This window comes from Agromyces arachidis, from assembly GCF_052805135.1.
This window is the reverse complement of sequence record NZ_JBRBDK010000001.1, coordinates 55,163-112,833: the sequence shown is the minus strand read 5'-3', so window position 1 is coordinate 112,833 and position 57,671 is coordinate 55,163. Positions and strand designations below refer to the sequence as shown.

At 72.6% G+C, this 57,671-nt stretch carries 47 protein-coding genes and 1 pseudogene (2 of these 48 running past the window's edge); 19 read left to right on the top strand and 29 right to left on the bottom strand.

Translation table 11 applies throughout. The features are described 5' to 3' along the window. Nucleotides 1-2,023, bottom strand: partial view of a UPF0182 family membrane protein gene (locus tag ACUY4T_RS00525; protein WP_446016945.1) — the 5' portion only. It extends 866 nt beyond the left edge of the window; only the first 2,023 of its 2,889 coding nucleotides appear in the window; its start codon is at nt 2,021-2,023; its stop codon lies off the left edge, out of view. Nucleotides 2,024-2,171: 148 nt separating this feature from the next. Further along, nucleotides 2,172-3,308, bottom strand: coding sequence for a YlbL family protein (locus ACUY4T_RS00520; protein ID WP_446016944.1), 1,137 nt, complete (start codon nt 3,306-3,308; stop codon nt 2,172-2,174). Nucleotides 3,309-3,523: 215 nt separating this feature from the next. Here ACUY4T_RS00520 and ACUY4T_RS00515 point away from each other — a divergent pair, with 215 nt between their 5' ends. Beyond that, the gene (locus ACUY4T_RS00515; protein WP_446017399.1) at nt 3,524-4,888 is read left to right on the top strand and encodes a zinc-dependent metalloprotease; all 1,365 of its coding nucleotides are present in this window, start codon (nt 3,524-3,526) and stop codon (nt 4,886-4,888) included. A gap of 803 nt (nt 4,889-5,691) precedes the next feature. Here the strand turns inward: ACUY4T_RS00515 and ACUY4T_RS00510 are convergent. Further along, on the bottom strand, nt 5,692-7,494 hold the full coding sequence (locus ACUY4T_RS00510) for an ATP-dependent helicase (RefSeq protein ID WP_446016943.1): 1,803 nt from the start codon (nt 7,492-7,494) through the stop codon (nt 5,692-5,694). After that, a complete protein-coding gene (gene nudC / locus ACUY4T_RS00505; RefSeq protein ID WP_446016942.1) occupies nt 7,491-8,489 on the bottom strand; it encodes an NAD(+) diphosphatase in 999 nt (332 codons plus the stop codon). Before nudC ends, ACUY4T_RS00510 begins: the two co-directional genes overlap by 4 nt. Before the next feature lie 84 nt (nt 8,490-8,573). Between nudC and ACUY4T_RS00500 the strand changes: the two are divergent. Beyond that, nucleotides 8,574-9,335, top strand: a pseudogene (locus ACUY4T_RS00500) (phosphotransferase); the annotation flags it as partial. Between the two features lie 464 nt (nt 9,336-9,799). Here ACUY4T_RS00500 and ACUY4T_RS00495 read toward each other — a convergent pair. Together ACUY4T_RS00495 and ACUY4T_RS00490 are read right to left on the bottom strand one after the other, a co-directional pair. Next, nucleotides 9,800-13,114 carry an ATP-dependent helicase gene (locus ACUY4T_RS00495; RefSeq protein ID WP_446016941.1) on the bottom strand — a complete coding sequence of 1,105 codons (3,315 nt, stop codon included), beginning with the start codon at nt 13,112-13,114 and terminating at the stop codon, nt 9,800-9,802. Beyond that, a complete protein-coding gene (locus ACUY4T_RS00490; RefSeq protein WP_446016940.1) occupies nt 13,111-16,209 on the bottom strand; it encodes a PD-(D/E)XK nuclease family protein in 3,099 nt (1,032 codons plus the stop codon). Before ACUY4T_RS00490 ends, ACUY4T_RS00495 begins: the two co-directional genes overlap by 4 nt. A gap of 93 nt (nt 16,210-16,302) precedes the next feature. Between ACUY4T_RS00490 and ACUY4T_RS00485 the strand changes: the two genes are divergently transcribed. Both ACUY4T_RS00485 and ACUY4T_RS00480 read left to right on the top strand, forming a co-directional pair. After that, entirely contained in the window at nt 16,303-16,527 is a 225-nt protein-coding gene (locus ACUY4T_RS00485; RefSeq protein ID WP_446016939.1) for a DUF3107 domain-containing protein, read from the top strand. Further along, on the top strand, nt 16,527-16,832 hold the full coding sequence (locus ACUY4T_RS00480) for a hypothetical protein (protein ID WP_446016938.1): 306 nt from the start codon (nt 16,527-16,529) through the stop codon (nt 16,830-16,832). Before ACUY4T_RS00485 ends, ACUY4T_RS00480 begins: the two co-directional genes overlap by 1 nt. A gap of 17 nt (nt 16,833-16,849) precedes the next feature. On the opposite strand, the gene ACUY4T_RS00475 is transcribed toward ACUY4T_RS00480, so the two are convergent. Then, complete coding sequence (locus tag ACUY4T_RS00475; protein WP_446016937.1) at nt 16,850-17,566, bottom strand: ferritin-like fold-containing protein; 717 nt, start codon at nt 17,564-17,566, stop codon at nt 16,850-16,852. Between the two features lie 134 nt (nt 17,567-17,700). Here ACUY4T_RS00475 and ACUY4T_RS00470 point away from each other — a divergent pair, with 134 nt between their 5' ends. Further along, on the top strand, nt 17,701-19,191 hold the full coding sequence (locus tag ACUY4T_RS00470; protein WP_446016936.1) for a DEAD/DEAH box helicase: 1,491 nt from the start codon (nt 17,701-17,703) through the stop codon (nt 19,189-19,191). Between the two features lie 40 nt (nt 19,192-19,231). Here ACUY4T_RS00470 and ACUY4T_RS00465 read toward each other — a convergent pair whose 3' ends face one another. Further along, nucleotides 19,232-20,122, bottom strand: coding sequence for a PHP domain-containing protein (locus ACUY4T_RS00465; RefSeq protein WP_446016935.1), 891 nt, complete (start codon nt 20,120-20,122; stop codon nt 19,232-19,234). Between the two features lie 95 nt (nt 20,123-20,217). Here ACUY4T_RS00465 and ACUY4T_RS00460 point away from each other — a divergent pair, with 95 nt between their 5' ends. Beyond that, nucleotides 20,218-21,240: an endonuclease/exonuclease/phosphatase family protein gene (locus ACUY4T_RS00460; RefSeq protein ID WP_446016934.1), complete on the top strand. Its 1,023-nt coding sequence runs from the start codon at nt 20,218-20,220 to the stop codon at nt 21,238-21,240. Between the two features lie 29 nt (nt 21,241-21,269). After that, nucleotides 21,270-22,847: an aminopeptidase P family protein gene (locus ACUY4T_RS00455; protein WP_446016933.1), complete on the top strand. Its 1,578-nt coding sequence runs from the start codon at nt 21,270-21,272 to the stop codon at nt 22,845-22,847. Nucleotides 22,848-22,905: 58 nt separating this feature from the next. On the opposite strand, the gene ACUY4T_RS00450 is transcribed toward ACUY4T_RS00455, so the two are convergent. Next, nucleotides 22,906-23,640, bottom strand: a complete 735-nt coding sequence (locus ACUY4T_RS00450) for a YflT domain-containing protein (protein WP_446016932.1) — start codon at nt 23,638-23,640, stop codon at nt 22,906-22,908. Nucleotides 23,641-23,706: 66 nt separating this feature from the next. Here ACUY4T_RS00450 and ACUY4T_RS00445 point away from each other — a divergent pair, with 66 nt between their 5' ends. Genes ACUY4T_RS00445 through ACUY4T_RS00425 form a run of 5 tightly spaced genes read left to right on the top strand, consistent with a single transcriptional unit; the run spans nt 23,707 to nt 29,199 of the window. Next, nucleotides 23,707-25,041 carry a magnesium transporter MgtE N-terminal domain-containing protein gene (locus ACUY4T_RS00445; protein WP_446016931.1) on the top strand — a complete coding sequence of 445 codons (1,335 nt, stop codon included), beginning with the start codon at nt 23,707-23,709 and terminating at the stop codon, nt 25,039-25,041. Beyond that, entirely contained in the window at nt 25,028-25,552 is a 525-nt protein-coding gene (locus tag ACUY4T_RS00440) for a DUF1003 domain-containing protein (protein ID WP_446016930.1), read from the top strand. Before ACUY4T_RS00445 ends, ACUY4T_RS00440 begins: the two co-directional genes overlap by 14 nt. Then, a complete protein-coding gene (locus ACUY4T_RS00435; RefSeq protein WP_446016929.1) occupies nt 25,539-26,738 on the top strand; it encodes an Mrp/NBP35 family ATP-binding protein in 1,200 nt (399 codons plus the stop codon). Before ACUY4T_RS00440 ends, ACUY4T_RS00435 begins: the two co-directional genes overlap by 14 nt. Beyond that, nucleotides 26,735-27,592 carry a hypothetical protein gene (locus ACUY4T_RS00430; RefSeq protein ID WP_446016928.1) on the top strand — a complete coding sequence of 286 codons (858 nt, stop codon included), beginning with the start codon at nt 26,735-26,737 and terminating at the stop codon, nt 27,590-27,592. The genes ACUY4T_RS00435 and ACUY4T_RS00430 overlap by 4 nt, the downstream gene beginning before the upstream one ends. Nucleotides 27,593-27,639: 47 nt before the next feature. Next, on the top strand, nt 27,640-29,199 hold the full coding sequence (locus tag ACUY4T_RS00425; protein WP_446016927.1) for a succinic semialdehyde dehydrogenase: 1,560 nt from the start codon (nt 27,640-27,642) through the stop codon (nt 29,197-29,199). A gap of 45 nt (nt 29,200-29,244) precedes the next feature. Here the strand turns inward: ACUY4T_RS00425 and ACUY4T_RS00420 are convergent, their stop codons facing one another. After that, nucleotides 29,245-29,634, bottom strand: coding sequence for a twin-arginine translocase TatA/TatE family subunit (locus ACUY4T_RS00420; RefSeq protein WP_446016926.1), 390 nt, complete (start codon nt 29,632-29,634; stop codon nt 29,245-29,247). A gap of 90 nt (nt 29,635-29,724) precedes the next feature. On the opposite strand from ACUY4T_RS00420, the gene ACUY4T_RS00415 reads away from it, so the two are divergent. Further along, nucleotides 29,725-30,357, top strand: a complete 633-nt coding sequence (locus tag ACUY4T_RS00415) for an O-methyltransferase (protein ID WP_446016925.1) — start codon at nt 29,725-29,727, stop codon at nt 30,355-30,357. Between the two features lie 2 nt (nt 30,358-30,359). On the opposite strand, the gene ACUY4T_RS00410 is transcribed toward ACUY4T_RS00415, so the two are convergent. The 3 genes from ACUY4T_RS00410 to dapE form a co-directional block, all read right to left on the bottom strand. Beyond that, entirely contained in the window at nt 30,360-30,533 is a 174-nt protein-coding gene (locus ACUY4T_RS00410; RefSeq protein WP_019179788.1) for a DUF3117 domain-containing protein, read from the bottom strand. 79 nt (nt 30,534-30,612) lie between these two features. Then, nucleotides 30,613-31,845 (bottom strand): hypothetical protein, encoded by a 1,233-nt coding sequence (locus tag ACUY4T_RS00405; protein ID WP_446016924.1) that lies wholly within the window; start codon nt 31,843-31,845, stop codon nt 30,613-30,615. Next, nucleotides 31,842-32,954, bottom strand: coding sequence for a succinyl-diaminopimelate desuccinylase (gene dapE, locus ACUY4T_RS00400; RefSeq protein WP_446016923.1), 1,113 nt, complete (start codon nt 32,952-32,954; stop codon nt 31,842-31,844). The genes ACUY4T_RS00405 and dapE overlap by 4 nt, the downstream gene beginning before the upstream one ends. A gap of 101 nt (nt 32,955-33,055) precedes the next feature. Here dapE and dapD point away from each other — a divergent pair, with 101 nt between their 5' ends. Both dapD and ACUY4T_RS00390 read left to right on the top strand, forming a co-directional pair. Then, a complete protein-coding gene (gene dapD, locus ACUY4T_RS00395) occupies nt 33,056-34,015 on the top strand; it encodes a 2,3,4,5-tetrahydropyridine-2,6-dicarboxylate N-succinyltransferase (protein WP_446016922.1) in 960 nt (319 codons plus the stop codon). Between the two features lie 121 nt (nt 34,016-34,136). After that, complete coding sequence (locus ACUY4T_RS00390) at nt 34,137-36,752, top strand: penicillin acylase family protein (RefSeq protein ID WP_446016921.1); 2,616 nt, start codon at nt 34,137-34,139, stop codon at nt 36,750-36,752. A gap of 6 nt (nt 36,753-36,758) precedes the next feature. Here ACUY4T_RS00390 and ACUY4T_RS00385 read toward each other — a convergent pair whose 3' ends face one another. After that, the gene (locus tag ACUY4T_RS00385; RefSeq protein WP_446016920.1) at nt 36,759-37,190 is read right to left on the bottom strand and encodes an Lrp/AsnC family transcriptional regulator; all 432 of its coding nucleotides are present in this window, start codon (nt 37,188-37,190) and stop codon (nt 36,759-36,761) included. A gap of 124 nt (nt 37,191-37,314) precedes the next feature. Here ACUY4T_RS00385 and ocd point away from each other — a divergent pair, with 124 nt between their 5' ends. Beyond that, on the top strand, nt 37,315-38,343 hold the full coding sequence (gene ocd / locus ACUY4T_RS00380; protein ID WP_446016919.1) for an ornithine cyclodeaminase: 1,029 nt from the start codon (nt 37,315-37,317) through the stop codon (nt 38,341-38,343). 4 nt (nt 38,344-38,347) lie between these two features. After that, entirely contained in the window at nt 38,348-39,334 is a 987-nt protein-coding gene (ctlX, locus tag ACUY4T_RS00375) for a citrulline utilization hydrolase CtlX (protein WP_446016918.1), read from the top strand. Between the two features lie 56 nt (nt 39,335-39,390). On the opposite strand, the gene ACUY4T_RS00370 is transcribed toward ctlX, so the two are convergent. The 5 genes from ACUY4T_RS00370 to ACUY4T_RS00350 form a co-directional block, all read right to left on the bottom strand. Then, nucleotides 39,391-40,704 (bottom strand): citrate synthase, encoded by a 1,314-nt coding sequence (locus ACUY4T_RS00370; RefSeq protein ID WP_446016917.1) that lies wholly within the window; start codon nt 40,702-40,704, stop codon nt 39,391-39,393. 153 nt (nt 40,705-40,857) lie between these two features. Beyond that, complete coding sequence (gene dapC / locus ACUY4T_RS00365) at nt 40,858-41,973, bottom strand: succinyldiaminopimelate transaminase (protein ID WP_446016916.1); 1,116 nt, start codon at nt 41,971-41,973, stop codon at nt 40,858-40,860. Nucleotides 41,974-41,975: 2 nt separating this feature from the next. After that, nucleotides 41,976-42,296 (bottom strand): ferredoxin, encoded by a 321-nt coding sequence (fdxA, locus tag ACUY4T_RS00360; RefSeq protein ID WP_446016915.1) that lies wholly within the window; start codon nt 42,294-42,296, stop codon nt 41,976-41,978. Between the two features lie 39 nt (nt 42,297-42,335). Further along, on the bottom strand, nt 42,336-42,782 hold the full coding sequence (locus ACUY4T_RS00355) for a hypothetical protein (protein ID WP_446016914.1): 447 nt from the start codon (nt 42,780-42,782) through the stop codon (nt 42,336-42,338). Beyond that, complete coding sequence (locus ACUY4T_RS00350; RefSeq protein ID WP_446016913.1) at nt 42,779-43,228, bottom strand: hypothetical protein; 450 nt, start codon at nt 43,226-43,228, stop codon at nt 42,779-42,781. Before ACUY4T_RS00350 ends, ACUY4T_RS00355 begins: the two co-directional genes overlap by 4 nt. An 86-nt stretch (nt 43,229-43,314) precedes the next feature. Here ACUY4T_RS00350 and ACUY4T_RS00345 point away from each other — a divergent pair, with 86 nt between their 5' ends. Continuing rightward, a complete protein-coding gene (locus ACUY4T_RS00345) occupies nt 43,315-44,121 on the top strand; it encodes an enoyl-CoA hydratase/isomerase family protein (protein WP_446016912.1) in 807 nt (268 codons plus the stop codon). A gap of 39 nt (nt 44,122-44,160) precedes the next feature. Here ACUY4T_RS00345 and ACUY4T_RS00340 read toward each other — a convergent pair whose 3' ends face one another. The 6 genes from ACUY4T_RS00340 to ACUY4T_RS00315 form a co-directional block, all read right to left on the bottom strand. Next, complete coding sequence (locus tag ACUY4T_RS00340; protein WP_446016911.1) at nt 44,161-44,835, bottom strand: M23 family metallopeptidase; 675 nt, start codon at nt 44,833-44,835, stop codon at nt 44,161-44,163. Between the two features lie 285 nt (nt 44,836-45,120). Beyond that, nucleotides 45,121-47,025 (bottom strand): translational GTPase TypA, encoded by a 1,905-nt coding sequence (typA, locus tag ACUY4T_RS00335; RefSeq protein WP_446016910.1) that lies wholly within the window; start codon nt 47,023-47,025, stop codon nt 45,121-45,123. A gap of 202 nt (nt 47,026-47,227) precedes the next feature. Then, entirely contained in the window at nt 47,228-48,997 is a 1,770-nt protein-coding gene (locus tag ACUY4T_RS00330; protein WP_446016909.1) for a dipeptide ABC transporter ATP-binding protein, read from the bottom strand. Then, nucleotides 48,994-49,947, bottom strand: coding sequence for an ABC transporter permease (locus ACUY4T_RS00325; protein WP_446016908.1), 954 nt, complete (start codon nt 49,945-49,947; stop codon nt 48,994-48,996). Before ACUY4T_RS00325 ends, ACUY4T_RS00330 begins: the two co-directional genes overlap by 4 nt. Continuing rightward, complete coding sequence (locus ACUY4T_RS00320) at nt 49,937-50,866, bottom strand: ABC transporter permease (RefSeq protein WP_446016907.1); 930 nt, start codon at nt 50,864-50,866, stop codon at nt 49,937-49,939. The genes ACUY4T_RS00325 and ACUY4T_RS00320 overlap by 11 nt, the downstream gene beginning before the upstream one ends. Nucleotides 50,867-51,053: 187 nt before the next feature. After that, on the bottom strand, nt 51,054-52,676 hold the full coding sequence (locus ACUY4T_RS00315) for a peptide ABC transporter substrate-binding protein (RefSeq protein ID WP_446016906.1): 1,623 nt from the start codon (nt 52,674-52,676) through the stop codon (nt 51,054-51,056). A 230-nt stretch (nt 52,677-52,906) separates the two neighbouring features. On the opposite strand from ACUY4T_RS00315, the gene ACUY4T_RS00310 reads away from it, so the two are divergent. Continuing rightward, nucleotides 52,907-53,671 carry a CPBP family intramembrane glutamic endopeptidase gene (locus tag ACUY4T_RS00310; protein WP_446016905.1) on the top strand — a complete coding sequence of 255 codons (765 nt, stop codon included), beginning with the start codon at nt 52,907-52,909 and terminating at the stop codon, nt 53,669-53,671. Here the strand turns inward: ACUY4T_RS00310 and ACUY4T_RS00305 are convergent. From ACUY4T_RS00305 to gcvT, 4 genes are all read right to left on the bottom strand, one after another. Further along, a complete protein-coding gene (locus tag ACUY4T_RS00305; RefSeq protein WP_446016904.1) occupies nt 53,617-54,087 on the bottom strand; it encodes a hypothetical protein in 471 nt (156 codons plus the stop codon). The two genes, ACUY4T_RS00310 and ACUY4T_RS00305, sit on opposite strands and share 55 nt — an antisense overlap. A 108-nt stretch (nt 54,088-54,195) precedes the next feature. Beyond that, nucleotides 54,196-57,090, bottom strand: a complete 2,895-nt coding sequence (gene gcvP, locus ACUY4T_RS00300) for an aminomethyl-transferring glycine dehydrogenase (protein WP_446016903.1) — start codon at nt 57,088-57,090, stop codon at nt 54,196-54,198. A 25-nt stretch (nt 57,091-57,115) separates the two neighbouring features. Beyond that, the gene (gene gcvH / locus ACUY4T_RS00295) at nt 57,116-57,487 is read right to left on the bottom strand and encodes a glycine cleavage system protein GcvH (RefSeq protein WP_446016902.1); all 372 of its coding nucleotides are present in this window, start codon (nt 57,485-57,487) and stop codon (nt 57,116-57,118) included. 69 nt (nt 57,488-57,556) lie between these two features. Further along, nucleotides 57,557-57,671, bottom strand: the 3' portion of a protein-coding gene (gcvT, locus tag ACUY4T_RS00290; RefSeq protein ID WP_446016901.1) for a glycine cleavage system aminomethyltransferase GcvT. The gene runs 1,067 nt beyond the window's last position; 115 of the gene's 1,182 nt are visible here — the last part of the coding sequence; its start codon lies off the right edge, out of view — the gene reads right to left on this strand; it ends in the stop codon at nt 57,557-57,559.

Here is a 57,671-nt window from a genome sequence, read left to right as displayed (position 1 = left end):
GCACCGCGCGCTGCATCTTGAACAGGTCGGCCGGGTAGCGCACGTGGCTCATCAGCTCGCCCGACATCTCGCTCATCGGCCGCACCTTCGACGGGAAGACCTTCTCCCACGTCTTGAGGATCGGGTCGTCGGCGTCCCACGCGTAGAGCGTCACGCTGCCGTCGTAGGCGTCGACCGTGGCCTTCACCGAGTTGCGGATGTAGTTGACCTCGTCGAACGCGAGCGGCGACGAGACCGTGTCGCTGTCCGAGATCGCCTCGCTGTAGCTCACCTTGTTCGAGTACGGGTACTGGTCGGAGAGCGTGTACCCGTCGACGATCCACACGATGCGCCCGTCGACCACCGTGGGGTACGTGTCGGTGTCGAGCGTCAGGTACGGCGCGACCTTCTGCACGCGCTCGATCGGGTTGCGGTCGTAGAGGATCTGCGATTCCTCGTTGACCTGGTCGGAGAGGAAGATCTGCTCCGACTGGAACTTCAGCGCGTAGACGAGCTTGGTGAAGACGTTGTCGAGCGTCGGCCCGCCGTCGCCCTCGAAGGTGGTCTGCTGGGGCTCGCCGTCGCCGCCGGCGGGGAAGTCGAGCTCGATCTCGCGCGACCCCTCGGGTGCACCGACGATGGAGTAGTCCGGCGAGTTCTCGCCGAAGTACACCCGCGGCTCGAACTCGGGCAGGGTGCCGGTCGACGGGATGCCGGACTGCAGGAACACGGGCTGCCCGTCGCTCGAGCGCTGGTTGCCCGCCGCCGCGACCAGGCCGTACCCGTGCGTGTAGACGAGGTGGCTGTTGAACCACGTCTGGGCGTCGCCGAGGCCCTCGAGGTTGAGGTCGCGGATGGCGACGACCGTGTCCTGCATCTCGCCGTCGAGCTCGTACCGGTCGACGTCGAGCTGCTCGGGGAACTGGTAGTACTGCCGGAACTGCTCGAGCTGCCGGAACGCCGGGCTGATGATCGCCGGGTCCATCAGGCGGATGCTCGCCGTGGTCTCGGCGTCGGCACGGAGCGCTCCGGGCTCGGCGTCGGTCTTCGCCTCGTACGGGATCTCCTCGATGTCGGAGACGCCGAACGCGTCGCGGGTGAGGTCGATGTTGCGCTGGATGTACGGCGCCTCGAGCGATCGCGCGCTCGGGTCGACCTGGAAGCGCTGCACGACCCACGGGTAGAGCGACCCGATCAGCAGGCTCGACACGACCAGCAGCACGGCGCCGATGAGCGGGAGGCGCCAGCGCCCGAGGAACGCCGTGATGAGGAAGAGGATCGCGACCGCCGCGGCGATGAGCGCGAGGATCTGGCGGCCCGGGATCGTGGCGTTCACGTCGGTGTACGACGCACCGGTGATGAGCGAGCCCACCTCGGTGACCGTGGCGTACTGGTCGAGCCAGATGCTGACGGCCTGGAGCAGCAGGTACAGCCCCGCGGTGATCGCGATCTGGATGCGCGCGGCCTTCGAGATCACGACCTCGCGTCCGCTGATCCGGATGGCGCCGTAGAGGTAGTTCGTCGCGATGACGAGCAGGCCCGACAGCAGCACGACGGCGGAGGCGAAGCCGACGATGGAACGGTAGAACGGCAGCTCGAACACGTAGAAGCCGACGTCGAGCCCGAACTGGGGGTCGGTGGTGCCGAAGGGCGTGCGGTTCAGCCACGTGAGCACGGAGTCCCAGCGGCTCGCGGTCGAGACGCCCGCGAAGATGCCGAGCACGATCGGCACGCCGAACATGGCCAGTCGGCGCAGCGGCTCGAAGACCTCCTGGTAGCGGTCCAGCTGCGAGTTCAGCTTCGCGTAGACCGGCCGGGTCCGGTAGGCGATCTGGATCGAGACCCACACCGGCAGCGCCATCGCGACGAAGCCGATGACGAACAGCACGACGCGGGCGATCCACTCGGTGTACAGCACCTCGACGAAGCCGAGCTGCTGGTACCACATCACGTCGGCGTAGATCCCCGCGAACACGAAGAACGCGACGACGAGGGCACCCACGATCCCGAGCGTGATCGCGATGGGCGCGCGACGGCGCGGCATCCTCGGTTCCTGCGGCTGTGCTGTGGACACTTCTCGGCCTCATTCGGGTCGGGACGGGTTCGGATTCCCATCCTATGGTCGGCAGTCTTTGAAACTGCTGGTGGCAGCGCCCCTCCGCAGGCCCCCCGGATAACGAACCGGTACCGGTTCAGCCGGATGCCTCGCATCGCGCGAACGACGACGTGTCGCCGCCCTCGCCGATCGCCTCGACGATCTCCCGGGCGTCCTCGAGGGTGCCCACGGCGAACACCTCGAGCCCGTCGGGGATGTTGCCGACCACCTCGTCGCAGTTGGACTCCGGAGCGAGGAACCAGTCGGCGTCGTTCTCGACCGCGCCCCAGAGCTTCTGGCGGATGGCGCCGATCGGCCCCACGGCGCCGTCGGAGTCGATCGTGCCGGTGCCGGCCACGATCTCGCCGCCGGTCATCGCCCCCGGCGTCAGCTTGTCGACGATGCCGAGCGCGAACATCATCCCCGCGCTCGGGCCGCCGACGTCGTCCAGCCGGATCTCGACGTCGATCGGGAACTCGTAGCGCATGCGGACGCCGATGCCGACGATCACCTGCCCGTCGCGCTCCACCGGCGTGACCTCGACCCGGACGGCTTCGTCGTCGCGCAGGACGTCGAGGGCGGCGGGCGTCTGCGTGCCGTGGTCGGCGAGCGCGGTGCGGAGCTCGTCGACCGAGTGGACCTCGGCGCCGTCCACGGCGACGATGACGTCGCCGATCTCGAGCGCGCCCTCGGCCGGCAGCCCCTCCGCGACGCCCTGGACGACGACCTCGCGCGGGAACTCGTAGCCGAGCTCGATCAGCGCGGCCGCGATCGCGTCCTGCTGCGAGTCCACCATCTGCGCCTCGTTCCGGGCGTCGCGGTCCTCCTCGCTGAGCTGCGGCGGGAAGATCACCTCGACGGGGACGACCGCGCGGCGCGGGTCGAACCAGGCGGCCGCCACGTCGAGCCAGCCCGGGGTCCGCCCGGGCCGGCCCACGGCCGAGGAGGTCAGCAGGTCGAGCGAGCCCTCGGTCGGGAACGTCTCCTCGTCGGGGATCGAGATGAGCGGGATCTCCTCGCCGTCGGCCTCGGCGGTGCCGAGCGTGTCGAAGACCGGACCCGGCTGCTGGATCACGTACGGCGAGGGCACGAGGGCGAGCACGAGCCCGAGGACCGAGGCGACGGCGATCGCACCCCAGCCGATCCGCTCGCGGCGGCTCCGGCGCGTCGAATCGCCGGACGCGTCGCGATCGTGCGACCGCTCGGCGTCCGCCTCGGGTCCGAAGAGCACCATGCCCCGACATCCTTCCCAGGGCCCGCAGGACCGACCCGCTGCGGCGCGGTCGCCGCTGTTCGCGATGGGCGGACACCCGGAAGGGAAGCCTAGGCCAATTCGCGGGAAGGAAGCCGAGGGGCGGTTGTAGCGTGGAAGGCCGAGCGAGGGAGGTGGCCCCGGTGGCCGAACGCGACGACCAGCCCGACCGGAACCCGGAGGACGAGTTCCGCGACATGCTGCGCGAGCTGCTGTCTGGATCCGGTGGCATCGACCCGTCCAAGCTCGCCGATGCCGCAGGGCTGCCGAACGACCCGGCGAGCCTCGCCGCCATCTTCAGCCAGCTCCAGCAGGCGATGCAGCGATCCGACGACGAGGGCATCGACTGGTCGCTCGCCCTCCGGCAGGCCGAGCAGCGCGCGTCCGACGGCCAGCGCCAGGTCGAGACCGCCGACGCCGAACGCCTCGGCCGGGCGGCGCAGGTCGCCGCGCTCTGGCTCGACGAGGTCGTCGACGTGGCGGCGCTGCCGGCCGCGCCGGAGCTCCTCACCCGCCGCGCATGGGCCGCGGCGAGCATGCCGATCTGGTCGCAGCTGGCCGAGCCGGTCGCGCTCAGCATCGCCGATTCGCTCACGCGCGTGATGTCGGAGCAGGCGCCCGAGGAGATGCGCTCCATGGTGCAGGGCGCGAGCCGCATGATGCGCGGCATCGGCGGGGCGATGTTCGCCATGCAGCTCGGCCAGGTCGTCGGGCAGCTGTCCACCGAGGTCGTCTCGGGCGGCGACGTCGGCATCCCGCTGCTGGACGACGGCCGCGCCGCCCTGCTGCCGCAGAACGTCGCCGAGTTCGGTGCCGGCCTCGACATCCCCGACGACCAGGTCGAGCTCTACCTCGCGGTTCGCGAACTCGCGCACGCCCGGCTCTTCCGCCACGCGCGATGGCTGCGCCTGCACCTCATCACGGCGATCACGGCATTCGCGCGCGGCATCGACGTCGACGTCGAGCGCCTGGAATCGCTCGCGGAGGGCTTCGACCCGTCGAACACCGACGAGCTGCGCGACGCCGTGGCCAACGGCGCGCTGCTGCGGCCGAAGAGCGCCGAGCAGGAGGCGGCGCTCGACCGGCTCGAGACGATGCTCGCCCTCGTCGAGGGCTGGGTCGACGTCGTCACCGCGGATGCCACGGCGCGGCTGCCGAAGTCCGACGCCGTGGCCGAGACCATCCGACGGCGGCGCGCCACCGGCGGGCCGGCCGAGTCCGCACTCGCGACCCTCGTCGGCCTGGAACTGCGCCCCCGCCGCCTTCGCGACGCCGCGGCGATGTGGCGGGCCGTCGGCGACGCGGTGGGCGTCGCGAAGCGCGACGCGCTGTGGGCGCACCCCGACCTGCTGCCGACCTCGGCCGACCTCGACGACCCGGGCCCCCTCGCCGCGCGACTCGCGGCCGGAGGCCAGGCGGCCGGCGAGGCCGACGCGGAGTTCGACGAGGCGCTGGCGGCACTGCTCCGCGGCGAGACCGGCGCGGCACCCGGCGCCGACGACGACGATCCGGGCACCGACGACTCCGCCGGGCCCGACGCGGGAGGGCGCTCCGCCGACTGACCGTCGCCGCGGCATCCGACGCCGCCGCAGGCTCGCCTGTGGACGGCCGGCCGTGCGCCGTGCGCGGGTCGGGCATGCTTCCCGCATGACGCCGCGACTGGACCCCGCACTCCCCCTCGTCTGGCGCTCGCCCGCCGAACTGCAGGTCGGCGGCGTGCGGGCGGTGGCCGTGCTGGCCGACCCCGGGGCCTTCGAGAACGGCATGCTGAGCGCGCTGGCCGCCGGGGCGAGCCGGGAGACGCTCGCGGTCATCGGGCGGGCGCTCGACGGGGGCGACGACGACCTCGCCGAACTGCTGGAGCGACTCGACGGGGCGCTGCTGCCCGAGCCCGATCCCGCCTCCGACCGGCGCGCCGCGGTGGTGGCCGTCGACGGCGACCCCGGCCGGGCCGGCACGCTCGCCGGCCTGCTCGACGCCCTGGGTCATCGTGCGGTGCACGCCCGAAGCGCCCGCCCGGACGCCGTCGACGGGGTCGTGCTCCTCGCCTCCCGGGTGGTGCCGCCGGCCGCCCACCTGCCCTGGCTGTCGGCCGACGTCCCCCACCTCCCGGTGGTGTTCGACGAGCGCGGCGCCGAGGTCGGCCCGCTCGTGCGCCCCGGCTCGGGCGCGTGCCTGCGCTGCGTCCACCTCGCGCGACGCGACGCGGATGCCGCGTGGCCGGCGATCGCCGCGCAACTGGCCGTCGCCGCACCGGCCCCGCCGTCGCCCCGCGTCGAGCACGAGGCGCTCGCGCTCGCGGCATCCGTCGTCGACGACCTCGTGCACGGACGCCCGACCGAGCTCGACGGGTCGGCGGTCCTCGTCAGCGGCGCGTCGCCGGGGACCTCGCGACTCGCGCAGCCGGTCGCGCCGCATCCGGAGTGCGGATGTCGAGCTCCCGCAGGAACCGCGACGGCTCCCGCTCGCCTCGATGCCCGCCGGACCGGGCGGCCCAGCTCAGCGTCAGCCGACGCCGTGCCCGCGTGAGCCCGACGTAGAGCAGGCGGCGCTCCTCGTCGATCCCCTCGAGCCCGGTCGCGTACGCGATCGGGAGCATGCCCTCGGTGAGGCCGACGAGGTGCACCTCGTCCCACTCGAGGCCCTTCGCGGAGTGCAGCGTCGCGAGGGTCACCGCGGCGATGGCCGGCTCGTGCTGCGCCTCCGCACGCGCCGAGAGACCGTCCGCGAAGGCCCGCAGGGTCGTGCCGGGCGGCACGTCGTCCACCAGGCGGGCGAGTGCGTTCAGGGATTCCCAGCGGGAGCGCACCGCGCCCGGCCCGTCGGGCGGCTCGACCGACCAGCCCAGCGAGCGGAGCACGTCGCTCACCGTCTTGAACAAGGGCTCGCCGGTCGCCGCCAGCGCCTGCGCCCGGATCGCATGCACGGCCTGCTTGACCTCGGGCTGGTCGAAGAAGCGCTGCGCGCCCCGCACCCTCGTCGACACCCCGACCTCGGCGAGCGCCTGCTCCATGAGCGCCGACTGCGAGTTGACGCGCATCAGCACCGCGACCTGCTCCGGGGCGACGCCCGCGTCGATGCGCGCCCGGATCCGGGTGGCCGTGCCGCGCGCCTCGGCCAGCTCGTCGGGGTACGCCACGACCTCCGGGGCCACGCCGTGCGCCACCGCGCGCGACGGCGCCGGGGCGGGAGCATCCGTCGCCGCCACCGCCGGGTCCCCCGCATCGGGCGCGGCCGCGACGAGGCGCAGCGCCCCCGGGCGGCCGCGCACCAGGCGGTTCGCGACCTCGACGATCTCGGGCGTCGAGCGGTAGTTGCGCTCGAGGCGCACGACCGTGGCATCCGGGTACCGCCGTTCGAAGCCGAGCAGGTACTCGGCCGAGGCCCCCGCGAACGAGTAGATGGTCTGGCTCGCGTCGCCGACGACGCACACGTCGCGGCGGTCGCCGAGCCACAGGTCGAGCAGGTGCTGCTGGGCCGGGGACACGTCCTGGTACTCGTCGACCACGAAGTGCCGGTACCCCTCGCGGACCTGCATGGCCACGGCCGGTTCCGTCTCGATCATGCCCGCGGTCGCGAGCAGCACGTCCTCGAAGTCCATCGCGCGCCGCTCGTCCTTCAACTGCTCGTACGCCGCCACGAGGTCGAGGAACTGGTCGGCGTCGAGCGCGCCGGGAGCGCCGCGCGCGGCGAGCCGGGTCCGGTACTCCTCCATGCCGATGACGCTCACCTTCCGCCACTCGATCTCGGCCGCGACGTCCCGCAGCGTGGCCGTGTCGACCCGCAGGCGGCATCGCTCGGCGGCGAGGCCGAGCAGTCGGCCCTTGAACTCGAGCACCCGCGGCGCGGGGCCGCCGGCGACGATCGGCCAGAAGTGGTTCAGCTGCGCGAGCGCCGCCGCGTGGAAGGTGCGCGCGGGAACCCCGCCGGCCCCGAGCGCACGCAGCCGCGTGCGGAGCTCGGCCGCGGCGCGATTGGTGAAGGTGAGCGCCATCACGCGGGCCGGGTCGTAGGCACCCGAGGACACGCCGTACGCGATCCGGTGCGTGATCGCACGGGTCTTGCCGGTGCCGGCGCCCGCGAGCACGCACACCGGTCCCACGAGCGCCTCGGCGGCGACGCGCTGTTCGTCGTCGAGCGCGGCGAGGAGCGGGTCGGCCCCGGTCACGACGTCGACCAGGGCAGCGACGATTCGAGCGGTTCGCCGTACCAGCGCTCGAGCATCCACCGCGCGATCGACGTCTCGCCGGGCAGGGCGACGCGTCCCAGCGCGGCACGCAGCTCCGCCCGGTCGAACCACCGCAACTCGACGATCTCCTCGCCGTCGGGCACGGGCGCGGCGGACGCCCCGTCCGCCACCCGGGCGCGGAACGCCAGCATCAGGCTCGCCGGGAACGGCCACGGCTGCGAGCCGAGGTACTCGACCCGGTCGACGGCCAGGCCCGACTCCTCGGCGATCTCGCGCACCACGGCCGCCTCGAGCGACTCCCCCGGCTCCACGAACCCGGCGAGCACCGAGAAGCGGTCCTGCTCCCACATCGCGTTCGAGCCGAGCAGCACGCGGTCGGCGTCGTCGGTGACGATCACGATCACGGCCGGATCGGTGCGCGGGAAGCGCATCCGGTCCTCGACGAGGCAGCGGCGCGCCCAGCCGGCGCTCACGACCTCGGTCGCGCCGCCGCAGGCGGGGCAGAACGCGTGCGTCGCATGCCAGTTCGCGAGCGCGACGGCCTCGATCGCGAGTCCGGCGTCGCGGTCGTCGAGGACGGTTGCCACCGCCCGCAGCGTGCGCCACCGGTCGTCGCCGCCGAGCGCGACGGCATCGTCGTCGGCGAGGACCCACGCCTCGACCGGGCTCCCGGCCGGCACGGCCTCCCCCTCGGCATCCGTCGACGCGTCGAGCGTGCGCCCGAGGTACAGGCGCAGCGACGGCGCGGGCAGGGTCGACGGATGCCGCAGCTCGAGCGCCGTACCCCGGCCCGCCGCGATGAGCACGCGGTCGTCGCGCACGACCATCACCCGCGCGGCGGCGGCGTCGTCGAACGCGGCGCGCCGGCCCGGATCGTTGCGGTGCTCGGCGTCCCGGTCGAGGTGCTCGCGGGCGAGCGGCGGGGCGACGCCGCCGGCCGCATCCCCCTGCGAGGGCGACTCGGGTTGGGGCACGGTCCACCTCTCGCTCATGGCCGGTGTCGTCGGGAAGGCGTGGCGGTCGCCGGGCAGGCGCGAACCCTGCTTAGGCTGAATGCCATGGCCAGACCCCCACTCACTCTAGCCGCGTTGGCGACGGCCGCGGTGGCCGGACTCGACGTGCGAGCGGCCCGCGCGCACACCCGCGGGGCGTCGGGGTCGTTCGATGCCGTCGAACTGCTCGCGACCGACGGGCGGCGGCTGCTGATCCGCGTGCCGCGGTCGCAGTCGGCCGAGGCCGAGCAGTCCGCCGACCTGGTCGGCATGCGGGCGCTCTCGGCCGGCATCCGCTCGCGCCTGCCGTTCGCCGTGCCGGAGTACGTCGGCCAGGCCCCGATCGGGCCGACCCGGGCGATCGTGACCGAGTTCATCCCCGGCGCCGCCCGCTCGGCCGACGAGCTCACCGCCCACGCCGGGCTCGCTGCGGAGGTGGGCCGCGCGATCGCCGCGATCCACGCGCTCCCCGCCGCGTTCCTCGGCGAGGCCGGGCTGCCCCGCCGCACCGCGGAGCAGGCCCGCGAGGCCGCGGTCGAGGTCATCGACCGCGCATCCGACACCGGTCGCCTGCCCGCCGCGCTGGTGCGACGGTGGGAGGAGGCGACCGACGACGACACCCTGTGGCGGTTCGCCCCGACCGTGGTCAACGGCCAGCTCTCCGCCGACTCCTTCCTCGTCGACGAGGAACGGGTCACCGGGGTGATCGGATGGTCCGGGCTCGCGCAGGACGATCCGGCTCGCGACCTGCACTGGATCCTGACGGCCACCGGGGACGCCGCGGAGGAGACCCTCGACGCGTACCTCGCCGCCCGCGCCGGCGATGCCGACGCCGAACTCGCCCGCCGCGCGCTGCTGTACGGCGAGCTGGAGCTCGCGCGGTGGTTGCTGCACGGCGTCGACACGCACGACGACGAGGTGATCGACGACGCGGTGGGCCTGCTCGACGGGCTGGTGGAGCGCGTGCACGACCACGCCTCGGAGCCGCTCACGACCGACACCGGTCCGGTGATGGCCGTGACCGACGTCGAACGCCTCCTCGCGACCACCCCGCGCGATGCGGTGCGGCGCGACGCGGCGACGAGCATGCTCACCGACAGCTTCGACGTCGAGGAGCTCCGACGCCATTTCGACGCCCCCGACGACGTGGCCACCGATCGGCAGGCTCCGACCGACGAGGACGGAAGCCCGCCGCTCGACGAGACCGCGCCGATCCCGCTCGACCTCAGCGACTGGGGCGACGCTGCACCGGCGTCGGGCGGGACCGGCGGCGCGCGACCGGCCTCGCGCGATCAGGCCTCCGCGACGACCGACCGAACCTCCTCCGGCAGCGCGACCGACGGGCCGGCGCGGAGCGGTCCGGCCTCGCGCGACGCCGACACCGACGCCCAGGCGCGCCGCAACGCCTCCTCGTCGTAGAGCCGCTCGGGGCGCAGCACGAGGTCGTCCTCCACGTAGTAGAAGACCGCGTCGATCTCCTCGACCGGGATGCCGGACCAGCGGGCGTACGCGAGTCGGTACAGCGCGAGCTGGGTCTGCCGCAGTTCGAGTTCGCGTGCGTCCCGCGGTGCCGCGCCCGTTTTCCAGTCGACGACCTGGTAGCGGATGCCGCGCCGGGCGTCCTCCGACCCCGGCTCGGTCGCGTACACCGCGTCGAGCTTGCACACGAACACGTGGCCGTCGAGCGGGAGGTGCAGTTCGAGTTCGACGGCCTCGGGCCGACGGTCGCCCCACTCCGATGCGGCGAACGTGGCTCGCAGCGCCGCGAGTCGCGGGGCGGTCGGATCGGCGAGCTCCTCGGACGCGTCGAGGTCGAAGTCGAAGTCGAGCGCGTCGAGGTCGCCGGCCTCCGCGCCGACGGAGCCGTCGCCCTCGCCGAGCGCCCGTTGCTCGACCCACGAGTGGAAGAGCGTGCCGATCCGGGTGGCCCGGTACGGGCGCTGCGGCATCGGCCGGGCCAGTTCGGCGGCGACGGCGGCGGGGTCGTCCACGTAGTCCTTGAAGCGCGACGCGGGCACGCGCACCGGCACCGCCGCGCCGTGACGCGGGTCGGCCCGGCGACGGCGTTCCTCGAGCAGCATCCGGAGCTCGTCGGCGAGCTGAGGGCTCAGGCCCGCTCCGGACGGCGCGGCGGCGGCCTCGCGCACCAGTTCGGCAGCGCGTTCGACCGATGCCCGGCGGGCGCCGAGCGGATCGAGCGGCCAGCTCACCGTGGAGGCGCCGGCCGTTCGGGGGTTCTCGTCGTGCTCGGGAGCGGAGGGAAGGGCGGCGGGCTCGACGACGCCCACCTGCACCAGCTCGCGCAGGAACACGCTGGGTGACCGCGGCGCCTTCTGCGAGGCCCACCACGAGCCCGAGAGCAGGAGCTCGGACCGGGCCCGTGTCACGCCCACGTAGGCGAGGCGGCGCTCCTCGTCGGCATGGCGCTCGCGGTTCTCCGCGCCGTACGCCCGCACGGCCTCGTCGAACTCGGCCTGGCTCTGCACGCCGCGCCACATGAGCTCCGGGATCTCGTCGCGGTCGCCCCGGAACTCGTCGGGCAGGGCGCCGAAGGCGAGCCATCCGCGGGTGCTGCGCGGCTTGGAGGGGATCTCGTCGTCGACCATGCGCGGGATCGCCACGACGTCCCATTCGAGCCCCTTGGAGCCGTGGATCGACAGCACCTGCACGGCGCCGGGCTCCGGTTCGTCCTGTCGCGGGCTCAGGCGGTCGCGCTGCTCGGCCTCGGTGAGCCAGCCGAGGAAGGCGCCGAGCGTGGCGTGCTCGGCGGTCTCGACGAAGCCGGAGACCAGGTCGTCGAACGCCTCGAGGCTCGCGGAGCCGAGCGGCTGGGCGGGGTTCGCGGCGACCTCGACGTCGAGCAGCAGCTCCTGCTGCACGAGCGTCGCGAAATCGACGAGCCCCAGCCCCGTGCGCCGCCGGAGCGACTGCAGTTGCGCCCCGGCGCGGCGCATCCGCGCGAGGCCCTCCGGGGAGATCGCCGCCAGCGCGCGGTGATCGTCGGGCGCCGTGAGCACGAAGTCGAGGGCGTCGACGAGCGAGGGCGACTCGTCGGGCGCGATCGAGCCTCGGATGCCGCGGCGGACCTCGTCGGCCAGCCGGCGCGTGGCGAGGTCGCGATCGGCCAGCCAGCGCGCGAGGGCGCCGAGCGCGGCGAGGTCGGCGGTGCCGATCCGCCACCGGGCGCCGCCGAGCAGCCGCAGGAGCTCCGATCCGGCGGTGGGGTCGTGCAGGGCGCGCAGCGCGCAGACGAGGTCGGCGATCACGGGCTGGTCGAGCAGGCCGGCGACGCCGAGCACGTGCACCGGGACGCCGCGCGCGCGGAGCGCGGCGGCGAACAGGTCGACGTGCGCGAACGTGCGGCAGAGCAGCGCGGCGGTGCGGCCGCCCGGCCGCATGCGCTCCGCGAGCCACTCCGCGACGTTCTCGGCCTCGTCGTCGATCGTCTCGGACCACGACACGTCGAGTCGCCCCGGCCCCGCGAAGGGCGACGGCCGGAGGGGCGCCTTCGCGATGCCGCCGTCGAGCGGCGCGATCAGGGCGTTCGCCGCGTCGAGCACGACGACCGGGTTGCGCCAGCTGGTCGACAGGTCGTAGGCCCGGGCCTCGCCGTCCGACGCGAAGTCCCCGGCGAAGCGGGCGAGGTTCGCGGCGCTCGCACCGCGCCAGCCGTAGATCGACTGGTCGGGGTCGCCGACGGCCATCACGGGATGGTCGCGGAACAGGGTGGCGAGCAGGCGCGTCTGCACCACGCTGGTGTCCTGGTACTCGTCGAGCAGCACCGTGGCGTGGCGCTCGCGGTGCTCGATCGCCACCTCGGGATGGGCGGTGCAGATCTCGAGCGCGAGCGCGACCTGGTCGGAGAACTCGAGGTACCCGCGCTCGCGCTTCGCCGCCGCGTAGGCGTCGGCGAGGTCGAGCAGAGGGGGAAGCGCGTCGACCACGCCGAGCGCCGAGGTGAAGCTCTCGAACGGCGTGCGCTTGCGCGGCGCCTCGATCGGCAGGTCGGACATCGCGAGGAAGTCGCGGACGAACGCGCGCACGTCGCGGCTGTCGGTCACGTTCTCGGCGAGCGCGCGGCTCAGCGAGAGGACCGCGCCGGTGACGCGGTCGAGCGACGCGTCGATCTCGACGAGCCTCGGGTCGGCGGATGCCGCGACGATGCTGCGCGCGAGCTGCCACGCCGCGGCCTCGCCGAGCACCGCGGCGTCGGGCTCCCGCCCGATGCGCAGCGCGTGCTCGCGGTAGATCGCCCCGGCGAAGGCGTTGTAGGTGCCCACCGCCGCCGACTCGAGCGGATCGATGCGCACGTCGGCGAGCCCCTCGTCGACGAGTTGGCCGATCCGCTCGCGGATCCGTTCGGCCAGCTCGCCCGCCGCCTTCCGGGTGAAGGTCAGGCCGAGCACCTCGGGCACCTGGGCGTACCCGTTCGCAAGCAGCCAGACGACCCGGTTCGCCATCGTCTCGGTCTTGCCGCTCCCAGCGCCGGCGACCACGATGCTCCCGCCCCGCGGCGACGCCTCGATGACGGCCCGCTGCTCCGGGGTCGGCTGGTGCAGGCCCAGTCGGAGCGCGATCTCGTCGGCGCCGAGCCGAGCGGCGCTCACGCGCACACCGCCGGGACGAGGTGCACACGGTACTGCCAGTCGCCGAACCGGGACCCGTGGGCGAACTCCAGCGGCGACTCGAACGACGCCCCGGACATCACCTCCGCCACCTCGTCGAGCCTCGCGCGGAATGCCGCCTCGGCGTCGTCGTCGAACGGCTGCTGCGCCCGCTCGGTGTACAGTCGGCCGCCGACGGGGCGGGCGACGTACACCAGCTTCGCGCCGCCCAGCCGGCCGGCGTTCGGCAGCGCCCCCGCGCGCGCGGCGAGCTGGTAGGCCGCGAGCTGCGGATGCTCCGCGGTCTTCGCCGCGGTCGGCGGGGTGCGACCGGTCTTGAGGTCGACGATCACGGTGGTCCCGTCGGGCGATGCTTCGACCCGGTCGATGGTGCCGGTGATGCGGACGCGCCCGCTCACGAGCGTGAACCGGCCCTCCGCGCCGAGCACCACCACCCCGTCGTCGTCGGCGTTGCGGAGGTAGTCGGCCGCTCCCTCGGTCATGCGCCGGGCGCCGCGACGTTCGCGCTCCGCCACCCAGCCGGCTTCGAAGCGGAGGTCGCGCCAGCGTCGCTCGACCGAGGCCCAGAGGGTCTCGACGTCGACGTCGCCGCTGGCCGCCGCCTCTTCGACCACCGCGTGCACGATGGTGCCGATCGAGGCGGCCAGGCCGGACGGCGGAGCGGCGACGTGGTCCACGAACCATCCGAGCGGCGACTCCTCGACGCGGTCGATCTGCGAGGGCGAGACCGGCACGAGCGCCTCGGGGTCGGCGTCGAGGTCGACGAGCGGCGCGAGCGTCGACGGGGCGGCGAGCCCGTACCAGTCGTCGGGGTGCGCCCCCGGCACGCCCTGCTCGGCCAGGAGGGCGATACCCGCGGCCGCCTCGCGATCGCCCGCGGCGGCGTCGCGCCGCAGGGCGCCGACCATGCCCCTCAGGTGGAGCGGTCGTCGCCGCTTCGGCACGCGGCGCTCGGGCGCGAATCCCATCAGCACCGACGGCTGCTCGTCGTCGTTGGCGGTGCAGGCGAGCACGACCTGGCGGCGGGCGCGCGACACGGCGAGCGCGAACAGGCGCAGCTCGTCGGCACGGACCGCCTGTCGCACCGCGGCCGCGGAATCGGGCTCCGGCAGCGGGGCTCCGGCGCGCGCGGCGAGGACCGCGGCTCCGAGCGCGCCGGCGTGGAGCAGCGTGCCGCGCGGGCGGAGGTTCGGCCAGACGCCGTCCTGCAGGCCGGCGACCACGACGACGTCGAACTCGCGGCCGATCAGCGCCGGAGGGGTGGCCAGCACGACCGCGTCGTCGCCGCGCTCGGGTGCGAGCGAATCCTCGGGGAGGACGTTCTGGCGGACTTCGTCGACGAAGCGGCGCGCCGGCGCGCCGGGCTCGCGCTCGACGAAGCGGCGCGCCGCCGCGAAGAGCGCGACGACGCCGTCGATCGAGCGGTCGGCCTCGTCGGCGAGGACGCCGGAGCCCGCGGCCTGCGCGGCCCACTCGGCTTCGAGGCCGCTGTCGTGCCAGAGCAGCCACACCAGCTCCTCGACGGTCGCTCCGCGCGACGCGGCCCGGCGCGCGGCGTCCAGCAGGCGCGCCAGACGCGCGGCGCGCCGCCCGGACGGCGCGTCGACGGTGGCGAAGCCGCCCGGAACACCGAGCGCCTCGACGAGGAGTTCGTCGGCGCTGCGCGTTCCGCCGCCGCCGAGCTCCTCATGCCGCAGAGCGAGCCGCAGCCGGCGCAGCCCGACGCGGTCGAGGCGGCCGAGCGGGCCCGTGAGCAGCGCCGTCGCGGACTCCGGCGTCGGCTCGTCGATGCCGAGCACGGAGGCCGCCGCGTCGATGAGCGGGGCCGCTCCGGGCGCATCCCGGAGGGCGGACCGCGCGTGGCGGCCGGACACGGGCACGTCGGATGCCGCGAGCGCACGCGCGAAGCCGGGGAGCTCGGCGCCCGATCGGAGCACCACCGCCATCGCGGACCACGGGACGCCGTCGAGCAGGTGCCGCTCGCGCAGCAGGGTCGCCACCTGAGCGGCCTCGGCGGCGGCGGACGTCGCCGCGACGCCGACGATCGGCTCCAGCGGGTCGGGGTCGGTGCCCGCCTCGGCGGCGACGAGCTCCGCGCTCCGGTGACGGCCGCCCAGTGCGGCGCCGATGTGGGCGGTCACGCCGGCGAGGAGTTCGCGGTGCTCGGGCCGGCCGCGGTGCACCGCAGGCAGCACCACTCGGCGCACCTCCTCGGCACCGAGCACGGGACCGAGCGCCCCCAGCAGGTCGGCGCGCCCGCCGCGGAAGCCGTTGCTGGCCACGTCGGGGTCGCCGATCGCCACGATGCGCACGCCGCGCGCCGCGAAGGCCGCCAGGAGCGCGGCCGTGGCCTCGGTCGCCTCCTGCGCGTCGTCGACCACGATCAGCCGGAGCGCGGCGAGGTCGCCGAGCGCCGCGGCGTCGGCCGGGTCGTCGAGGCTTCGCCGGACGACGGCGGCAGCGAAGGCCCCGAGCTCCGCCGAATCGAACTGGGTCGGGCGCAGCTGCTCCTTCACCTCGGCGTACTCGGCCATGAATCGAGCCGCCGCCGACCACTCGGGGCGTCGGGCCCGTTCGCCCAGGCCCGCGAGCTCCGTCGGGTCGAGGCCCTGCTCGGTCGCGCGCATCAGCAGGTCGCGCAGTTCGGAGCGGAAGCCGCGCAGCGCCCGGACCTCGTCGCCCAGCCCGTCGGGCCACTCCGGACCGCCGCCGTCGATCGCCTGCGCGTCGAGGAGCTCGCCGATCACCTGGTCGTGCTCGGCGCCCGTGAGCAGGGTCACCCCCCGGCCGGTGCGGGCCCGCACGAGGTCGTACGCGAGCGCGCTCGCCGTCCGCGCGAGGGCCCCGCGGGTGGGGACCCCGAGCCGGACGGCGAGCGCGTCGCGCAGCGTGGCCGCGGTGCGCCGGGTCGCCGCGAGCACGAGGACCTCCGAGGGATCGACACCGGCCGCGACCTGCTCGGCGACGAGTTCGACGGCGAGGGACGTCTTGCCGCTGCCCGGTGCGCCGAACACCGCCGCGTGCCCCGAGCCGACGAGGTCGATCGCAGAGGGCGCGGGGAGGGCGAGCGGCTGCATGCGCCCCACGGTATCCGTGTCCGCCGACAGTGAAACGGTCCGGGCCCGCACCGCGCGTGTCGTAGGGTCTTGTCAACGACAGAAAGGCGCACCGTGGACCTTCGCATCGGCATCCAGAACTCCCCCCGCGAGCTCGGCTTCGAGACCTCGCAGACGGCGGCGGAGGTCGAGCAGGCCGTCTCCGCCGCACTGACCGGCCAGTCGCCGGTGCTGCGGCTGACGGACTCGAAGGGGGCCGTGTACGTGGTGCCCGCGGCGGCGCTCGCGTACGTCGAGATCGGCACCGAAGAGGCGCGCCGCATCGGGTTCGTCGGCTGATGGAGCTGCTCTTCGTCACGATCGGCGGCGCGCTGCTCGGTCTCGCCGCCCGCTACGCCGTGCCCCGTCGCACGATGCACGGCGTGGTCGTGGTCCCGGCGATCGGCGCGGCCGTCGCGGCCGTCGTCTGGGTCGCCTCCACGTGGATCGGCCTGGCCTGGGACGGCGGCTGGATCTGGGTGATCTCGCTCGTGGCGGCGGGGCTCGCCTCGTTCGCCGCGGCGATGGTCCTGGGCCCGCGCCGCGAGCGCCACGACGCCGAGCTGTTCGCGCACCTCGCGAAGGTCGGCGTCACCCGCGGCTGACCGCGGGGACACCCGACTCAGGCCGTGAGCCCGAGGGCGTCCATCCGGCGGGTGTGCGCGGCGATGAGCTCGGTGAAGACCGGCTCGACGTCGGCGCCGATGGTCCGCCCCGCCTCGGCGGCACGGAGCGCCGAGTGCGCGATGAGCAGCGTGTCGCCGACGAGGCTGCGACCCCAGAGGGCGAGTCGATCGTCGAGCGTGGGGTGCGTGGAGATGGCCGCGGCGAGCTCGCGCTCGACCACCTCGCTCGCACCGCGCTCGCCCAGGATGCCGCGGACGCGCGCGCCGAGCTCGGCGGGCAGCCCCTCGGAGAGCTGGGCGAAGTAGTCGTCGAGCATGCCCGAGGTGATGTGGATGCCGAGGAGCAGCTCGTACCAGTCGGCGCCCGACGTGGCCTGGCGGAACCGGTCGGTCGCCGGCGCGAACGGCGCCATCACCTCGGCCGGCTCGGCGCCGAGGCGTCGCAGCTCGGCGATGAGGTCGTGGTGCTTGCGCAGCGCGACGCCCGCGGCGGCGCTCAGCCCCTCCTTCGCGGCGAGGTCCGGCGCGGTCGCGACGGCGCGAGCGAGGCTCTCGAAGAACTCGAGCTGGATGTAGGCGGCCTGGCCGAGGAACGGCACCGGCTCGGGCACGATCTCGGTGAAGTCGATCCGCGTCAGCTCGGTCGCGGCCACTCGGGGTCGCAGCCGCGGCGCGTCGGGACGCGGCATCCGCGCTCGTGACCGGTTCACCATGTCCGACAGCATATCCGGGCGCTCCCAGCCGCCTCGGATAGGCTGTCCGTGCACGCGGGCGATGGAACCGCGGCCGTGCGCCTGGGATCGGAACAGGGCGCACCTCTCATTCCGCATCACCGACAGGCAGATACTTGACCACGTTCACCGAACTCGGCATCGCGCCCGACATCGTCGACGCCCTCGCCGGGAAGGGCATCGTCGATGCCTTCCCGATCCAGGAGCAGACCATCCCGCTGGCCCTCTCCGGCCAGGACATCATCGGCCAGGCCAAGACCGGCACCGGCAAGACCTTCGGCTTCGGACTGCCGCTCATCCAGCGCCTCGGCGACGACCCCGAGGGCGGCGTCAAGGCGCTCATCGTGGTGCCGACGCGCGAGCTGTGCGTGCAGGTCACCGAGGACCTCGAGCTCGCGGCGTCGAACCGGCCGACCAAGATCGTCTCGATCTACGGCGGCAAGGCGTACGAGGGCCAGATCGAGCAGCTGAAGGCGGGCGCGCAGATCGTCGTGGGCACCCCCGGCCGCCTGCTCGACCTCGCGAGCCAGCGACTGCTGTCGCTCAAGAACGTCGGCGAGATGGTCCTCGACGAGGCCGACAAGATGCTCGACCTCGGCTTCCTGGCCGACATCGAGCGGCTGTTCTCGCAGACCCCCGCGACCCGCCACACGATGCTCTTCTCGGCGACCATGCCCGGCCCGATCGTCGCGCTGGCGCGCCGGTTCATGACGCGCCCGATCCACATCCGCGCGAACGACCCCGACGAGGGCCTCACGCAGGCGAACATCAAGCACCTCATCTACCGTGCGCACTCGCTCGACAAGGACGAGGTGATCTCGCGCATCCTCCAGGCCGACGGCCGGGGCAAGACCGTCATCTTCACGCGCACGAAGCGGGCCGCGGCCAAGCTCGTCGAGGAGCTCAACGACCGCGGCTTCAACGCGGCGGCCGTGCACGGCGATCTCAACCAGGACCAGCGCGAGCGGGCCATGGCCGCCTTCAAGGCCGGCAAGAAGGACGTCCTCATCGCCACGGACGTGGCGGCGCGCGGCATCGACGTCGACGACGTGACCCACGTGATCAACCACACCATCCCGGACGACGAGAAGACGTACCTGCACCGCGCCGGCCGGACGGGCCGTGCGGGCAAGACCGGCATCGCCGTGACGTTCGTCGACTGGGACGACCTGCACAAGTGGGCCCTCATCAACCGCGCGCTCGAGTTCGGCCAGCCCGAGCCCACCGAGACCTACTCGTCGAGCCCGCACCTCTACACCGACCTCGACATCCCCGAGGGCACCAAGGGGCGGCTCAAGCCCGCCCCGACGGCTCCCCCGGCCCGGTCGAGCACCGCGGGACGGCGCGAGAAGGAGTCGCCCTCGGATGACGCGACCCGCCCCGCGCGGTCGCGCTCGCGCCGCCGCACCCGTGGCGGGCGGCCCGACGGTGCGGCCCCCGCGGAGGCTCCGACCGAGGCCGGCGCCCCGGCCGAGGTGAAGGAGCCGGGCGCCGGCACGCACGACGGCAAGGGGCACGAGCACCACGACGGCAAGCCGGCCCCGCGCCGGCGCCGTCGCCGCGGCGGCCGTTCCGGCGGCGCCGCAGCCCCGGCCGCGCAGGCCTGACCCCTCGGGAGCGGCCCGCCCGGCGGGTCGCTCCCGAGGTTCAGTCCGCCGTCCGGTCGACGGCGGTCGGGCGGACGGGCGATGAGCCGGTCCCCTCTGCGAGGATGCGGGCCACCACCTCCGGTGCGGTCGTGTACTCGCCCAGCCGGTTCGGCTTGCCGAGGCCGTGGTAGTCGCTCGAGCCCGTGACGGCCAGGCCGAACCGCAGGGCGAGCTCGCGCAGGCGCGGCTTCGCCGCCTCGGTGTTCTCGGGGTGGTCGACCTCGATGCCGAACAGCCCGGCATCGGCCATCTGGCGGATCCGCGACTCCGGCAGGACGTCCTCCGCGCCGCGGGTCCCCGGGTGTGCCAGCACCGGCACCCCGCCGGCCGCGCGGATGAGCCGGATCCCGGTGAGCGGGTCGGGCGCGTAGTGCGGTCTCGCATACCCCGACCGCCAGTGCAGGATGCCGGCGAAGGCGTCGGACCTGGTGCGGGCGTGACCGCGCGCGACGAGCGCGTCGGCGATGTGCGGGCGACCGATCGTCGTGCCGTCGGCGGTCTGGGCGAGCACGTCGTCCCACGTCAGCTCGTAGTCGGCCGCGATGCGCTCGACGATCCGCTCCGCCCGGGTCAGCCGCGACTCGCGGATGCGCGCGGTCTCCTCGACCAGGCCCGCCTCGCGCGGATCGACGAGGAACCCGAGCAGGTGCACGCTGGCGAACTGCACTCGCGTCGAGAGCTCGATCCCGGGGATCATCACGACCCCGTGCTCGCGGGCGGATGCCGCGGCCTCGGCCCACCCCGCGGTCGAGTCGTGGTCGGTGATGGCGAACGCCTCGAGTCCCGCCCGCGCCGCCGCGGCGGCCAGCGCCGATGGCGTGTCGGTGCCGTCGGAGACCGTGGAGTGCGTGTGCAGGTCGGCCCGGACGGCGTCGGGGAAGTCGGCCATCCTCATATCGTAGGCTCGGCGTTCCCGACGGATCCCAGCCGACTCACGGGCGCCTCGCGCGTGTCGTCCGGGGGGCTGGCCTACGCTGGGACGCGATGCTCCCCCGCACCCTCGGCTGGATGTCCGCGATCGGCACCGCAGTCCTCGCCGTCGTCCTCGTCTGGCCGCAGGCGTTCGGCCTGCAGAACCAGTGGATCGCCGCGCACGTCGTCGCGCTCCGCGGTGCCGCCGCGCTCTGCGCGGCCGTGGCATCCGTGATCTTCGTGGTGCTGGCGACGAACCGGTCGGCCCGCGCCTTCGGGGCGGCCATGGCGTCGATCCTCCTGCTCTTCGCGATGGGCAACGCCGCCGTGCTCGTCGTCCGCGGAATCGGCATCGGCGGGGCCGCGGCGACCGACGCCCCCGACTCGGTGACGGTCCTCTCCTGGAACACGCTCGGCGAGGTGCCCGACGCGGGCACGATCGCCGGCCTCGCGCTCGACGAGGGGGCCGACATCGTCGTGCTCCCGGAGACCACGGAGTCCCTCGGCGAGCAGGTCGCGATCGCGATGCGCGAGGGCGGCCGGCCCATGTGGGTGCACACGCAGGCGTTCGACGAGATCGCCAAGGCACGATCGACCACCATCCTCATCACGCCCGAGCTCGGCGACTACGACGTCGTCAGCGCCGACGGCCCCGGCCCGCCGGGGAACACGAACACGCTGCCGAGCGTGGTCGCCGATCCCGTCTCGGGTTCCGGTCCGCGCATCATCGCCGTCCACGCCGTCGCGCCGATCCGCTGGGAGCTGCGCAACTGGCGCAGCGACCTGGACTGGCTCGCCGAGCAGTGCACCGGGCCGGACGTCATCATGGCGGGCGACTTCAACGCGACGGTCGACCACTTCGCCGGACGCGGCGTCGACGGGGGCGACCTCGGACGATGCGCCGACGCGGCGATCGCCGGCGGCGCCGGCGGCGTCGGCACCTGGCCGACCGGCACCCCCGCGCTGCTCGGCAGTCCGATCGACCACGTGCTCGCGACGCCCGGCTGGTCGGTCGAGGCGTTCCGGGTGCTCGAGGGCTACGACGACGCCGGCAGCGACCACCGCCCGGTCGTGGCCGTCCTCGCCCGGGAGTGAGCGCCGGGGCTCGGTGCGAGAATGGACGCATGACGAACTCCGGCGACGCCACCGCGACGGCCCCCGACGCCCGCACCCTCGACGAGACCACGGCCGAGGAGTCCGGCCGGAACGCCAACCGATCGACGACCCCCGAATCCGAGGGCTTCAAGTCGTTCATCGGCGGCGGCTGGGCCGAACGCGACGAGACGACGCCGGGCCCGCGCGCGCAGGCCGCGTACGCCGCCCGGCGACGCGCGACGGTCTCGGCCGCGTTCCCCGGCCGGCGGCTGATCATCCCGGCCGGCGACATGAAGCAGCGCGCCAACGACACCGACTACCCGTTCCGGGCCCACTCCGCCTTCGCCCACCTCACCGGCTGGGCATCGGACTCCGAGCCCGGTGCCGTGCTCGTGATGGACCCGGACGGCGACGGGCACACCGCGACGGTGTACTTCCGCGAGCGGGCCGGGCGCGACTCCGAGGAGTTCTACGCCAACCCCGCGATCGGCGAGTTCTGGATCGGCCCGCGCCCCTCGCTCGCCCACGTCGCGGCCGACCTGCAGGTCGAGACGCGCGGGATCGCCGAACTCGAGGCGGTCGTCGACTCGGTCGACACCGCGACCCTCGTGCTGCGCGAGGCCGACGCGTCGATCACCGAGCGGGTCGACCACGCGCGCCTGCGGTACGCGGCCGAGGCGGCGCTCTCGACGAACGCAGCCGACGCCCCGTTCAGCCTCGAGGTCAACGCGGAGCACGAGCCCGACGCCGACCTCGCGCGCGTGCTCTCCGAGCTGCGCCTGGTCAAGGACGACTTCGAGGTCGCCGAGCTCCGCGCCGCCGTCGACGCCACCGAGCGCGGGTTCGCCGAGGTGCTCGCCGAGCTGCCCCGCATCACGAGCGAGGTGCGCGGCGAGCGGGTCATCGAGGGCGTCTTCGCCACGCGTGCCCGCCTCGACGGCAACGACGTCGGGTACGCGTCGATCGCCGCCGCCGGGCCGCACGCCACCATCCTGCACTGGACCCGCAACGACGGGCCCGTCGTCCCCGGCGACCTCGTGCTGCTCGACGCCGGCGTCGAGATGGACAGCTACTACACCGCCGACATCACGCGCACGTTCCCGGTGAACGGCACGTTCTCGCCGGTGCAGCGCCAGGTCTACGAGGCCGTGCTCGAGGCGGCGGACGCCGCGTTCCGCATCGTCCGGCCCGGGGCGATCTTCCGCGAGATCCACGCCGCCGCGATGGAGGTCATCGCGAAGCGCACCGCGGAGTGGGGCTTCCTCCCCGTCTCGGCCGAGGAGTCGCTGCTGCCCGAGAACCAGTACCACCGGCGCTACATGGTGCACGGCACGAGCCACCACCTCGGACTCGACGTGCACGACTGCGCCCAGGCGCGGCGTTCGATGTACCTCGACGGGGTGCTCGAGGAGGGCATGGTCTTCACCATCGAGCCGGGGCTCTACTTCCAGGCGGACGACCTCACGGTGCCGGAGGAGTTCCGCGGCATCGGCGTGCGGATCGAGGACGACATCCTCGTCACCGCCGACGGCGCCGAGAACCTGTCGGCCGGGATCCCGCGCACGGCCGACGAGGTCGAGGCGTGGGTCCGCGCAGCGCGCGGCTGACGGCGGAAACCGCCGACCCGCTGCGGCGCGACCGCCCGCGGCGGGCGGTGCCGCCTCGTCAGGCCTCGCCCGCGTCGCGGCCCTCGCGTGCGGCGCGACGTCGCGCGTCCTGCGCCTCGCCGTAGGTGAGCGGGCGCGCGTCGTTCGCGGGCTCGGCCGCCGCGGGACGATCGGCCGACGGTCCGGTCTCGTCCCCCTCGCCGGCGACGGGCTCGCCGGCGACGGGCTCGGCCGGCGACTCGGTCGGCTGCGCCGGTGCCGTCCCGGCCGGGGTCGGCGCGGCGGGGACGACCGGAGCCGGCGCCGCGGCATCCGTCACGCCCAGCACGTCCCGCGCGCGAGCCACGTGCTGCGGCTCGCCGATGATCGCGTAGCGCGTGGCGAGCACCTGCATCACCGAGGTGAAGTCGCGTCGGCGGCGGTTCAGCGAGTACGACACGACGCCGAAGATCATGCCGAACCCGGCCCCGATCAGGATCGCGGCGCCGAGGATGCCGAGCGCGTCGGGCGAGAAGATGAACAGCAGCAGGCCGAGGAAGGTGCCGAACCACGCGCCGGAGAGCGCGCCGGCGCCGGCCGCCCGACCCCAGGTGAGCTTGCCGGTGATGCGCTCGACGGTGGTGAGGTCGTGGCCCACGATCGAGAGCTCCTTGACGGGGAACTCGGCCTTGGCCAGGCGATCGACCGCCGACTGGGCCTCCTGGTAGGTCTCGTAGCTCGCGATCGTCTCGCCCTTGGGCAACGTGGGATAGGTGCGGCCGAGTCGGCCGCCGAACGGACTCTGCGTGCTCACCGGGCCATTCTCCCACGCGCGCCCGGGCCCGGGCCCGAAGGCGGTCGCGCGGGGTAAGTTGGGGATGTGAGCGCCACGAGAGTCTTCGTCGCCCGACTCGCCGGGTGCCCCGTCTTCGACCCCGCGGGAGACCGCGTCGGCAAGGTGCGCGACGTGCTCGTCGTCTACCGCAAGTCCGACCCGCCGCGCGTCGTCGGCCTCATCGTCGAGATCCCCGGCAAGCGCCGCGTGTTCGTCTCGATCGGGCGCGTGACCTCGATCGGCGGCGGGCAGATCATCACGACCGGGCTGATCAACCTGCGCCGCTTCGAGCAGCGCGGCGGCGAGGTCCGCGTCATCGCCGAGATGCTGGGCCGGAAGGTCGGCTTCAACGACGGGTCGGGCAACGCCACGATCGAGGACGTCGCGATCGAGGAGCGCGACCCCGGCGAATGGGAGGTCGACCAGCTCTTCGTGCGGCGGCCGAAGACGAGCGCGTCGCCGTTCGCGAAGGGACCGTCCGCCTACGTCACCTGGCGCGAGGTCCGGGAGCTCACCGCGGCGGGCGAGGCGCAGTCCGCCGAGCAGCTCATCGCGACCTATTCCGAGCTCAAGCCCGCCGACCTCGCCACGACGCTGCTCGACCTGCCGCCGCGCCGGCGACAGGAGGTCGCCGCGGAGCTCCCCGACGACCGCCTCGCCGACGTGCTGGAGGAGATGCCCGAGGTCGACCAGGTGGAGATCCTCGCCAAGCTCGGCGACGACCGGGCCGCCGACGTGCTCGACCACATGTCGCCGGACGACGCCGCCGACCTGATCGCCCAGCTGCCCGAGGAGCGCGGCGAGCACCTGCTCGAGCTGATGGAGCCGGAGGAGGCGGAGGACGTCCGTTTCCTGCTGTCGTACGGCCCCGACACCGCGGGCGGCCTGATGACCACTGAGCCGATCATCGTGTCGGCCGACGCCACCGTTGCCGAGGGGCTCGCCCTGATCCGCCGCCACGACCTGCCTCCGGCGCTCGGCGCGGCGGTGTGCGTGACGCTCCCGCCGTACGAGCCGCCGACGGGCCGGTTCCTCGGCATCGTGCACTTCCAGCGGATGCTCCGCTACCCGCCGCACGAGCGTCTCGGCTCCCTCATCGACCAGGGGCTGGAGCCCGTCACCGCCGACACGTCCGCCGCCGAGGTGAGCCGGATCCTGGCCAGCTACGACCTCGTCTCGGTGCCGGTCGTCGACGAGAAGCACCGCCTCGTCGGGGTGGTCACGATCGACGACGTGCTCGACTACCTGCTCCCCGACGACTGGCGAAGTCATCCCGAGTCCGAATCGGAGGTGACCAGACGCGCGACCGCCCGCGCCCAGCTCGCCACCGGCAGCATCCCGATCGCACCCGGAAGGAGGGCAGGAGATGGCACGCGCTGAGACCGACGATCGGCGGTTCGACACCCCCAAGGGGCTCGGACGCTCCGCCGCTCCGCTCCGACTCCCCCGGGACCGCGACCGGTTCGGCCGGTTCACCGAGTGGGTGGCGCGCAACATGGGCACGCCCTGGTTCCTCCTCGGCCTGACCCTGTTCGTGGCGTTCTGGATCATCTGGAACACGTTCGCGCCGGCGCCGTGGCGATTCGACTCGATCGAGCTCGGCTTCATCGCCCTGACGCTCGTGCTCTCGCTGCAGGCGTCGTACGCGGCCCCGCTGATCCTCCTCGCCCAGAACCGCCAGGACGACCGCGACCGGGTGCAGATCGAGCAGGACCGGCAGCGCGCCGAGCGCAACCTCGCCGACACCGAGTACCTGGCCCGCGAGGTGGTGGCGCTGCGGCTCGCCGTGCGCGACCTCGCCTCGAAGGACTTCATCCGGCAGGAGCTGCGGCAGGTGCTCGAGGAGCTCGACCGCCGCGACGAGGAGGACGGGACCAATGCCGCATCCTGAGGACGCGGCGCCCACCCGGATGCCGCGCGCCGACGTCGAGCGCGCCGTCCGCGCCGCGCTGGCCGGCGTCATCGACCCCGAGATCCGCAAGCCGGTCACCGAACTCGACATGGTCGAGGCGGTCACCGCCACCGCGAGCGGGGTCGAGGTCGACATCCGGCTGACGATCGTCGGCTGCCCCGCCTCGGACCGCATCGAGCGCGACGTGCGAGCGGCCGCGGAGGCGGTCGTCGGCGAGGGGAACGCGGTCGTCCGCCTCGGCGTCATGACGCCCGAGCAGCGGCACGCCCTCACCGAGCGGCTGCGCGGCGGACGGAGCGCCCGGGGCAACCCGTTCGGACCGGGCACGCTGACGCGCGTCATCGCGGTCACCAGCGGCAAGGGCGGGGTCGGGAAGTCGACGGTCACCGCCAACCTCGCCGTCGCGCTCGCCGCGAGGGGGCTGGCCGTCGGCCTCGTCGACGCCGACGTCCACGGGTTCTCCATCCCGGGCCTGCTCGGGCTCGTCGACGAGCAGGGGAACGCGCCGCGCCCCACTCGCGTCGACGAGATGATCCTCCCCCCGGTGGCGCACGGCGTGAAGGTCGTCTCGATCGGCATGTTCGTCGAGCCGACGACGCCGGGCGGGCGCGGCTCCTCCGTCGCCGTCGCGTGGCGCGGACCGATGCTGCATCGCACGCTGCAGCAGTTCCTGACCGACGTGTACTTCGGCGACCTCGACGTGCTGCTCCTCGACCTCCCGCCCGGCACCGGCGACGTCGCCATCTCGCTCGGCCAGCTGCTGCCGAACGCCGAGGTGGTCGTCGTGACCACTCCGCAGCCGGCGGCGGCCGACGTCGCCGAGCGCTCCGGCCTGGTCGCGCGCCAGACGGGCCAGCAGGTGGTGGGCGTGGTCGAGAACATGGCCGGATTCGCCCAGGCCGACGGCTCCATGCTCGACCTGTTCGGCACCGGCGGGGGTGCCGAAGTGGCCCGCCGGCTGTCGGAGGGCGCCGAATCGGAGGTGCCGCTGCTGGCGACCGTGCCGCTCAGCGTCGCGCTCCGCCGCGGCGGCGACGACGGCGTGCCCGTGGTGATCGCCGAGCCGGACGACCCCGCCGCCCGGGCCATCGAGCTGGCGGCAGACGCACTCGCCCGGCGCCCGCGTTCGCTGTCCGGGCGACGCCTCGACGTCTCGGTGCGATGACCGCCCGCGCGTCGCTCCTGACCCTGCTCGGCACGGCGATCGCGGCGCTCGTCGCGGGGTGCGCGACGCCGTCCGCGCCGGCGACGGACGACGGACTGCCGGACGGGCTCACCGTCTCGGTGCAGCAGGGCCGGTTCGACGTGCCCGACGGGCGCCTGGTGCTGCACTTCGAGAACACCGGCGAGCCGGTCACGGTGACCGCGATCGAGGTGCGCTCGCCGGCGCTCGAGCCGGGCATGGCGCGCGACCGGCCGTTCGAGCTGACGACGGATGACGCGATCGACATCCGCCTCGACCTCACCGCGACTGTGTGCGACGGCGACCCGGCCGGCATCGAGATCGACGTCGAGACCGCGTCGGGCCCCGACGCCCGCCGGTCGGGCGTCCTCGTGCCCGACGACCCGTTCGACACCATGGCCCGCATCGCCGACACCGAGTGCCTCGCCGAGTCCGTGGCGGCCGTCGCCGCGATCACCCTGCCCGAACGCCTGCGCACGACCGGCACCGGATCCGAGGCGCGGGCGTGGATCGACGTCGGGATCGACCCCGTGGCGTCCGGCTCCGGCAGCCTGCGCATCGACGGCGTGACGGCGACCACGCTGATCGGCGACGAGGACGGACAGGGCTGGACCCTCGACCTCGACGTGTCGCCGGGCACGGCGCCGTCGGAGGTGGCGCTGCCCGTGCGTCCCGCCCGTTGCGACGCGCACGCCATCGCCGACGACAAGCGCGGCACCATCCTGCCGTTCGTGCTCGAGACCGACGACGGCCGGGCGGGCTCGCTCGAGATCGCCGCCGGCGACGCCCTCAAGGCCGACCTGTACGCGTACTACACCGAGCGCTGCGGCCTGTAGGCGGCGACGCCGGCGGGGCCGCCGGGCGATCGGCCTAGACTGACCGCGTGACCAACGCCGACACCCGAACGCCGGTCCTCTCCTCGCTCGCGACCCTGCTCGGCGACCTCGTCGCCTCGAGCGGGCGGAGCATCCCCGTCCCGTCGCCGGCGACGGGCGAGCCCCTGTTCGACCTCCCGCGCTCCAGCGCCGACGACGTGCGCGGCGCCGTGTCGCGCGCGCGGCTCGCCCAGGTGGCGTGGGCCCGCCTCGGGTTCGCCGAGCGGCGCCGGCTGCTGCTGCGCGCGCACGACCTCATCCTCGACCGCCGCGAGCAGCTCCTCGACCTCACGCAGCTCGAGAGCGGCAAGACCCGCGGCCAGGCCTTCGAGGAGGTGTTCCAGGCGGCATCCGTCACCCGGTGGAACGCGGTGAGGGCGCGAGGCGTGCTCCGCGGCGGTCGCCGGCGCGCGGGCATCCCGATCGTGCTCTCCGCGCGGGTGCGGTACCGGCCCAAGGGCGTCGTCGGCGTCATCACGCCCTGGAACTACGCCGTCAGCCTCGGCGCGATGGATGTCGTCCCCGCGCTCGCCGCCGGGTGCGCCGTCGTGCAGAAGGCCGACGACCAGGGCGCCCTGTCGGTGCTGGCCCTGCGGCGCGCCTTCATCGACGCCGGCCTCCCCGAGGCGCTCTGGGCGGTCGTCGCGGGCGAACCGGGCGAAGCCGGCGAGGCGCTCACCGACGAGGTCGACTACATCTGCTTCACCGGATCCACCGCGACCGGCCGGCGCATCGCCGAGAAGGCCGGTCGCCGGCTCGTCGGCGCATCGCTCGAGCTGGGCGGGAAGAACGCGCTCATCGTGCTCGACGACGTCGACGTCGAGCAGGCCGCCGCGGATGCCGCGCACGCGTGCTTCTCGTCGATGGGCCAGCTGTGCGTGTCGATCGAGCGCATCTACGTCCACCGCCGGGTGGCCGAGCCGTTCACGGCGGCACTCGCGGCCCGCCTCTCCGATCCGCGCATCGGCTCGGGCCTCGACCACGACGCCGACTACGGGAGCCTGGCCACCGCCGGCCAGCTCGAGCGGGTCACCGCCCATCTCGACGATGCCGTGGGCAAGGGCGCCCGCGTGGTCGTCGGCGGCCGCGCCCGCCCGGAGATCGGCCCGTGGGCGTTCGAGCCGACGATCCTCGCCGACGTCACGTCGGACATGCGCGTCGCCACCGAGGAGACCTTCGGGGCGATCGCGAGCATCGCGGTCGTCGAGAACGAGACCGAAGCGGTGCTGCTCGCGAACGAGTCCGACTACGGACTGAACGCCTCGGTGCTGACGGGCTCGACCCGCCACGGACTGCGCCTGTCGCACGAGATCGACGCCGGGAGCGTGAACGTCAACGAGGGCTACCGCGGCAGCTTCGGCTCCGTCGACGCCCCGATGGGCGGGCTCAAGGCGTCGGGCATCGGACGTCGGAACGGGCCGGAGGGGCTGAAGCGGTTCGTCGACCCCGTCACGATCTCGGTCAACCGGCGCGTCATCCCCCTGCCGCACACCGGCGCGGAGTACGCACGGCTCGCCGCCCCGCTCGTACTCCTCGCGCGGGTCCTCCGCGCCATCCGCCGCGCCTGACGGGCACCTCGGGCGTGGCCGGTACGCCAGGGTCGGCCCGTCGGCTCAGGTCGCCTCGGAGTCGAACGGAGCTCCCTCGCCGGCGGCGAGCGCCTCTCGCTTTCGCTTGCGCTGGAGGTACGCGGAGTTCTCGTTGACCGCGGCGCGGGCGACCACCGGTCGCGCCGGCTCGGCGAACGGGTCGACCTCGCTCAGCGCCTCGCGGATGATGCGGCGCGGGTCGTACTGCCGCGGGTCGAGCTTCTGCCAGTCGACGTCGTCGAAATCCGGCCCCATCTCCTGCCGCATGCGGTCCTTGGCGCCGTTGGCGAGGTCGCGCAGCGACCGCACGAGGCGGCCGAGCTGCGCGGCGTAGTGCGGCAGGCGCTCGGGGCCGAGCAGGAAGACGGCGATCACCCCGATGATGAGGAGTTTGTCGAAGGTCAGGCCGCCCATGTCGTCAAGGATACTGGGCGGCGAGGCGTGCGTGGCTCCCGCGGTCGCGCCCCTAGGCTGGGGGGTCGAGAGAACCCCGGGAGTCGCCACGTGTCCGAACACGACTTGAACTGGAAGTACGTCGACGAGTCGGTCGTCGAATCCGAGTCGATCGCGAAGGCCCGTCAGCAGTCCCTCGAGCTCGGCGTCGAGCCGGTCTCGCCGGCGGTGGGCGCCCAGCTCGCGGTGATCGCGGCAGCGGCGGGCGCGCGGGCGATCATCGAGATCGGCACCGGCGTCGGCGTCTCCGGACTGTGGATGCTGCAGTCGGCGCGCGGGGCCCACCTGACCTCGATCGACACCGAGACCGAGTACCAGCAGCACGCGCGCGAGCACTTCACCGAGGCCGGGATCGCACCCGCGCGGGTGCGACTGATCGCGGGCCGGGCGAGCGAGGTGCTCCCCCGCATGAACGAGGGTTCGTACGACATCGTGTTCGTCGATGCGGACGCCGCATCGGTCATCGAATACGTCGAGCACGGCCTCCGGCTCGCCAAGCCCGGCGGGAGCGTGCTCGTGGCGCGAGCCCTGTGGAAGGGGAGGGTGGCCGACCCGGCGCGACGGGACGACGCGGCGACGGCGTTCCGCGGGCTCATCTCGGAACTCGCGGGCTCCTCCGCCGTCGTCACCGCCATCTCGCCGGCCGGGGACGGCCTGCTGCAGATCGTGAAGCTGGGCGCCTGACCTCAGGCAGCGTTCACGACGCCGCCGAGGACGTCGTAGAGCTCCTTGGCCTCAGCGTCGTTCACCGAGACGACGAGGCGGCCGCCGCCTTCGAGCGGCACGCGCACGATGATGAGGCGCCCCTCCTTCACAGCCTCCATCGGTCCGTCTCCAGTGCGTGGCTTCATGGCCGCCATTGAGCTACCCCTTTCGTGGCTGAACCTCCATTATCCCGTACTGCGGAGCGCGCCGGGTACTCCCCTCCGGTTCTGTGGATCAGGGCGGCGTCCAGTCGGCCCCGTCGATGCCCCAGCAGATGAGGAGCCATCCGGCCTGCAGCGCGAGGAACAGCACCACGAGGCCGACGCGCCACCAGCGCGATCGCGGGATCGCGGCGGCGCCGACGATCGGGAACAACGGGGCCAGGATGCGGAACGTGCTGGACTGCGGGAAGAAGACCGCGAACACGTAGAGGGCGTAGCTCGCGAGCCACAGCCGGATGTCGACCCCGAGCCGCCGCACCCACGGCGAGAACAGGGCCAGCGCGAACGCGGCGACGAGGGCGATGGGCACGATCGTGCCCATCGGCTGGCCGAGCCACCACACGCCCGACTGGAACCACGGCGTGAGCGGCACGAGGTCGACGTAGCCGATGTAGGCGGACCGCCACGCGAGCTCGGTGTCGGTGTACGCGGTCGGCGACCCGGTGACCGCCCAGGCGATCAGCGGCCAGGCCAGCCCGGCCACGCCCGCGAAGACGGTGACGGATGCCACGACCAGTCGCTCCCGTCCCGGGAACGGGTCCCGGTCGCGCGAGAGCCATCGCACGATCCAGTGCAGGCCCAGCGTCAGGGCGAACGCGAGCGCGCCGGGCCTGGTGAAGGCCCAGACGGCGAGCACCGGCACGAGCCATCCGTACCGGCGGTCGACGAGGAGGAGCAGGGCGAGCACGAGCCACAGGAAGCCGAGCGACTCGGCGTAGCCGAATTGCATGATCGGCGCGACGGGGGCGACGCAGAACAGCACGACGGCGAACATCGCCTGGTCGGCGTCGAGGAAGCGCGACATGAGGCGGTGGAACACCAGCGCGGCGCCGAGCCCGGCGGCGAGGGCCACGAGCACCGACGCGACATCCCACGGGAGCCCCACGGTCGTGAAGATCCGCACGATGCCCGGGTACACCGGGAGGAACGCCCACGCGTTCTCGGCGACGCGGCCCTCGTCCGTGACGGGCAGCTCGACCGGGTACCCGAGCGCGGCGATGAGCGAGTACCACCGCGCGTCCCAGATGTTGGCGTACTCGAAGTACCCCGGCCGGGGTCCGGTCCACGGGTTCGCCCCCTGCTCGCGAGCCAGCAGCATCACCATCGCGGTGGTCGCGAGCCGCGCGGCGGCGTACACCACCAGCACGCGCGCCCACCACGGGAGCAGGCGCCATCGAACGCGCGGCGACCACCGACCGTGGCGGGCCGGGTCCGGTCGACGCCCGTCGATCGCGACGTCGCTCACGCGGGCGGCTCGGCGCCGCCGGTGAGCCAGGCGCGCAGCGCCCGCTCGCAGGCGAGGATCTCGTCGCAGTCGACCCGCTCGTCGTCGGCGTGCGCGAGCATCGGGTCGCCCGGGCCGAAGTTCACGGCCGGGATGCCGAGCGCGCTGAAACGGGCGACGTCCGTCCAGCCGTACTTGGGCCTCGCGTCGGCGCCGACGGCCGCGACGAACTGCCGTGCCAGCGGGTCGTCCAGGCCGGGCCGGGCACCCTCGGCCGAGTCGGTCACGGTGACCTCGTACTCGGGGAACAGCTCGCGCACGTGGGCGGTCGCCTGCTCGACCGACCGGCTCGGCGCGAACCGGTAGTTGAGGGTCAGCACGGCCTCGTCGGGGATGACGTTGCCGGCGACGCCGCCGTGGACGAGGACCGCGTTCAGGCCCTCGCGGTACTCGAGCCCGTCGACCTCGACCGTCTCGGGGCGATGGGCCGCGAGCCGCTCGAGCGCCGGCGCCAGCTTGTGGATCGCGTTCTCGCCGACCCAGCTGCGGGCCGAATGCGCACGCCTCCCCCGGGCCCGCAGGTCGACGCGCAGCGTGCCGTTGCACCCGCCCTCGACCTCGGCCCGCGTCGGCTCGCCGAGGATCGCGAAGTCGGCCTCGAACAGCTCGGGGTGCACGCGGAGCACGCGACCGAGTCCGTTGAGGTCGGCCATGACCTCCTCGTGGTCGTACCACATCCAGGTCACGTCGACCGCGGGGTCGACGAGATCGTGCGCGAGCTTGAGCTGCACCGCGACGCCGGCCTTCATGTCGACCGTGCCGCGACCCCAGAGGATGCGGCGCCCGTCGACCTCCTCGAACGTCGTCGGCAGGTTGTCGTTGATCGGCACGGTGTCGAGGTGGCCCGCGATCACCACGCGGCGCGCCCGGCCGAGGTTCGTTCGCGCGATGATCGTGTCGCCGTCGCGGATCACCTCGAGGTGCACGGCCTCGGCGAGCGCGTCGACGATGAGGTCGGCGAGCGGCCCCTCGTCGCCGGAGACGCTCGGCACGTCGCAGATCGCCTGCGTGATGGCGACGACGTCGGCGGACAGGTCGAGCTCGGCCGTGGGCCGGACGTGGGCAGCCATGCCGTCGAGTCTACGGCGGGCCGGGCGGGCGGGCGCATGCCGCGGACGCGGAGCCGCGTCATCCGCCGACCCGGCGCGAGCCGCCTCGGTACCCTTGTGGCATGCCCGCAGACTCGTCGAACCCGTCCGCGCCCGCCGCCTGGGGCGACGGCCTCGCCACCATCGCCGCCGACGGCACCGTGCTCGACACCTGGTACCCCGAGCCGCGGCTGGGACCGCTGCCCGACCCGGAGCCCGAGTCGTGGTCGCCGCCGCCCGGGGCCGTCGGCGCCGACGACCGCCGCGACGTGCGCGTCGAAGCCGTGCGGCTCGCCATCCGGCTCGACGAGCCGCCGGCGGGGACCTCAGACGCCTACCTGCGGCTGCACCTGCTGTCGCACCTGCTCGTGCGACCGAACGGGCTGAACCTCGACGGCGTCTTCGGCCACCTGCCGAACGTGGCCTGGACCAGTGCCGGGCCCGTGCTCCCCGCCGACCTCGATCGGCTCCGGCCCGCGTTGCAGCGCGCGGGCATCCACGTGACGGGCCTCGACAAGTTCCCGCGCCTGCTGGACTACGTGACGCCGGACCGGGTGCGCATCGCCGACGCCTCGCGCGTCCGGCTCGGCGCCCACCTCGCGCCCGGGACGACGGTCATGCACGAGGGCTTCGTGAACTTCAACGCCGGCACCCTCGGCGCCTCGATGGTCGAGGGACGGATCTCGCAGGGCGTGGTCGTCGGCGACGGCAGCGACATCGGGGGCGGCGCGTCGATCATGGGGACCCTCTCGGGCGGCGGCACGGAGCGCGTGTCGATCGGCGAGCGCGCGCTGCTCGGCGCGAACGCCGGCATCGGCATCTCGGTCGGCGACGACTGCGTCGTCGAAGCCGGGCTCTACGTCACCGCCGGCACCAAGGTCGTCGTCAAGGGGGCCGGCGGCGAGCGGGACCGGGTCGCCAAGGCCGTCGAGCTCTCGGGGCGGCCGAACCTCCTGTTCCGCCGCAACTCGCTGGACGGCAGCGTCGAGGTGCTCTCGCGCTCGGGCGAGGGGGTCGTGCTGAACACCGCGCTGCACGCGTAGCACACGCCCGCGGTCGCACCCGGCCGCACGCGGCGGGCGGGGTATGGTGTTGACCCGGGCCGCCCCGCAGGCGGCCGTGCGCATGCGCGACGGGGCGATGCGACGAGCACGGAGGAGTGACGTGGGGACGGACGCGCCGAGGACCGCACGGCACGGGTGGGGCCGCTTCTGGGTCGGCCTGCTGGTCGCGGTGCTGGTGATCGCGGTGGTCGCCGCGGGCGTGGGCTGGTGGACCGTGCAGCGCTCGTTCCCGACCGCGACGGGCCGCATCGTGGTCTCGGGCCTCTCGGCCCCGGCGGCGGTGTACCGCGACGACGCCGGAATCCCCCACATCGTCGCCGAGACCGACGCCGACCTCTTCTTCGCGCAGGGCTACGTCCACGCCCAGGACCGCTTCTGGGAGATGGACGTGCGGCGCCACGCGACCGCCGGCCGGCTCGCCGAGCTCTTCGGGGAGTCCCAGGTGCCCACCGACGCCTTCGTGCGCACCCTCGACTGGCGCGGCGTCGCCGAGGAGGAGTACGGCCTGCTCGACGCCCCCACGCGCGCCGCGTTCGACGCGTACGCCGAGGGCGTGAACGCCTACCTCGACCGCCGCTCCGGCGCCGCGCTCTCGCTCGAGTACGCGCTGCTCTCGCTGCAGCGTCCCGGCTACGAGCCGGAGCCCTGGACGGCGATCGACTCGATCGCGTGGCTCAAGGCGATGGCGTGGGACCTCCGGTCGAACCTCGGAGACGAGATCGACCGCGCACTGCTGTCGGCTGAACTGCCGCCGGAGGAGGTCGCCCGACTCCACCCGGCGTTCCCGTTCGGTGCCAAGCCGACCATCGTCGACGGGCCGGTCGCCGCGTCGCCCGCCGCCGAGGCGGTGCGGCCGATCGGCGTCTCGGGCGCGGAATCCGCCGCCGTCGGGGCTGCGGTTCCCGACCCGGCGCACCTCGACGCGCTCGCCTCGCTGGCGGGCGTGATCGACGGCATGCCGGAGCTGCTCGGCCCCGAGGGCGGCGACCTCGGATCGAACTCGTGGGTCGTCTCGGGCGCGCTCACCGAATCGGGCCTACCCCTGCTGGCCAACGACCCGCACCTCGGCCCCGCGATGCCCTCCATCTGGACCCAGACCGCCCTGCGGTGCGCGCAGGTGAACGCGGCGTGCCACTACGACGTCGCCGGATTCGGCTTCGCGGGACTGCCCGGCGTCGTCATCGGCCACAACGACCGCATCGCGTGGGGCCTCACGAACCTCGCGCCGGATGTCGCCGACCTCTACCTCGAGCGCGTGCAGGGCGACTCCTACGAGCTCGACGGCGCGCTGGTCCCGCTCACGACGCGCGAGGAGGTGATCGAGGTCGCCGGCGGCGAGCCGGTGACCATCACCGTCCGCGAGACCGGTCGCGGGCCCATCGTGAGCGGCACCACCCCCGACCTCGGGCGCGTCGCCGAGGGCTACGCCGCCGTCGCCACGCCCGGCGAACCGCCGGCGGCCGCCGAGTCGGAGTCGGCGGTGTCGCTCCAATGGACGGCGCTCACGCCCGGAACCACGCCGAGCGCGATCCTCGCGATCAACCGCGCTCGCAGCTGGGAGGAGTTCCGCGCCGCTGCGGAGGTCTTCGACGTCCCGGCCCAGAACCTGGTCTACGCCGACGTGGACGGCAACATCGGGTACCAGGCGCCCGGGCGGATCCCCGTCCGCGCCGCCGGCGACGGCACCCTCCCGATGCCCGGATGGACGAGCGCGAACGGATGGACCGGCCTCGTCGACTTCGGCGACCTGCCCTCGGTGCTCAACCCCGACCGGGGATACCTCGTCACCGCGAACAACGCCGTCGACGACGACGGACCGGTCCTCACCCGCGACTGGGACCTGGGCTACCGCGCCGAGCGGATCGAGGTGCGCCTGGCGGAGCTCATCGCGTCCGGCGAGCCGCTCACGGCCGACCGGATGGCCGAGCTCCAGCTCGACACCCACGACGCCAACGCCGCGGCGCTGCTCCCGGTCATCGCGGAACTCGACCTCGAGGGGGGCGCGGCGCGCGGCGCACGCCTGCTCGACGGCTGGGACGCCTCCGCGGCCGCCGACAGCGCCGAGGCGGCGTACTTCGCGGTGTTCTGGCGGACCCTGCTCGACCGCATGTTCGGCGACCTGCCCGAGTCGACCCGGCCGGAGGGCGGCGACCGCTGGTTCTCGGTCGTGCAGACGCTGCTCGGCCAGCCGGACGACGCCTGGTGGACCGACGACGAGACCGGCGCCGCCGGTCGCGACGCCGTCCTCGCGGCCTCGCTCGACGCCGCGTGGTCGGAGGCCGGCGCGCTGATGGGCGACGACCCGGCCCAGTGGCGATGGGGGACGCTGCACACGCTGAGCCTCGAGCACTCGACGTTCGGCTCGTCCGGGATCGGCGCGTTCGAGTGGGTCTTCAACCGCGGGCCGTTCGGGCTCGGCGGCGGCTCCGCGATCGTCGACGCGAACGGATGGGACGCCTCGGTCGGCTACGAGGTCGACTGGGTGCCGTCGATGCGCATGGTGGTCGACCTCTCGGACTTCGACGACTCGACCTGGATCAACCTCACGGGCACGTCCGGCCACGCGTTCCACCCCAACTACGACGACCAGGCCGAGCTGTGGCGCTCCGGCGACATGCGGCCGTGGGCCTTCAGCGTCGCGGCGGTGCGCGAGACGACCCGGCAGGCGCTGCAGCTCCGTCCTCCCGGCGACACGACCGCGGGGGCCGCGCCGTGACGGGGGTCAGCGCAGCACGGAGCTGAGCAGCAGGCTCGTCTCGCTGTTGACGACGCCCTCGATCGACCTGATCCGCCCGAGCACGCGATCGAAGTCGCCGAGCGTCTCGGTGCGCAGTTCGGCGACGAGGTCCCATCCGCCGTTGGTGGTGTGCAGCGCGATGATCTCGGGGAAGCCGCGGAGCCGGCGGATCACGTCGTCGGTGCTGCGGCCCTCGACCTCGACGAACGAGATCGCGTGGATCGCGAGCGGGTCGGCCTCGTCGCGCACGCGCACCGAGAACCCGATGATGGTGCCGGATGCCACGAGCCGGTCGATGCGCCCGTTCACGGTCGCACGGGCCACCCCGAGACGCCGCGCGAGCTCGGCCACCGGCGCCCGGCCGTCCTCGCGGAGGAGCGCCAGGAGTCGCCGGTCGAGGTCGTCGAGATGGTTCATGCGCACATCGTACGTCCGCAGTGATCGATGTGCACTTCTCGGCGACGTTCCGTGAGCATTGAGGTCGTTGCTGAGGCATATCGTCGGGAATTAGCCTGAACTGCACTCACACGAAAGGACACCGATGACGAGCTTCGTCGACGTACGCAACATGGTCGGCTGGGTCGCCGGCACCGGACCCGAGCACATCATCGCCGGGATCATGGAGTACCTCGAGCAGGACTTCGCCCGGTGGGAGGGATTCGACAAGACCCCGCGTGTGGCCAGCCACACGCCGTTCGGCGTGATCGAGCTCATGCCGACGAGCGACCACGAGTCGTACGCGTTCAAGTACGTCAACGGCCACCCGTCCAACCCGGCGCGGGGCTACCAGACCGTGACCGCGTTCGGCGTGCTCGCCGACGTCCACAACGGCTACCCGACGTTCCTCGCCGAGATGACGGTCCTCACCGCGCTCCGCACCGCGGCCACGTCGGCGTTCGCCGCGAAGCTGCTGGCCCGGCCCGACTCCGAGGTCATGGCGATGATCGGCACGGGCAGCCAGGCGGAGTTCCAGGCGCTCGCCTTCCGCAGCGCCCTGGGTATCACGAAGCTCCGCGTGTACGACGTCGACCCGGACGCGATCGCCAAGTTCGTGCGCAACATGCTCCCGCTCGGATTCGAGATCGAGGTCGCCGGCAGCGCCGCCGAGGCGCTCGACGGCGCCGACGTGGTCACGACGTGCACCGCCGACAAGGCGCGCGCGACCGTGGTCGCCGACGAATGGGTCCGGCCCGGCATGCACCTGAACGCGATCGGCGGCGACTGCCCGGGCAAGACCGAACTCGACCCGGCGATCCTCGACCGCGCCGACGTCTTCGTCGAGTACACCCCGCAGACCCGGATCGAGGGTGAGATCCAGGCCAAGGCGCCCGACTTCCCGGTGACCGAGCTCTGGGAGACGCTCACCGGTCGTGCGGCGGGGCGGACGAGCGCCGAGCAGATCACGCTGTTCGACTCCGTCGGCTTCGCGATCGAGGACTTCTCGGCACTGCGCTACGTCCGCGACCAGGTGGCCGGAACCCGCTATGAGCAGCGGATCGACCTCGTCGCCGATCCGGACGACCCCAAGGACCTCTTCGGCCTCGTCGGCGCGTTCTCCCCGGTGGGCTGAGCGGATGTCCGTCCAGTCGCCCTCCGCGGTCGTCATGGTCCGGCCGCACCGCTTCTCCCCCAACCCGCTGACGCTCGAGGACAACGGCTTCCAGCCGAGCACCGAGGGCCTCGACGAGGCGGGCTTCGCGGCCTCGGCCTACGCCGAGGCGACCAGGGCTGCGCATGCCCTCGAGGAGGCCGGCGTCACGGTCCACCTGTTCGAGGACGAGACCTCGCACCGGCCCGACAGCGTCTTCCCGAACAACTGGATCTCGACCCACTCGGGCGGCCACATCGCGCTCTTCCCGATGTTCACGCCGAACCGCCGGACCGAGCGCCGACCCGACATCGTCGAACTGCTGAAGACCACCTACCGGGTGCAGGACGTGATCGACTACTCCGGGCTCGAGTACGACGACGTGTTCCTCGAGGGCACCGGCGCGATGGTGCTCGACCACGAGTCGCGCATCGCGTACGCCGCCCGCTCCAACCGCGCCGACCCGATCGCGCTCGAGCGATTCTGCACGAACTTCGGCTACGAGCCGATGGTCTTCGACGCGGTCGACGGCCGGGGCGTCGCCGTCTACCACACCAACGTGATCATGAGCATCGCGACGGAGTACGCGCTGGTGGCGACCGACATGATCGTGTCGCCGGCCCGACGACAGGAGATCGTCGACCGACTCTCGGCACGGGGCCGCCGCGACGTCATCGCGCTCACGAACGAGCAGGTCGACGAGTTCGCCGGCAACGCGCTCGAGCTGTGGGGCAGCCGTGGCCGGGTGCTCGCACTGTCGCAGCGGGCCCACGACGCCCTCTCCGACGACCAGCGGGCGCGCATCGAGCGCTCGGCACGGCTGCTGCCGCTCGACGTGCCGACGATCGAGCTGGCGGGCGGATCGGTGCGCTGCATGCTCGCCGGGATCCACCTCGATCCCCGTCCCGGCCTCGTCGACCGGCGCGAGACGCCGGCCGACGATGCCGCCGCCGACGAGGTGGCGGCGATCTGACGCCGACGGCCCCGCCCCTGGTCGGGGCGGGGCCGTCGCATCGGACCGGTCGGGTCTCAGCCGTTCGGGTACGGGCGCTCGAGCGAGCCCGTGTACAGCTGCTGGGGCCGTCCGATCTTGGTCTGCGGGTCGAGGTTCATCTCGCGCCAGTGGGCGATCCAGCCGGGGAGCCGGCCGATCGCGAACAGCACCGTGAACATGCGCGTCGGGAAGCCCATCGCCTTGTAGATCACGCCGGTGTAGAAGTCGACGTTCGGGTACAGGCGGCGCTGCTTGAAGTAGTCGTCCTCGAGGGCGAACTGCTCCAGCTCCTTGGCGATGTCGAGCAGCGGATCGTTCACGCCGAGGCCCTCCAGCACCGCATCGGCGCTGGTCTTCACGATCTTCGCGCGCGGGTCGTAGTTCTTGTAGACGCGGTGGCCGAAGCCCATGAGCTTGACCCCGTCCTCCTTGTTCTTCACGCGCTCGACGAACTTGCCGACGCCCTCGCCGGAGTCGCGGATGCGGGCGAGCATCTGGAGCACCGCCTCGTTCGCGCCGCCGTGCAGCGGGCCCGAAAGCGCCTGGATGCCGGCGGAGATCGACGCGTAGAGGTTCGCACCGGTCGAGCCGACCAGGCGGACCGTGGACGTCGAGGCGTTCTGCTCGTGGTCCTCGTGGAGGATGAGCAGCCGGTCGAGGGCCTTGGCGAGGGTGGGGTCGATCGAGTACGGCTCGGCCATGTTGCCGAAGTTCAGCCGGAGGAAGTTCTCGACGAAGTTCAGCGAGTTGTCGGGGTACAGGAACGCCTGACCGATGCTCTTCTTGTGCGCGTAGGCCGCGATCACCGGCAGCTTCGCGAGGAGGCGGACGGTGGTCAACTCGACGTGGTCGGGGTCGTGCGGGTCGGAGGAGTCCTCGTAGTAGGTCGAGAGCGCGGCGACGGCGCTGGAGAGCACGGCCATCGGGTGGGCCGTGTGCGGCAGCGCCGAGAAGAAGCGCTTGAGGTCTTCGTGCAGCAGCGTGTGCCGGCGGATCTTCTCGTCGAACTCGGCGAGCTGGTCGGCGGTCGGGAGCTCGCCGTAGATGAGGAGCCAGGCGACCTCGAGGTAGGTCGACTGCTCGGCCAGCTGCTCGATCGGGTACCCGCGGTACCGCAGGATGCCCTGCTCGCCGTCGATGTACGTGATGGCCGACCTCGTCGACGCCGTGTTGACGAAGCCGTAGTCGAGCGCCGTGAGCCCGGTCTGGCGCGTGAGCGTCGACAGGTCGATGCTCGAGTTGCCCTGGACGGCGGAGTGGATGGGGAACTCGGCGGAGCCGCCCGGGAAGGCCAGCGTCGCGGTGTCGGGGCGGTCGGCCCCGGCCGCGTTGGTCACGACGTCGCTCACGGCATCTCCTGTGATCGTCACTTGCGGGATCACCTGCTTTCCGGCCCCGTGCCGGTCGGCGTCGGCGGCCCGCACTACAGCCTAGACGGGCGACCGGCACATTGCCGCAACCACCAAGGGATCGGCCTCTGCGTTGATGGATCCGACAGGATTTCAGCGCACCGCGGTCGCACTGAGTCGTCGGGCGGCGACCGCGATGCGCTCGTCGGGCGCCGTCAGCGACAACCTGACGTGCTCCGGGAAGTGAGCCCCGTAGAAGTGCCCGGGCCCGGCCAGGATGCCGAGGTCGGCCAGCCGGCCGACCGACTCCCACGCGTCGCGCCCCTCGGTGGCCCAGAGGTAGAGGCCCGCCTCGCTCCGGTCGATGCGGAAACCCGCATCCTCCAGCGCGCCCTTGAGGCGATCGCGGCGCGCGCGGTACCGCTCCTTCTGCTCGGCGACGTGCGCGTCGTCGCCCAGCGCGACGGTCATCGCCGCCTGGAGCGGGGCGGGCACCATGAGCCCGGCGTGCTTCCGCGCCGTCGTGAGCCGGGCGATCGAGTCGCGGCATCCGGCGACGAAGGCGGCGCGGTACCCGGCCATGTTGGACTGCTTGGACAGCGAGTAGATCGCGAGGACGCCGGTCGTGTCGCCGCCGGTGACCCGCGGGTCGAGGATGCTCGGCACCGCGCCGTCCCGCCAGGGCGCCTCCCACCCGAGCTCGGCGTAGCACTCGTCCCCGACGATGATCGCGCCCAGCTCCCGGGCGCGTGAGACCGCGCGCCGGAGCTCATCGACGCCGAGCACGCGTCCGTCGGGGTTGCCGGGCGAGTTGAGCCACACCAGGCACGTTCCGGCGGGCCACTCGTCGGGGTCGTCGGAGGCGAGCGAGCGGGCTCCGGCGAACACGGCCCCCATCTCGTAGGTCGGGTACGCCGCCCTCGGGTGCACGACCACGTCGCCCTCGCCGACGCCGAGGAGGAACGGCAGCAGCGCGACGAGCTCCTTCGAGCCGATCGTGGGCAGGACCGCGTCGGGGTCCAGCCCGACCACGCCCCGACGGCGCGCGTACCAGTCGACGATCGCACGGCGGAGCGCCGTCGTGCCGACCGTGGCCGGGTAGCCGTGCGCGTCGGCGGCGGATGCGAGCGCGTCGCGCACGACCTGCGGCGTCGGATCGACCGGGGACCCGATCGACAGGTCGACGATCCCCTCGCGGTGCGACTCCGCGCGCTGCCGGTACGGGACCATCAGGTCCCACGGGTACTCGGGCAGGGCGCCGAGCGCCATGCTCAGTGCCCCTGCGGGGGCAGGGCGGCGATCAGCGGGTGGTCCTTCGCGATGACGCCGACCTTCGCGGCACCGCCCGGGGAGCCGATGTCGTCGAAGAACTCGACATTCGCCTTGTAGTAGTCGGCCCACTCGTCGGGCAGGTCGTCCTCGTAGTAGATGGCCTCGACCGGGCACACGGGCTCGCAGGCACCGCAGTCGACGCACTCGTCGGGGTGGATGTAGAGCGAACGCTCACCCTCGTAGATGCAGTCGACGGGACACTCGTCGATGCAGGCGCGGTCCTTCACATCGACGCACGGCAGGGCGATCACATAGGTCACGGTGGGTCGCTGTCCCTTCGATGAGGCTGGGGTGCCAGTCTACGCGTGCGACGGGGGCGTCGGCGTGCGCGCGGCGCCCCGCGCCGGAAGCGAGGGCCATGCCGTCACGAGCACCGCGATGAGGGCGGGGCCGACCGACCACACCGTGCCGACGACGCCGCTCGCCACCAGGACCGATCCGCCCGGACCGGGGAGCGTGAACAGGGCGACGGCGCCCACGATCCCGACGGCCGCCGCGATCGACGCCGCCCGGCCCCCGGCCACGAGGCGGATGCCGACGAGGAGCGCCGCCACCGCTGCGAGGCCGGCCACGAGGCCCCACGGCAGCGAGACCTCGCCGATCTGCCACGCGTGCCGATGCCCGATCGTCGTGACCGTGCCCGCGACGAACCCCACGATCGCCGCGATGAGGAGGGTGCCGACCCGGCTCGGCCACGAGGTCTCCGCGGTCTCGGGCTCCGCACCCGCGACGGGGCCGGCGCTCACGGCGCGACCGTGACCGTGTAGGTCACGGTCGACCCGTCTCCGGCCAGCACGACGAGGTGGCTGCCGTCCGAGTAGAGGGCCCCCGCGGCGACCTGTCCGGAGACACCGGTCTGCTCCGAGAACCCGGCCTCCTTCAACGCCGCCGCCGCATCGGCCAGCGGATCGGCCGCCGCCGACGTGAGGACGACGACCCAGCCGCCGGCGCTCCCGACTCCCCCGGTCAGTTCGATCTCGCCGTCGATGAGGGGAACCGAGGCCGGGAAGTCGGCCGGCAGCTCGCCGCTGAGGTCGACCTCGCCGCCCGTGGTCCCGTTCACCGCGTCCTCGACGCCTTGGCTGAAGAGGCCGTCGAACGGGGTGCCGGTGCAACCGGAGAGCAGGCCGAGCACGAGCGCGGCCGCGGAGACCGCGGCCGCCGCGCGAGCGGGGGCGGGAAGAGCACGCATGGCGCGATTCTATCGTCGGCGCGTGGCACGGCCGATGGCGTAGCGTGGTCGCGGCGGGCACCGAGGCGCGCCGGGAAGGACGAGGAATGACCGAGCAGCCCGCACCCGACCAGGCGCCCGTGCGCGTCGAGCGCGACGGAGCCGTCGCGACCGTCGTCATCGATCGTCCCGCCGCGCTGAACGCCCTCTCCCCCGACGTGCTCTCGGCGATCGCCGACGCGTTCGAGTCGCTCCTCGCCGAGCGCGACGCGGTGCGCGGCGTCATCGTGGTCGGCGAGGGAGGCCGCGCGTTCGTCGCCGGTGCCGACATCCGATCGCTCGCCGGGCTGACGCCCGAGCAGGGTGCGGAGGCCGCGCGACTGGGCCACCGGGTCGCGGCCGCGATCGAGGCGTTCCCCGCCCCCGTCATCGCCTGCGTCGACGGCTTCGCGCTCGGCGGAGGGCTCGAGCTCGCGCTCGCCTGCGACTTCGTCTACGCGACGGACGCCTCCGCCTTCGGCCAGCCCGAGGTCCGGCTCGGCCTGATCCCCGGGTTCGGCGGCACGGTGCGACTCCCGCGCGCCGTCGGCCTCTCGCTCGCCAAGGAACTCATCTACACGGGCCGGCGCATCGACGCAGCGACCGCGGAGGCGGCGGGCCTGGTCGCGCGCCGTTTCCCGGATCGGGCGGCGCTGCTCGAGGGCGCTCGTGCGACCATCGCCGAGGTCGCCGACAACGCGTGGACGGCCGTCGCGCTCGCGAAGCGGGTGCTGGTCGAGGCGTCCGGGACGCCGACGGCTCAGGCCACCGACCTCGAGGTCGAGGGGTTCGCCGACGCGTTCCGCACGGACGACATGCGCGAGGGCGTCGCGGCGTTCCTCGAGAAGCGGTCGCCCGACTTCAGCGGGCGGTGACGGCGGTCGGGCGGACTCGCGCCCACCCGACCGCGCGGATCAGCCGGTGACGTTGGACTGGAGCCAGGCCAGGCCGTCGAACCGCAGGCCGTCCGCGCCGTACATCTCCAGGTGGAGGTGCGGGCCGGTCGACTGGCCGGTCGAGCCGACCGCCCCGACGACGTCGCCCGCGCTGACGCGCTGGCCGACGGAGACCGGGATCGACCCGTACTGCATGTGCGCGTAGAGCGACGTGATGAGCACGCCGTTGATGTTGTGCTGCACCTCGACGTAGGCGCCGAAGCCGCCGCCGCCCTCGGTCGCGGTGATGACCACGCCGTCGGCGAGCGAGACGACGGGTGCGCCCTCGCCCGGGTTGAAGTCGATGCCGTCGTGGTTGGTCGAGCAGCCGCCGCACGGGGCGTTGCGGTAGCCGAAGCCGTCGGAGATGCGCGACGGGTCGACCGGCCACACGATCCGCGGCGACTCGAGGAGCGACACGTCGCCGACGCCGGCGACGCTCGACTCGATGGGCGGCGGAGCGGCCTCGACGTCCCATCCCTCGACGTCGATGGGCTCGAGCACCGCCTCGGCGCTCACCTCGAGCGACTGGGCGCGCTGCGTGACGGCGTCCTGCGCGGGGGCGTAGACGGACGCACGCACCTCGGTGTCGGTGGCGCTCACCGCGAGCGCGGGGACGCTCGTGGCCAGGAGCATGCCGCCGGCGATGGACATCGCCGCGATCGACATGATCGATCGCGCCGGTGCCGCGCCGGGACGACGGGTTCGGGGGGCGGGGGTTCGGGTCGAGCGCGAGGCCGGGCGGGGGCGCGTGGCGGCACGGCGACCGTGGGGGGGCTTGGTCATAGAGTCACAGGGGGTTTCTGAACGTAACGATTGCGTAACTGGCGTGTAGGGTTTCAAGAACCCGACAACCATACGGCGTCGTTTCTGTGAACTTCATCAACGGGTCGAACGGATGCCGCGTGCAGCCCGGGCACGCGGCATCCGCTCGAGGGGTCAGCCCTGCTTCTTCAGGCGCGAGGCCGCACGTGCGCGCGCCGTGGCGTCGAGCTCGACCTTGCGGATGCGCACCTTCTCGGGGGTCACCTCGACGCACTCGTCCTCGCGGGCGAACTCGAGGCACTCCTCGAGCGTGAGCTGCCGCGACGGGGTCATCGACTCGAAGGTGTCGGCCGTCGACGAGCGCATGTTCGTCAGCTTCTTCTCCTTCGTGATGTTGACGTCCATGTCGTCGTTGCGGGAGTTCTCGCCGATGACCATGCCCTCGTAGACCTCCTCGGTGGGGTTCACGAAGAAGGTCATGCGCTCCTGCAGCGCGATGATCGCGAACGGGGTCACGACGCCCGAGCGGTCCGCGACGATCGAGCCGTTGTTGCGCGTGGTGATGGTGCCCGCCCACTCGTCGTAGCCGTGCGAGATGGCGTTGGCGATGCCGGTGCCGCGCGTGATCGTGAGGAACTCGGTACGGAAGCCGATGAGGCCGCGGCTCGGCACGATGAACTCCATCCGCACCCATCCGGTGCCGTGGTTCGACATGCCGTCCATGCGACCCTTGCGCGCCGCGAGCAGCTGGGTGATCGCGCCGAGGTACTCCTCGGGGGCGTCGATCGTCAGGTGCTCGTACGGCTCGTGCACCTTGCCGTCGACGGTCTTCGTGACCACCTGCGGCTTGCCGACGGTCAGCTCGAAGCCCTCGCGGCGCATCTGCTCGACCAGGATGGCGAGGGCGAGCTCGCCGCGGCCCTGCACCTCCCAGGCGTCGGGCTTGCCGATGTCGAGCACCTTGAGCGAGACGTTGCCGATCAGTTCGCGGTCGAGGCGGTCCTTGACCATCCGGGCCGTCAGCTTGTGGCCCTTCACCTTGCCGACCAGCGGCGACGTGTTCGTGCCGATCGTCATCGAGATCGCCGGGTCGTCGACCGAGATCGCCGGCAGCGGGCGCACGTCCTCGGGGTCGGCGAGGGTCTCGCCGATCGTGATCTCGTCGATGCCCGCGACGGCGATGATGTCGCCGGGGCCGGCCTCCTCGGCGGGGTGGCGCTCGAGCGCCTTCGTCTTCAGCAGCTCGGTGATGCGGACGTTCGAGTGCGAACCGTCGTGGCGCACCCACGCGACCGTCTGCCCCTTGCGGATGGTGCCGTTGAAGACGCGCAGCAGCGCGAGACGACCGAGGAACGGCGACGCGTCGAGGTTCGTGACCCACGCCTGCAGCGGCGCCTCGTCGTCGTAGGTGGGCGCCGGGATGTGCGTGAGGATCGCCTCGAAGAGCGGCTCGAGGTCGTCGCTGTCGGGCAGCGACCCGTCGGCCGGCTTGGTCGTCGACGCGCGCCCCGCCTTGCCGGAGGCGTAGACGACGGGCACGTCGAGGATGGCGTCGAGGTCGAGGTCGGGGACGTCGTCGGCGAGGTCGGAGGCCAGGCCGAGCAGCAGGTCCTGGCTCTCGGCGACGACCTCGTCGATGCGCGCGTCGGGACGGTCGGTCTTGTTGACGAGCAGGATGACCGGAAGGCGGGCCTCGAGCGCCTTGCGCAGCACGAAGCGCGTCTGGGGCAGCGGCCCCTCGGACGCGTCGACGAGCAGCACGACGCCGTCGACCATCGACAGGCCGCGCTCGACCTCGCCGCCGAAGTCGGCGTGGCCCGGGGTGTCGATCACGTTGATCGTGACGGGGCCGGATGCCGCGTGGCGCCCGTTGTACTCCACCGCGGTGTTCTTCGCGAGGATGGTGATGCCCTTCTCCCGCTCGAGCTCGTTGGAGTCCATCGCACGCTCGTCGACGTGCGCGTGCTCGGCGAAGGAGTGCGTCTGCTTGAGCATGGCGTCGACGAGGGTCGTCTTGCCGTGGTCGACGTGGGCGACGATCGCGACGTTGCGCAGGTCGTTGCGGGTGGCCTTGGCCATGGTGGGTCCTCGCGTGGCCGCCGGTCGCCGTGAGGGCACCGGGGCGCGGTTCGGCAGCGCGGGAGGCGCTGGATGGGAGTCGGTGGGAGCGCGTCGGTCCGATCGACACGGATCGCGCCTCACCAGCCTACCCTGTCGCAGGAACGGCGAACGCCCGGCCCCCGTCGAGGGGCCGGGCGTCCGGCGTGGAGGACCTCCGGCGCTACGCGCCGAGCTTGAGGTTCGCGCCCGGGATGGCCGCGAGCAGGTCCTTGGTGTACTGCTCCTTGGGGTTGTCGAACACCTCGTCCGTGGCCGCGGCCTCGACGATCCGGCCCTTCTGCATCACGCACACGTTGTCGGCGATGACGCGCACGACCGCGAGGTCGTGCGTGATGAAGAGGTACGTCAGGTCGAGCTCGGCCTGCAGGTCGGCGAGCAGGCGCAGGATCTGCGCCTGCACGAGCACGTCGAGCGCCGACACCGCCTCGTCGAGGATGACGATCTCGGGCTTCAGCGCGAGCGCCCGCGCGATCGCGATCCGCTGGCGCTGGCCGCCCGAGAGCTCGTTGGGGTAACGGCCGACGAGGGTCCGCGGGAGCGACACCTGGTCGAGCAGTTCAAAGACGCGCTCGCGACGCGAGGCCTTGGTGCCCACCGAGTGCGTGTAGAGCGGCTCCGCGATCGTGTTCCCGATGTTGCGCAGCGGGTTCAGCGAACCGTACGGGTCCTGGAACACGGGCTGCATCCGGCTGCGGAGCTCGAACAGCTCCTTGCCGGACGTGCTCGCGAGGTCCTTGCCGCCGACCACGATCTTGCCGCTGGTCGCGTCCTCGAGCTTCAGGAGCATCTTGGCCACGGTCGACTTCCCCGAGCCCGACTCGCCGACGAGCGCCATCGTGGTGCCCTTGGGGATCTCGAACGAGACGTCGTCGACGGCGGTGAAGTCGCCCGAACCGCGGATCTTGAACACCTTGGTGAGGTTCTCGACGACGATCGCCGGTTCCTTCGCCTTGGCCGCCTCGACCGCGTCGTGCCGGGCCTCGGCGGTGGCGATGAGGTCGATCACGTCGCCCGCTGCGGTGCCCGCGTTCTCCGCGACGGCGGCCTCGGCCGCCGCGATCCCGCCCGAGGACTGGATGCGCCGCGACGCGAGGCTCGGCGCGGCCGCGACGAGCCGCTGGGTGTAGGGATGCTGCGGGTTCTGGAGGATCTCGAGCGAGGGCCCGGACTCGACGATCTTGCCCTTGTACATCACGACCAGCTGCTCGGCGCGCTCCGCGGCGAGACCGAGGTCGTGGGTGATGAAGAGCAGGGTCGTGCCCAGCTCGCGCGTGAGCGACTCGAGGTGATCGAGGATCACCCGCTGGACGGTCACGTCGAGCGCCGAGGTGGGCTCGTCGGCGATGAGCAGCTGCGGGTCGGCCGCGAGTCCCATGCCGATCAGCACGCGCTGGCGCATGCCGCCCGAGAACTGGTGCGGGAACTGCTTCAGGCGTCGGTCCGCGTCCTGCAGGCCGGCCTGCTTCAGCACCTCGATGGCGCGGGCCTTGACCTCCTTGCGCTCGGTCGCGATCCCGTTGGCCTTGATGGCCTCCTCGACCTGGAATCCGATCGACCAGACCGGGTTCAGGTTCGACATCGGGTCCTGCGGCACGAAGCCGATCTTGCGACCGCGGATTTCCTCCATCTCCCTCTTGGAGGCCTTGGTGAGGTCCTGGCCGTCGAGGAGGATCTGGCCGCCGGCGATGTGGCCGGTGCCCGGGAGGAGGTTGATGATCGCGTGCGCGGTCGTGGACTTGCCCGAGCCGGACTCGCCCACGATGGCGAGGCTCTGGCCGCGGTACAGCGTGATGTTCACGCCGTCCACCGCGGTGACCTCGCCCTCCTGCGTGTTGAAGGCGACCTTGAGGTCCTTGATCTCGAGGAGCGGCCGCTCCTCGGTGCCTGGCGTGGCCTGGTTCACATCGGTTCCGTTCACGGTGCTGGTCATCGCTGCGCCCTCGCCTTCGGGTCGAGCGCGTCGCGGACGACCTCGCCGAGCATGATGAAGCTCAGGACGGTGACCGACAGCGCGATGGAGGGCAGGATCAGGGTCTGCGGGTTCGTCCGCAGGTCGACCTGGGCCTGGCTGATGTCATTGCCCCACGACATCGTCGACGACGGCAGTCCGACGCCGAGGAACGACAGGGTCGCCTCCGCGACGATCGCCGACGCGAGCGAGATGGTGGTGATCACGATCACCGGGGCGATCGAGTTCGGGAGCACGTGGCGCAGCAGGATGCGGAACCGGGTGACGCCGACGGCCGTGGCCGCCATGACGAAGTCCGAGTTCTTGACCCTCAGGATCTCGGCCCTCAGCACACGGGCCGTGGCCGGCCACGCGAAGATGCCGATCGCGAGCGAGATGGTCCACACGCTCGCGTACTGCGAGAGCACCGACATGATGACGACGGCCGCGAGGATGTAGGGGATCGAGAAGAAGATGTCGCCGAGGCGGGAGAGGACCGCGTCGACCCATCCGCCGTAGAAGCCGGCCAGGGCACCGAAGAGGATGCCGAGGGAGGCCACGAGGAAGGTCACGATCAGGCCCACCGACAGCGACGTGGACGTGCCGTGGATGATCCGCGAGTAGATGTCGCAGCCCTGGCGGTTGTAGCCGAGCACGCTTCCGTCGCCGGGGCCCTGGTTGCTCAGCGACAGCTGGCAGTACCGGGGGTCGACGCTGGTGAACAGGGTCGGGAACAGGGCGACGATCACGATCAGCACGATGAGCGCCGACGAGATCCAGAACATCGGAGGCTTGCGCACGTCGCGCCAGGCGTCGCGCCAGAGGTTCGAGGGCTTGCCCTCGGCCTTGACCGAGTCGATCGCGACGAGGGGCGTCTCGTCGAGCGGCGCGACGTAGTGCGCCTGCGTGGGGCGAGTGGTGTTACTTGGCATAGCGGATCCTCGGGTCGAGCACGGCGTACAGGAGATCCACCAGGAGGTTGATGACGAGGTAGATCAGCACCATGACGGTCACGAACGAGACGACGGTCGGTCCCTCGCCGCGGATGATCGCCTGGTAGAGGGTGCGGCCTACGCCGGGAACGTTGAAGATCCCCTCGGTGACGGTCGCGCCGACCATGAGCACGCCGAAGTCGACGGCGAGGTAGGTCACGACGGGGATCAGCGAGTTGCGCAGGATGTGCACGGGGACGATACGGCGGCGCGACAGGCCCTTGCTCGCGGCGGTGCGAACGAAGTCCTGTCCATCCGTATCGATGACCGACGCCCTTGTCAGTCGAACGATCTGGGCGAAGCTGATCGTCGCCAGCACGATGGCCGGCAGGATCAGGTCCTGGATCGGCGCACCGGGACCGACGGTGGTCCGGAAGAGGCCGAGCTGGATGCCGAGCACGTACTGCGCGACGAACGCGACGACGAAGATCGGCAGCGAGATCAGGATCAGGCTGACGACGAGGAACGACGCGTCGAAGATCCCGCCCTTGCGCAGGCCCGACACGAGTCCGATGGTGATGCCGGCAACCATCTCGAAGAAGACGGCGAGCACCGCGAGTCGGAGCGTGACCGGGAAGGTCTCGGCGAGGATCTCGGACACGGGCTGCCCGGAGAACGAGACGCCGAAGTCGCCCTGGAAGATCCCGCCGAGGAAGAGCAGGTACTGGACGATGAACGGCTTGTCGAGGTTGTACCGTTCGCGGACCGCCTCGAGGACCTGGGGCGGCGGGGTCTTGTCGCCGAAGAGGGCGACCACGGGGTCGCCCGGCATGGCGAAGACCATGAAGTAGATCAGGAAGGTGGTGCCGAGCAGGACAGGGATCGCCTGCAACAGTCGGCGCACGATGTAACCGCCCATGGATCAGGCCTCGTGCTTCTCGTGAGTGGACATGATTGTTGAAGAAACCTCACCGTTGTGGGAGTGCGACCTCACGATGTTACGCGCTCTGCCTGCACCCCGGATACGTGGGAGTGGGGCGGCGATCCATCGGACCGCCGCCCCACGGGCGTCTGAGAGTCTAACCCTCTGACACCGAGATCGAGAATTACTCCTCGGTCTTGGTCACCTGGTAGTACAGCGGGACCGAGTTCCAGCCGAACGCGACGTTCTCGACCTGCTCGTTCCACGCACCGTTGACGGTGGAGTACCAGAGCGGGATCGCGGGGAGGTCCTCGAAGAGGATCTCCTGCGCCTGCTGGAACTTCTCGATGCCGGCCTCGACCTCGGTCTCCGAGAGGCCTTCCTTGATGAGGGCGTCGAACTCGGGGTTCGAGTAGTCACCATCGTTCGAACCGGCGCCGGTCACGTAGATCGGTCCGAGGAAGTTGGAGAGCGACGGGTAGTCGGCCTGCCAACCGGTGCGGAAGCCGGTCTGGATGGCGCGGTCGGTGATGGCCGTGCGGAACTCGGCGAAGGTCGGGTACGGAGCACCCGAGGCGTCGATGCCCAGCTCGTTCTTGATCTGGTTGGTCACCGCGTCGACCCAGCCCTGGTGGCCGCCGTCGGCGTTGTAGCCGATCTGGAACGAACCCTCCCACGGGCTGATGGCGTCGGCCTCGGCCCACAGCTCCTTGGCGAGCTCCGGGTCGTACTCGAGCACGTCAGAGCCCTCGATGTCCTCCGAGTAGCCGTCGATGACCGGCGAGGTGAAGTCCTTGGCCGGGGTGCGGGTGCCGGAGAAGATCACGTCGGTGACCTCTTCGCGGTTGATCGCGTGCGAGATCGCGGCGCGGCGGAGCTTGCCCTCCTCGCCACCGAAGTGCGCGAGACGGTCCGGGACCACGAACGACTGGAAGATCGCCGCGCCCTGCGAGACGGAGCGGTCGCCGAACTCGTCCTGGAAGGTCGAGAGCGCGCTGTCCGGGATGGCGTCGATGATGTCGAGGTTGCCACCCTGCAGGTCGGCGTACGCCGCGTCCTGCGTCGCGTAGAAGATGATCGAGAGACCACCGTTGGCGGCCTGGCGGTCACCCTGGTAGTCCTCGTTCTTCACGAGGTCGATGCGCTCGTTGTGCTTCCAGGCGCCCTCTTCGGCCAGCTTGTAGGGGCCGTTGCCGATGGGGTTCTCGCCGAAGGCCTCGAGGTCCTCCCACGCCGCCTCGGGCAGCGGGAAGAACGCCGAGTAGCCGAGTCGGAGCGGGAAGTCCGACTCCGGCTGGCTGAGGGTCACGGTGAAGGTGCGCTCGTCGACGACCTCGAGGCCCGACAGCTCGTCGACGTTCTCGTCGTAGCTGAAGCCCTCGATCGACTCGAAGAAGTAGCTGGAGAGCTGCGCGTTGTCGAGCGCGGCGCCGTAGTTCCAGGCCTTCACGAACGACTCGGCGGTGACGGGCTCACCGTTGGTGAACTCCTGACCCTCCTTGATGGTGATCGTGTAGGTCTGGGCGTCCTCGGTCTCGATGGACTCCGCCATGTCGTTCTTGGCGGCACCGTCGGCGTCGTAGTACACCAGGCCCGCGAAGATCGAGTCGAGGATCTTTCCGCCACCGGTCTCGTTGGTGTTGGTCGGGATCAGCGGGTTCTGCGGCTCGGAGCCGTTCGTGGTGACGATCGCGGTCGAGTCGCCCTCGGGGGCCGCGGGCTCGCTGCTGGTCGAGCAACCGCTGAGCGCGAGCGCGCCGGCCGCCGCAAGAGCAATGGCTGCGACGCCGATTCTCTTGATCTTCAATGTTCCTCCTGTGAGATGAGCGCGCGACAGAACGAGATCGAGTCTGGTGGACGCGAAGGATCGGGTCTGGGGGCGCTGGTAGGTGAGACGAGACTATAAGCGCGTCACGGCGTCGCAAACCCGAGCGGCCAACCGTTACCGAGGCGAAACCTACGACGGCCGGTCTGCTCAGATGAGCAGCCGGTGACGCACGATTCTTGCGTCCGACGCGCGCATGCGAGGATTGCCGCATGCACACGCCGGGACGCCTGCGCATCGAGGTCGCGATCGTGCTGGCCCTCTCGCTCGGGGCGTCGGCCGTCTACTCGATCGTGTCGATCATCGCCAGGCTCACCGACGAACGGCCGATCTCCGACCAGTCCGCGGCGCTCAACCCGTCGCGCGCCGAGCGCGAGTGGCTCGACCTCACCTACCAGTTCCTGGGCGTGGTGTTCGGGGTGGCGGTCGTGGCGCTCGTGCTGTACCTGCTGTGGCAGCCCGGTCGCGACCCGTTCCGGCGGATCGGGCTCGACTTCCGGCGACCCGGCAGGGATGCGGCATCCGGGCTGCTGCTCGCCGCGATCATCGGCGTGCCGGGTCTCGCGCTCTACGCGGCCGGGCGCGCGCTCGGCTTCACGGTCGCGGTCGTCCCCCAGTCGCTCGACGCGTACTGGTGGACCGTGCCCATCCTCGTGCTGGCCGCGTTGAAGGCCGCCCTCGTCGAGGAGGTGGTCGCCGTCGGCTACCTGTTCACGCGGCTCCGCGAGCTCGGCGTGGGCCCGTGGGCGACGATCCTGTCGAGCGCGCTGCTCCGCGGCACCTACCACCTGTACCAGGGCGTCGGCGCCTTCGTGGGCAACGCGATCATGGGCGTCGTGTTCGGCTGGGCCTACACGCGGTGGGGCCGCACGATGCCGCTCGTCATCGCGCACTGGCTCCTCGACATCGTGTCGTTCGTCGGCTACCCGCTCGCGCTCGCGTGGTGGCCCGACCTGTTCGCACCGGCCGGCGACTGACCGACCGGCGCACCGGTCGAGGGCCGGGGCGACGGATGCCGCGGCCGCGGCGCCTCGGCGACATGGCGCGACCCGGCGAGCGCGACGACCGTCGCCGGCATCGGCGGCAGCGCCTCCTCGGGCGGCTCCACCCGGAGGTCGGAGTCGGCCGCGCGGACCCGTGCGCCGTCCATCCAGCTTCGGCGGCTCGGCGTGCACACCGCCGAGAAGGCCTCCGCGCCGGTCGTGAAGCCGCCGCGCGCGAGGTCGCTCATGCCCTCGGCCCGGCGGAGCGCCTCGGCCAGGCCCGGGTTCCGCCGCTCGAGCAGTCCGGCGCGCTGCTGGAGCCCGAGCGACCCCGAGCCCGCCAGCGTGCAGCCCACCATCACCCCGGCGAAGGCGATGGTCGCGATGACCGCGATCAGGTCGTTCGACATGCGCACCCCCCAGTGCGAGAGTTCCTCAGCTTACTCCCGTGGCGGCGCGATGGGGGCGGATGCGGGACCGGCCGGCGGGGTGCGCATACCGGCCGGTCCCGTGCGAGCTCAGGCGAACGCCTCGATCGGCGGGCAGGCGCACACGAGGTTGCGGTCGCCGTAGGCCTGGTCGATGCGCCGCACCGGTGCCCAGTACTTCGCCCGCACGAGCGACGGCACCGGGTACACCGCCTGCTCGCGCGTGTACGGGTGCGACCACTCGCCGGCGATCACCGACTCGGCCGTGTGCGGGGCGTTGCGCAGCGGGTTGTCGTCGGCCGGCCACTCCCCCTTCGCGACCGCATCGGCCTCGGCGCGGATCTGGATCATGGCCTCGACGAAGCGGTCGAGTTCGGCGAGGTCCTCCGACTCGGTCGGCTCCACCATGAGCGTGCCCGCGACCGGGAACGACATGGTCGGCGCGTGGAAGCCGTAGTCGATGAGCCGCTTCGCGACGTCGTCGACCGTGACGCCGGTCTCGGCGGTCAGCGGCCGCAGGTCGAGGATGCACTCGTGCGCGACCAGGCCGTTCTCGCCCGTGTACAGCACCGGGAAGTGGTCGCGCAGCCGCGCCGCGACGTAGTTCGCCGCGAGGACCGCCGTGGCGGTCGCCTGCTTCAGCCCCTCGGCGCCCATCATCCGCACGTACGCCCACGAGATCGGCAGGATCGACGGGCTGCCGTAGGGCGCCGCCGACACCGGGCCGCCGCCGTGCGCCACGCCGCCCGCGTGGGCGTTCCGCTGCGCCATCGGGTGGCCGGGCAGGTGCGGCGCGAGGTGCGCCTTCGCCGCCACCGGGCCGACGCCCGGGCCGCCGCCGCCGTGCGGGATGCAGAAGGTCTTGTGCAGGTTGAGGTGCGACACGTCGCCGCCGACGTCGCCGAACCGGGCGAATCCGAGCAGCGCGTTCAGGTTCGCGCCGTCGATGTAGACCTGCCCGCCGGCGTCGTGCACGGCCTTCGTGATGTCCTTCACGTCGTGCTCGTACACGCCGTGGGTCGACGGGTAGGTGATCATCAGCGCCGCGATCCGGTCGGCGTGGTCGGCGATCTTCGCACGCAGGTCGCCCAGGTCGACGTTGCCGAGCTCGTCGCACGCGACGACCACGACGCGCATGCCCGCGAGGACCGCGGACGCCGCGTTGGTGCCGTGCGCGCTCGAGGGGATCAGGCACACGTCGCGCTCGACGTCGCCGTTCGCGAGGTGGTAGCCGCGGATGGCGAGCAGCCCCGCGAGCTCGCCCTGGCTGCCCGCGTTCGGCTGCAGCGAGACGGTGTCGTAGCCGGTCACCTCGGCGAGCCAGGCCTCGAGCTGCTCGATGAGGCCCAGCGAGCCGCGCACGTCGGCCTCGGGGGCGAACGGGTGCAGGTTCGCGAACTCCGGCCAGGTGACGGCCTGCATCTCGGTCGCCGCGTTGAGCTTCATCGTGCAGGAGCCGAGCGGGATCATGCCGCGGTCCAGCGCGTAGTCGCGGTCGGCGAGGGACTTCAGGTACCGCATCATCTGCGTCTCGGACTGGTGCGTGTTGAACACCGGGTGCTCGAGGTACGACGAGGTGCGCCGCATCGCGGCGGGCAGGCCGGCCGGCGCCTCGCGCAGCGCGACGTGGACCTCGACGCGCCCGTCGGAGCCGAACGCCTCCGCGACGAGCGCGAGCTCGGCCTCGGTGGTGGTCTCGTCGACGGCGACGTGGACCGTGTCCTCATCGGCCTCCCACAGGTTCACGCCGAGCTCGCGGGCGCGCTCGACCACGCCGCGGGCGCGGCCGGGCACGCGGACGCGGATCGCGTCGAAGTACGCCTCGTGCACGAGGGCGAGCCCGGATCCGGAGAGGGCCTCGGCGAGCGCACTCGCCTTCGCCGCGGTCGACACGGCGATGTGGCGGATGCCGCGCGGCCCGTGGTACACCGCGTACATCGACGCCATGACGGCCAGCAGCACCTGCGCGGTGCAGATGTTCGAGGTCGCCTTCTCCCGGCGGATGTGCTGCTCGCGCGCCTGCAGGCTGAGCCGGTAGGCGGGGTGGCCGGCGGCGTCCTGCGAGACGCCGACGAGCCGGCCGGGCATCTGGCGCTCGAGGCCCTTGCGCACGGCCATGTACCCGGCGTGCGGGCCGCCGAAGCCCATCGGCACGCCGAAGCGCTGGGTGGTGCCGACGGCGACATCCGCGCCCAGCTCGCCCGGGCTGGTGATCAGGGCGGTCGCGAGCAGGTCGGCCGCGACCACGGCGAGGGCGCCCTGGGCCTTCGACGCGGCGATCACCGCCGACGGATCCCAGACCCGACCCGATGCGCCGGGATACTGCACGAAGACGCCGAAGTGCTCGCCGAGGCCCGCGACATCCGTCGTCTCGTCGAGGTCGGCGACCACGAGCTCGATGCCCACTGCGTCGGCCCGGGACTCGAGCAGCGCGCGGGTCTGCGGCAGCGCGTCGGCGTCGACGACGAAGCGGTTCGAGCCCGACTTCGAGGCGCGGCGCGCGAGGAGCATGCCCTCGACCACCGCGGTGCCCTCGTCGAGCATCGACGCGTTGGCGGTGTCGAGCCCGGTCAGGTCGGAGACCATCGTCTGGAAGTTGATCAGCGCCTCGAGGCGGCCCTGCGAGATCTCGGGCTGGTAGGGCGTGTAGGCCGTGTACCAGCTGGGGTTCTCGAGCACGTTCCGCTGGATGACGGCGGGCGTGATGGTGCCCGAGTACCCGAGTCCGATCATCGAGGTGCGCACCGTGTTCGCGTCGGCGAGCGCACGGAGCTCCTCGATCGCCTCGCGCTCGGTCGCCGCCGCGGGGATCACCGAGTCGACGACCTGCTGCATGCGGATCGCGGTGGGCACGGCGGCGTCCATGAGCGCGTCGAGCGAGTCGTAGCCGAGCGCGGCGAGCATCCACTCGTGGTCGCGCGGGGTCGTGCCGATGTGGCGTCGCCCGAAGGCGTCCACGTCGAAGGCCGAGGAGGTGCTGGTCATGATGTCCTTCGTGGGAGGGCGATCGTCATTCGCCCGTGAGGGCGCGGTACTCGTCGAGGCTCAGCAGCTCGGGCAGCGACGCGGCGGTCACCTTGAGGAGCCAGCCTTCGCCGAAGGGGTCGCTGTTGACGAGCTCGGGCGAGTCGACGACGGCCTGGTTCGATTCGACGACCTCGCCGTCGACGGGCGCGAAGAGCTCGCCGACCGACTTCGTGGACTCGATCTCGCCGACCACCGTGCCGGTGGTGATCGCGGTCCCGGCCGCGGGCAGGTCGACGTAGACGACGTCGCCGAGCTTCTCCGCGGCGTAGTCGGTGATGCCGATGGTGACGGTCTCGCCGTCGACCTTCACCCACTCGTGCTCTTCGGTGTACTTGAGGTCGGTGCGATCGGTCATGGGGTGCTCCTCTGGTCTCGGGCGATGCTGGTCGGTGCGGTGCGGTGCGGTGCGGTCGGGCTTCGGCGCTCAGGCGCCGCGCTTGTAGAACGGCAGGGCGGTGACGGATGCCGCGACGCGCGTGCCGCGCACGTCGACGAACAGCTCCGAGCCGGGCTCGGACGCATCCGGTGCCACGAACGCC

Excerpts from the sequence above, each read along its gene's own strand:
- ACUY4T_RS00520 (WP_446016944.1), bottom strand. The coding sequence starts at position 3,308 with ATGGTGCTCTTCGGACCCGAGGCGGACGCCGAGCGGTCGCACGATCGC.
- ACUY4T_RS00515 (WP_446017399.1), top strand. The coding sequence starts at position 3,524 with ATGCTGCGCGAGCTGCTGTCTGGATCCGGTGGCATCGACCCGTCCAAG.
- ACUY4T_RS00490 (WP_446016940.1), bottom strand. The coding sequence starts at position 16,209 with ATGCAGCCGCTCGCCCTCCCCGCGCCCTCTGCGATCGACCTCGTCGGC.
- ACUY4T_RS00480 (WP_446016938.1), top strand. The coding sequence starts at position 16,527 with ATGGAGCTGCTCTTCGTCACGATCGGCGGCGCGCTGCTCGGTCTCGCC.
- ACUY4T_RS00475 (WP_446016937.1), bottom strand. The coding sequence starts at position 17,566 with ATGGTGAACCGGTCACGAGCGCGGATGCCGCGTCCCGACGCGCCGCGG.
- ACUY4T_RS00465 (WP_446016935.1), bottom strand. The coding sequence starts at position 20,122 with ATGGCCGACTTCCCCGACGCCGTCCGGGCCGACCTGCACACGCACTCC.
- ACUY4T_RS00460 (WP_446016934.1), top strand. The coding sequence starts at position 20,218 with ATGCTCCCCCGCACCCTCGGCTGGATGTCCGCGATCGGCACCGCAGTC.
- ACUY4T_RS00455 (WP_446016933.1), top strand. The coding sequence starts at position 21,270 with ATGACGAACTCCGGCGACGCCACCGCGACGGCCCCCGACGCCCGCACC.
- ACUY4T_RS00440 (WP_446016930.1), top strand. The coding sequence starts at position 25,028 with ATGGCACGCGCTGAGACCGACGATCGGCGGTTCGACACCCCCAAGGGG.
- ACUY4T_RS00435 (WP_446016929.1), top strand. The coding sequence starts at position 25,539 with ATGCCGCATCCTGAGGACGCGGCGCCCACCCGGATGCCGCGCGCCGAC.
- ACUY4T_RS00430 (WP_446016928.1), top strand. The coding sequence starts at position 26,735 with ATGACCGCCCGCGCGTCGCTCCTGACCCTGCTCGGCACGGCGATCGCG.
- ACUY4T_RS00420 (WP_446016926.1), bottom strand. The coding sequence starts at position 29,634 with ATGGGCGGCCTGACCTTCGACAAACTCCTCATCATCGGGGTGATCGCC.
- ACUY4T_RS00410 (WP_019179788.1), bottom strand. The coding sequence starts at position 30,533 with ATGGCGGCCATGAAGCCACGCACTGGAGACGGACCGATGGAGGCTGTG.
- dapE (WP_446016923.1), bottom strand. The coding sequence starts at position 32,954 with ATGGCTGCCCACGTCCGGCCCACGGCCGAGCTCGACCTGTCCGCCGAC.
- dapD (WP_446016922.1), top strand. The coding sequence starts at position 33,056 with ATGCCCGCAGACTCGTCGAACCCGTCCGCGCCCGCCGCCTGGGGCGAC.
- ACUY4T_RS00385 (WP_446016920.1), bottom strand. The coding sequence starts at position 37,190 with ATGAACCATCTCGACGACCTCGACCGGCGACTCCTGGCGCTCCTCCGC.
- ocd (WP_446016919.1), top strand. The coding sequence starts at position 37,315 with ATGACGAGCTTCGTCGACGTACGCAACATGGTCGGCTGGGTCGCCGGC.
- ctlX (WP_446016918.1), top strand. The coding sequence starts at position 38,348 with ATGTCCGTCCAGTCGCCCTCCGCGGTCGTCATGGTCCGGCCGCACCGC.
- dapC (WP_446016916.1), bottom strand. The coding sequence starts at position 41,973 with ATGGCGCTCGGCGCCCTGCCCGAGTACCCGTGGGACCTGATGGTCCCG.
- ACUY4T_RS00350 (WP_446016913.1), bottom strand. The coding sequence starts at position 43,228 with ATGCGTGCTCTTCCCGCCCCCGCTCGCGCGGCGGCCGCGGTCTCCGCG.
- ACUY4T_RS00345 (WP_446016912.1), top strand. The coding sequence starts at position 43,315 with ATGACCGAGCAGCCCGCACCCGACCAGGCGCCCGTGCGCGTCGAGCGC.
- ACUY4T_RS00340 (WP_446016911.1), bottom strand. The coding sequence starts at position 44,835 with ATGTCCATCGCCGGCGGCATGCTCCTGGCCACGAGCGTCCCCGCGCTC.
- typA (WP_446016910.1), bottom strand. The coding sequence starts at position 47,025 with ATGGCCAAGGCCACCCGCAACGACCTGCGCAACGTCGCGATCGTCGCC.
- ACUY4T_RS00330 (WP_446016909.1), bottom strand. The coding sequence starts at position 48,997 with ATGACCAGCACCGTGAACGGAACCGATGTGAACCAGGCCACGCCAGGC.
- ACUY4T_RS00325 (WP_446016908.1), bottom strand. The coding sequence starts at position 49,947 with ATGCCAAGTAACACCACTCGCCCCACGCAGGCGCACTACGTCGCGCCG.
- ACUY4T_RS00320 (WP_446016907.1), bottom strand. The coding sequence starts at position 50,866 with ATGGGCGGTTACATCGTGCGCCGACTGTTGCAGGCGATCCCTGTCCTG.
- ACUY4T_RS00310 (WP_446016905.1), top strand. The coding sequence starts at position 52,907 with ATGCACACGCCGGGACGCCTGCGCATCGAGGTCGCGATCGTGCTGGCC.
- ACUY4T_RS00305 (WP_446016904.1), bottom strand. The coding sequence starts at position 54,087 with ATGTCGAACGACCTGATCGCGGTCATCGCGACCATCGCCTTCGCCGGG.
- gcvP (WP_446016903.1), bottom strand. The coding sequence starts at position 57,090 with ATGACCAGCACCTCCTCGGCCTTCGACGTGGACGCCTTCGGGCGACGC.
- gcvH (WP_446016902.1), bottom strand. The coding sequence starts at position 57,487 with ATGACCGATCGCACCGACCTCAAGTACACCGAAGAGCACGAGTGGGTG.